Annotated in this window: 51 protein-coding genes and 3 pseudogenes (1 of these 54 running past the window's edge); 44 read left to right on the forward strand and 10 right to left on the reverse strand. The window is 66.8% G+C overall.

Features of this window, described 5'->3' with window-relative positions; translation table 11 throughout:
• Window positions 1-183 (forward strand): annotated as a pseudogene (locus GD429_RS40525) (hypothetical protein); the annotation flags it as partial.
• A gap of 344 nt (window positions 184-527) precedes the next feature.
• On the opposite strand, the gene GD429_RS20335 reads toward GD429_RS40525, so the two are convergent.
• Window positions 528-731, reverse strand: a complete 204-nt coding sequence (locus tag GD429_RS20335) for a hypothetical protein (protein WP_152859291.1) — start codon at window positions 729-731, stop codon at window positions 528-530.
• A gap of 32 nt (window positions 732-763) precedes the next feature.
• Between GD429_RS20335 and GD429_RS20340 the strand changes: the two genes are divergently transcribed.
• From GD429_RS20340 to GD429_RS20360, 5 genes are all read left to right on the forward strand, one after another.
• Window positions 764-1396: a DUF1120 domain-containing protein gene (locus tag GD429_RS20340; RefSeq protein WP_152859293.1), complete on the forward strand. Its 633-nt coding sequence runs from the start codon at window positions 764-766 to the stop codon at window positions 1394-1396.
• A gap of 348 nt (window positions 1397-1744) precedes the next feature.
• Window positions 1745-2362 (forward strand): DUF1120 domain-containing protein, encoded by a 618-nt coding sequence (locus GD429_RS20345; RefSeq protein ID WP_193727147.1) that lies wholly within the window; start codon window positions 1745-1747, stop codon window positions 2360-2362.
• A 146-nt stretch (window positions 2363-2508) separates the two neighbouring features.
• A complete protein-coding gene (locus GD429_RS20350) occupies window positions 2509-3294 on the forward strand; it encodes a fimbria/pilus chaperone family protein (protein WP_152859298.1) in 786 nt (261 codons plus the stop codon).
• Window positions 3294-5873 carry a fimbria/pilus outer membrane usher protein gene (locus tag GD429_RS20355; protein WP_152859300.1) on the forward strand — a complete coding sequence of 860 codons (2580 nt, stop codon included), beginning with the start codon at window positions 3294-3296 and terminating at the stop codon, window positions 5871-5873. Before GD429_RS20350 ends, GD429_RS20355 begins: the two co-directional genes overlap by 1 nt.
• A gap of 24 nt (window positions 5874-5897) precedes the next feature.
• Entirely contained in the window at window positions 5898-6473 is a 576-nt protein-coding gene (locus tag GD429_RS20360) for a hypothetical protein (RefSeq protein ID WP_152859302.1), read from the forward strand.
• 66 nt (window positions 6474-6539) lie between these two features.
• Here the strand turns inward: GD429_RS20360 and GD429_RS20365 are convergent, their stop codons facing one another.
• Window positions 6540-7232: a TetR/AcrR family transcriptional regulator gene (locus GD429_RS20365; protein WP_152859304.1), complete on the reverse strand. Its 693-nt coding sequence runs from the start codon at window positions 7230-7232 to the stop codon at window positions 6540-6542.
• 356 nt (window positions 7233-7588) lie between these two features.
• On the opposite strand from GD429_RS20365, the gene GD429_RS20370 reads away from it, so the two are divergent.
• The 8 genes from GD429_RS20370 (at window position 7589) to GD429_RS20405 (ending at window position 18130) form a co-directional block, all read left to right on the forward strand.
• The gene (locus GD429_RS20370; RefSeq protein ID WP_152859306.1) at window positions 7589-8869 is read left to right on the forward strand and encodes a Zn-dependent hydrolase; all 1281 of its coding nucleotides are present in this window, start codon (window positions 7589-7591) and stop codon (window positions 8867-8869) included.
• A 127-nt stretch (window positions 8870-8996) separates the two neighbouring features.
• Window positions 8997-10334 carry an NAD(P)-dependent oxidoreductase gene (locus tag GD429_RS20375; protein ID WP_152859308.1) on the forward strand — a complete coding sequence of 446 codons (1338 nt, stop codon included), beginning with the start codon at window positions 8997-8999 and terminating at the stop codon, window positions 10332-10334.
• Between the two features lie 58 nt (window positions 10335-10392).
• On the forward strand, window positions 10393-11700 hold the full coding sequence (gene preA / locus GD429_RS20380; protein ID WP_152859310.1) for an NAD-dependent dihydropyrimidine dehydrogenase subunit PreA: 1308 nt from the start codon (window positions 10393-10395) through the stop codon (window positions 11698-11700).
• Window positions 11701-11800: 100 nt separating this feature from the next.
• Entirely contained in the window at window positions 11801-13309 is a 1509-nt protein-coding gene (locus GD429_RS20385; RefSeq protein ID WP_152859312.1) for an NCS1 family nucleobase:cation symporter-1, read from the forward strand.
• A gap of 61 nt (window positions 13310-13370) precedes the next feature.
• Window positions 13371-14828, forward strand: a complete 1458-nt coding sequence (hydA, locus tag GD429_RS20390) for a dihydropyrimidinase (protein ID WP_152859314.1) — start codon at window positions 13371-13373, stop codon at window positions 14826-14828.
• 152 nt (window positions 14829-14980) lie between these two features.
• On the forward strand, window positions 14981-16255 hold the full coding sequence (locus GD429_RS20395; RefSeq protein WP_321574740.1) for a NupC/NupG family nucleoside CNT transporter: 1275 nt from the start codon (window positions 14981-14983) through the stop codon (window positions 16253-16255).
• A gap of 39 nt (window positions 16256-16294) precedes the next feature.
• Entirely contained in the window at window positions 16295-17611 is a 1317-nt protein-coding gene (gene deoA, locus GD429_RS20400) for a thymidine phosphorylase (RefSeq protein WP_152859316.1), read from the forward strand.
• Window positions 17612-17740: 129 nt separating this feature from the next.
• The gene (locus GD429_RS20405) at window positions 17741-18130 is read left to right on the forward strand and encodes a cytidine deaminase (RefSeq protein ID WP_152859319.1); all 390 of its coding nucleotides are present in this window, start codon (window positions 17741-17743) and stop codon (window positions 18128-18130) included.
• A 49-nt stretch (window positions 18131-18179) separates the two neighbouring features.
• Here the strand turns inward: GD429_RS20405 and GD429_RS20410 are convergent, their stop codons facing one another.
• The 4 genes from GD429_RS20410 to msrB form a co-directional block, all read right to left on the reverse strand.
• Window positions 18180-19295, reverse strand: coding sequence for an aromatic ring-hydroxylating oxygenase subunit alpha (locus tag GD429_RS20410; protein ID WP_152859322.1), 1116 nt, complete (start codon window positions 19293-19295; stop codon window positions 18180-18182).
• Window positions 19296-19577: 282 nt separating this feature from the next.
• Window positions 19578-20321, reverse strand: a complete 744-nt coding sequence (gene msrA, locus GD429_RS20415) for a peptide-methionine (S)-S-oxide reductase MsrA (protein ID WP_152859324.1) — start codon at window positions 20319-20321, stop codon at window positions 19578-19580.
• Window positions 20322-20394: 73 nt separating this feature from the next.
• A complete protein-coding gene (locus GD429_RS20420) occupies window positions 20395-22251 on the reverse strand; it encodes a cytochrome c biogenesis protein DipZ (protein WP_152859326.1) in 1857 nt (618 codons plus the stop codon).
• A gap of 35 nt (window positions 22252-22286) precedes the next feature.
• Window positions 22287-22850: a peptide-methionine (R)-S-oxide reductase MsrB gene (gene msrB / locus GD429_RS20425; RefSeq protein WP_152859328.1), complete on the reverse strand. Its 564-nt coding sequence runs from the start codon at window positions 22848-22850 to the stop codon at window positions 22287-22289.
• A gap of 162 nt (window positions 22851-23012) precedes the next feature.
• Between msrB and GD429_RS42080 the strand changes: the two genes are divergently transcribed.
• Complete coding sequence (locus tag GD429_RS42080; protein WP_152859471.1) at window positions 23013-23318, forward strand: DUF1488 family protein; 306 nt, start codon at window positions 23013-23015, stop codon at window positions 23316-23318.
• On the opposite strand, the gene GD429_RS20435 is transcribed toward GD429_RS42080, so the two are convergent.
• The gene (locus GD429_RS20435; RefSeq protein WP_152859330.1) at window positions 23249-25717 is read right to left on the reverse strand and encodes an AsmA family protein; all 2469 of its coding nucleotides are present in this window, start codon (window positions 25715-25717) and stop codon (window positions 23249-23251) included. The two genes, GD429_RS42080 and GD429_RS20435, sit on opposite strands and share 70 nt — an antisense overlap.
• Before the next feature lie 378 nt (window positions 25718-26095).
• Here GD429_RS20435 and GD429_RS20440 point away from each other — a divergent pair, with 378 nt between their 5' ends.
• The 5 genes and pseudogenes from GD429_RS20440 to GD429_RS42090 all read left to right on the forward strand — a co-directional run.
• A complete protein-coding gene (locus GD429_RS20440; protein WP_152859333.1) occupies window positions 26096-26656 on the forward strand; it encodes a hypothetical protein in 561 nt (186 codons plus the stop codon).
• Window positions 26657-27002: 346 nt separating this feature from the next.
• A complete protein-coding gene (locus tag GD429_RS20445; RefSeq protein ID WP_415748947.1) occupies window positions 27003-27209 on the forward strand; it encodes a hypothetical protein in 207 nt (68 codons plus the stop codon).
• Window positions 27210-27245: 36 nt separating this feature from the next.
• A complete protein-coding gene (locus tag GD429_RS20450) occupies window positions 27246-27428 on the forward strand; it encodes a hypothetical protein (RefSeq protein ID WP_152859334.1) in 183 nt (60 codons plus the stop codon).
• A 92-nt stretch (window positions 27429-27520) separates the two neighbouring features.
• Window positions 27521-27721, forward strand: a pseudogene (locus GD429_RS42085) (transketolase C-terminal domain-containing protein); the annotation flags it as partial.
• A 9-nt stretch (window positions 27722-27730) separates the two neighbouring features.
• Window positions 27731-27965: pseudogene (locus GD429_RS42090) on the forward strand (integrase core domain-containing protein); the annotation flags it as partial.
• Between the two features lie 176 nt (window positions 27966-28141).
• Here GD429_RS42090 and GD429_RS41650 read toward each other — a convergent pair.
• The gene (locus GD429_RS41650; RefSeq protein WP_258285093.1) at window positions 28142-28270 is read right to left on the reverse strand and encodes a hypothetical protein; all 129 of its coding nucleotides are present in this window, start codon (window positions 28268-28270) and stop codon (window positions 28142-28144) included.
• Window positions 28271-28652: 382 nt separating this feature from the next.
• On the opposite strand from GD429_RS41650, the gene GD429_RS20465 reads away from it, so the two are divergent.
• From GD429_RS20465 to GD429_RS20475, 3 genes are all read left to right on the forward strand, one after another.
• Window positions 28653-29459 carry a hypothetical protein gene (locus tag GD429_RS20465; protein WP_152859336.1) on the forward strand — a complete coding sequence of 269 codons (807 nt, stop codon included), beginning with the start codon at window positions 28653-28655 and terminating at the stop codon, window positions 29457-29459.
• Window positions 29460-29617: 158 nt separating this feature from the next.
• Window positions 29618-30727 carry a DNA alkylation repair protein gene (locus GD429_RS20470; RefSeq protein ID WP_152859338.1) on the forward strand — a complete coding sequence of 370 codons (1110 nt, stop codon included), beginning with the start codon at window positions 29618-29620 and terminating at the stop codon, window positions 30725-30727.
• Window positions 30728-30734: 7 nt separating this feature from the next.
• Window positions 30735-31418, forward strand: a complete 684-nt coding sequence (locus GD429_RS20475) for a GNAT family N-acetyltransferase (RefSeq protein ID WP_227791690.1) — start codon at window positions 30735-30737, stop codon at window positions 31416-31418.
• Between the two features lie 30 nt (window positions 31419-31448).
• On the opposite strand, the gene GD429_RS20480 is transcribed toward GD429_RS20475, so the two are convergent.
• Window positions 31449-32327 carry a LysR substrate-binding domain-containing protein gene (locus GD429_RS20480; protein WP_152859340.1) on the reverse strand — a complete coding sequence of 293 codons (879 nt, stop codon included), beginning with the start codon at window positions 32325-32327 and terminating at the stop codon, window positions 31449-31451.
• A 126-nt stretch (window positions 32328-32453) separates the two neighbouring features.
• On the opposite strand from GD429_RS20480, the gene argH reads away from it, so the two are divergent.
• The 7 genes from argH to GD429_RS20515 all read left to right on the forward strand — a co-directional run bounded on the left by argH (window position 32454) and on the right by GD429_RS20515 (window position 39683).
• A complete protein-coding gene (gene argH / locus GD429_RS20485) occupies window positions 32454-33887 on the forward strand; it encodes an argininosuccinate lyase (protein WP_152859342.1) in 1434 nt (477 codons plus the stop codon).
• Window positions 33881-34774: an amino acid ABC transporter permease gene (locus GD429_RS20490; RefSeq protein ID WP_152859344.1), complete on the forward strand. Its 894-nt coding sequence runs from the start codon at window positions 33881-33883 to the stop codon at window positions 34772-34774. Before argH ends, GD429_RS20490 begins: the two co-directional genes overlap by 7 nt.
• A complete protein-coding gene (locus GD429_RS20495; RefSeq protein WP_152859346.1) occupies window positions 34771-35574 on the forward strand; it encodes an amino acid ABC transporter ATP-binding protein in 804 nt (267 codons plus the stop codon). The genes GD429_RS20490 and GD429_RS20495 overlap by 4 nt, the downstream gene beginning before the upstream one ends.
• 99 nt (window positions 35575-35673) lie before the next feature.
• The gene (locus tag GD429_RS20500) at window positions 35674-36507 is read left to right on the forward strand and encodes an ABC transporter substrate-binding protein (protein ID WP_152859348.1); all 834 of its coding nucleotides are present in this window, start codon (window positions 35674-35676) and stop codon (window positions 36505-36507) included.
• Window positions 36508-36514: 7 nt separating this feature from the next.
• Window positions 36515-37387 (forward strand): polysaccharide deacetylase family protein, encoded by an 873-nt coding sequence (locus GD429_RS20505; protein ID WP_152859350.1) that lies wholly within the window; start codon window positions 36515-36517, stop codon window positions 37385-37387.
• Window positions 37384-38292 (forward strand): polysaccharide deacetylase, encoded by a 909-nt coding sequence (locus GD429_RS20510; RefSeq protein WP_321574741.1) that lies wholly within the window; start codon window positions 37384-37386, stop codon window positions 38290-38292. The genes GD429_RS20505 and GD429_RS20510 overlap by 4 nt, the downstream gene beginning before the upstream one ends.
• Complete coding sequence (locus GD429_RS20515) at window positions 38289-39683, forward strand: MmgE/PrpD family protein (RefSeq protein ID WP_152859354.1); 1395 nt, start codon at window positions 38289-38291, stop codon at window positions 39681-39683. Before GD429_RS20510 ends, GD429_RS20515 begins: the two co-directional genes overlap by 4 nt.
• A 1125-nt stretch (window positions 39684-40808) precedes the next feature.
• On the opposite strand, the gene GD429_RS20520 is transcribed toward GD429_RS20515, so the two are convergent.
• Window positions 40809-41174 (reverse strand): hypothetical protein, encoded by a 366-nt coding sequence (locus GD429_RS20520; RefSeq protein WP_152859356.1) that lies wholly within the window; start codon window positions 41172-41174, stop codon window positions 40809-40811.
• Here GD429_RS20520 and GD429_RS20525 point away from each other — a divergent pair.
• The 14 genes from GD429_RS20525 to GD429_RS20585 all read left to right on the forward strand — a co-directional run.
• The gene (locus tag GD429_RS20525) at window positions 41173-42543 is read left to right on the forward strand and encodes an undecaprenyl-phosphate glucose phosphotransferase (RefSeq protein WP_152859358.1); all 1371 of its coding nucleotides are present in this window, start codon (window positions 41173-41175) and stop codon (window positions 42541-42543) included. The two genes, GD429_RS20520 and GD429_RS20525, sit on opposite strands and share 2 nt — an antisense overlap.
• A gap of 8 nt (window positions 42544-42551) precedes the next feature.
• Entirely contained in the window at window positions 42552-43004 is a 453-nt protein-coding gene (locus GD429_RS20530) for a protein tyrosine phosphatase (RefSeq protein WP_152859360.1), read from the forward strand.
• On the forward strand, window positions 43004-43396 hold the full coding sequence (locus tag GD429_RS20535) for a hypothetical protein (protein WP_152859362.1): 393 nt from the start codon (window positions 43004-43006) through the stop codon (window positions 43394-43396). Before GD429_RS20530 ends, GD429_RS20535 begins: the two co-directional genes overlap by 1 nt.
• 119 nt (window positions 43397-43515) lie before the next feature.
• Window positions 43516-44676: a polysaccharide biosynthesis/export family protein gene (locus tag GD429_RS20540; protein ID WP_152859364.1), complete on the forward strand. Its 1161-nt coding sequence runs from the start codon at window positions 43516-43518 to the stop codon at window positions 44674-44676.
• A 32-nt stretch (window positions 44677-44708) separates the two neighbouring features.
• On the forward strand, window positions 44709-46940 hold the full coding sequence (locus GD429_RS20545; RefSeq protein WP_152859366.1) for a polysaccharide biosynthesis tyrosine autokinase: 2232 nt from the start codon (window positions 44709-44711) through the stop codon (window positions 46938-46940).
• Window positions 46924-48453 carry an oligosaccharide flippase family protein gene (locus tag GD429_RS20550; protein WP_152859368.1) on the forward strand — a complete coding sequence of 510 codons (1530 nt, stop codon included), beginning with the start codon at window positions 46924-46926 and terminating at the stop codon, window positions 48451-48453. Before GD429_RS20545 ends, GD429_RS20550 begins: the two co-directional genes overlap by 17 nt.
• Entirely contained in the window at window positions 48450-49676 is a 1227-nt protein-coding gene (locus GD429_RS20555) for a hypothetical protein (protein ID WP_227791691.1), read from the forward strand. Before GD429_RS20550 ends, GD429_RS20555 begins: the two co-directional genes overlap by 4 nt.
• Window positions 49673-50509, forward strand: coding sequence for a glycosyltransferase family 2 protein (locus tag GD429_RS20560; RefSeq protein WP_152859370.1), 837 nt, complete (start codon window positions 49673-49675; stop codon window positions 50507-50509). The genes GD429_RS20555 and GD429_RS20560 overlap by 4 nt, the downstream gene beginning before the upstream one ends.
• A 3-nt stretch (window positions 50510-50512) precedes the next feature.
• The gene (locus GD429_RS20565; protein ID WP_152859372.1) at window positions 50513-51583 is read left to right on the forward strand and encodes a glycosyltransferase family 4 protein; all 1071 of its coding nucleotides are present in this window, start codon (window positions 50513-50515) and stop codon (window positions 51581-51583) included.
• A 67-nt stretch (window positions 51584-51650) separates the two neighbouring features.
• Complete coding sequence (locus tag GD429_RS20570) at window positions 51651-52481, forward strand: glycosyltransferase family 2 protein (protein ID WP_152859374.1); 831 nt, start codon at window positions 51651-51653, stop codon at window positions 52479-52481.
• Window positions 52478-54859, forward strand: coding sequence for a DUF4838 domain-containing protein (locus GD429_RS20575; protein WP_152859376.1), 2382 nt, complete (start codon window positions 52478-52480; stop codon window positions 54857-54859). The genes GD429_RS20570 and GD429_RS20575 overlap by 4 nt, the downstream gene beginning before the upstream one ends.
• Window positions 54856-56076, forward strand: a complete 1221-nt coding sequence (locus GD429_RS41165; RefSeq protein WP_227791692.1) for a glycosyltransferase — start codon at window positions 54856-54858, stop codon at window positions 56074-56076. Before GD429_RS20575 ends, GD429_RS41165 begins: the two co-directional genes overlap by 4 nt.
• A gap of 45 nt (window positions 56077-56121) precedes the next feature.
• On the forward strand, window positions 56122-57417 hold the full coding sequence (locus tag GD429_RS41170) for a polysaccharide pyruvyl transferase family protein (protein WP_227791693.1): 1296 nt from the start codon (window positions 56122-56124) through the stop codon (window positions 57415-57417).
• Window positions 57418-57513: 96 nt separating this feature from the next.
• Window positions 57514-57671, forward strand: the 5' end (the start) of a protein-coding gene (locus GD429_RS20585) for an H-NS family nucleoid-associated regulatory protein (protein WP_152859378.1). 169 nt of this gene lie beyond the right edge of the window; 158 of the gene's 327 nt are visible here — the first part of the coding sequence; it begins with the start codon at window positions 57514-57516; the stop codon falls past the right edge of the window.

A 57671-nucleotide genomic window follows, 5' to 3' on the forward strand; every position in this document is an offset into this window, starting at 1 on the left:
ATCTGGGACTCCGAATGGACCACTTCGTGGGCCGAGAGTGGGGTGCCGTATCCTTACCCGATGGCGTTCAAGACACTGACGGAAACGCTGCGAATTTCGGTCGGTCTCAGGTGGTACGACACCGCGTTCACCGATGAGTTCGAAATCGACGGCTCCGCGACCTTGGAACTTGTGTACCTGTAGCGCACGTGTGTCGTTGGATTCCTCCGATTTCAAAGAGTCAGCGATGAGAAGTCGGGTCGTGTTGTTGCTATTCACCGGGCTGCTTGGCGGTGACGTGGTGGTTGTCAAGGTGCTGGGCGAAAAAGGGCGCGTGAGGCCGAGCGTCGGTTGATCGCGCTTTCGAGCCGGGCAAGTAGGGGTGTGGTGAATGGGATGACCGACGCGATACGCACGGTCACGATTTGAGGAGCATTCCGATAGACGAACATCCCGGTTCGAGGCTTCACAACATTGGAGTTGAGCATCCGCCGGCGTGTGTGCTGCCAGAGAGACACTCATCGTTTCAATAAATTCGCAGTACAAAATTATTCAAATTGTGGAGATTGAGCAGGAATTGATTTCCGGATCGAATTCGGATTGACGGCGAAATGGGCTGAGTGGCCAGTCAGATATTTCTCGACGAAAAACAGAATCTTCCGAATAGTCTGAACAGGCACAGGGTCGGCAAACTTACCGACGTGGTGGCGCAATGGCTTTTCTGGCACCGGTCGCTTGATGCTGGCCATCATTTTTTCGGTTCATTTGTTATTGGAGCAAGGCGATGAAGAAAAAACTGGCAGGATTGGGACTGCTTGCCGGTGCGTTGGTTGCTGCCGGTCATGCGCAGGCACAAACTGCGGAGATCAAGGTCGCTGGCAGAATCGTGCCTAATGCGTGCCAACTCACGATCAGCGGCGGCGGCGTCTATGATTACGGCACCATAGTGTCGGACAAGGTCGGCCAGGATGATAAGACGGCACTTGACGCCAAGACGCAGACCTTGCTCGTCTCGTGTAATAAGGCCACCAAGGTTGCGTTGAGTGTGCGGGACAATAGCTCGGACAATCACCCGTTCCGCGCTGACACAGAGTTCAGCCTGGGCAAGGACGTGTCAGGTTACTACTGGCTGACGCTGACAAATGCCAAGGGCGACGGCTATGTGGCGGACATCCTGACCGCTTCCCCTGGCTCCAACGAGTGGGCTGGCAGCAACGGCTGGACGACTATTATGACCAACGGCTTGAACGGCATCCGGCGCCATTCGTTTGCGTACCTGGGCAGCAGTGTGCCTCGGGCATACAACACCGTCACGGCCAAGCTGACAGTCCTCCCAATTATCGCCTGGTACGACATCGCGCTCACCGACGAGAACAAGATGGACGGTTCCGCGACCGTTGAACTCGAGTACCTATAGCGCACGCGTGTCGTTGGATTCCAATATTTTAAGAGTCCTTAATAAGAAATCGAACCATGTTGCTGCTGTTCGCCAGGCTGTTGCCTGGTAGCAGCACGGCGACTGTCAGCGCGTCAGGCGCGAGAGGGCGCGTGAAGCCGAGCGTCGGCTGATCGCGCTTTCGAGACGGGCACGTAGGGGTGTAGTGATTCGGATCGCCGACGCTAAGCGCACCGTTACGATTTGAAGGGAATTCCGATAGGCCGATATCCGGTTCGGGGCTTCACGATATTTGAGCTGAGCATCAGCCGGCATGCGCGCTGTCGCGATATCCGTTTGTCCATGCCGTTTTGAATGAGAGATATTCAGATGGGTTTGAAGCAGTGGTGTGTACTTTCCGTGCTGGCCTGCGCGTTGTCGAGCGCGGGTATGACGTCGGCGGCCGAGCTCAGCGTCAACGGTCATATCCGATCAGGCGGCGCTTGCGGCATAGCGCTGGACAACGGCGGGGTTGTCGACTTGGGAAATCTGTCGCGCAAAGATATTCCTGAGACATGGCTTGAGTGGGCTTCCATGTATGCCTATATGCCGTGGACGATTAACTGCCAACATCCGACCAAGGTCGGGGTCGACGTGATCGACAATCGCGCTGGTACGCTTCCGCCCGGAACGATCGAGACGCGCTTCGGTCTGGGCAATCCTGAGATCGTCGGCTACTACTTCATTCACGCGCCCGTTAGTCTCGTCGACGGGAGGAGTGTCAACTCGATTTGGCGGCGTAAAGGCGACAATAACTGGAAGGATGAATACGGCGTCATGGCTCCCGGCGATACCATGTCGTGGGGCGTGCAGGGGCAGACGGAGCCGGTGGCATTCAAGACACTGAAGGGCAAGTTGAAGTTCCAGTTCGCATTCAGAGGCGGCATCGCGTTCACCAACGAACTCGAGATCGACGGCTCCGCCACGCTGGAACTGCGCTACCTGTAAAACGCCCACGCGTCACAAATATCCCGCCCGGCCTCGGCCGCCGGGCCAATGCAGAGATCGATCCCGCTGCCCCCTTGAATTTCCTCGCCCTCCGGGTGTAACGGTCTTTCCTTCCCTTTAAATCCATTTAAGTTGGATTCCTAATCATGTTTAGCTGCGCCCCGAATTTCCCGTCATGGCCTGTTTCCCGTCTCCAGTCTTTTTCGTCGTGCCGGCACGCATTGACGAAGGCCATTCTGACGGCGGGGCTACCGATATGCCTGAGCATGCCGACCGTTGCGCCGGCCTCGGGCGTCCAGCCCGAATCTTCCGTGGTGATCGTGAACGAAGCGGACGGCGAAGCCACCATGAACGTGAAGAACACGGAGCCGATTCCGCTACTGCTGCACACGTCCATCCAGAACACGCCGGAAGACCAGGAATTGCTGGTCGTGGCGGTGCCGCCGGTGAGCCGGGTGGAAGGCCAAGACACCCAGCTGGTGCGCTTTCTGCTGCAGAGCCCGGCGCCGCTTCAGGTGCAGCGGCTCAAGCGGGTGACTTTCGAGGGCATTCCGCCCAAAGGCCCGGACGGCAAGGCGCGCATCAGCATGACGATCCGCCAGAACCTGCCATTGATCGTGCATCCCGCCAAGCTCGCGAAGCACACCTCGCCCTGGACGCTGCTGCAGTGGTCGGTGGCGGACGGCAAGCTACGCGTGCGCAATGACAGCCCGTATGTGGTGCGTCTGGGGCAAGGCGTGCAACTCCTGCCGGACAAGACCGCCGTGGATCTGGGAAAGACCTATGTGCTGCCCGAAAGCACCGTGGAAGTCTCGTTGCCGAAGGGGGCGGGTGCGCGGGCAACCGGGGTCAAACTGTCGCCCGCGACGATCTACGGCTACGAGGTCGACTCCTACGACGCCCCGCTCGTCAACGCCGCGACGCAACCGTAATGCGGCTCGACCGTGCCACGCGCCGAGTGCGGCGCCAACGTGAATCGAAGGTGTATCGCAACGGGACGGCCGCGTCGCTGTTGATGCTGTTGGCTGGCGCCTATCCGCCACGTGCGCACGCGCAGGCGGTCGCGGCGCCTGACGCGGAACCCGCCGCGCAAACAACGGCTGCACAAACCGCAGTCGATTCGGCCGCCGCCGATGCCGCCTTTGACACGAGCATCCTGCAGCAGCGCGGGCTCGATCCGCAGATCGCCGACTATTTTCGCTCCGCGCCGCGTTATCGGCCTGGCCGCAGCCGCGTTGTTGTCTACGTCAACGACATTCGGCGGGGGCGGATCAATACGCGCTTCGACGAGGACGGCGCGGTGTGCATCGATCGGGCCTTTTTGGAGGCGGCCGGCCTAGTGGTGCCCGACGCTAAGTACGCGGTGGATGGCGATTCCGAGGCCGGCACCTGCTACGACTTCGCGCGGGCTTTCCCCGGCACGGACGTGACGCTCAAGCCGGGGCGGGAAGAAGTGCGTCTGGTCGTGCCGACCACGGCGTTGCGTCGGGCGGTGGCGGACTTCTCCGGCTACAGCCGGGGCGGCAACGCGGCACTGCTCAACTACGAGCTGATGGCCATGCGTAGCGAGGCGAGCGGCATGCCGGGCTCGAACTTCCTGTCGCTCAATTCCGAACTCGGCGTGAACGCCGGCGACTGGATCCTGCGCAGCCGCGCCTACTCACAAAGTCAGGATCACTCAGGGTTTCAAAGCCGACACCTCTACGCCTACGGCCAGCGAACCTGGCTGCGATGGGGCGCGACGGTGCAGGGCGGACAGATCAACATCGCCAACTCGGTCCTGACCGGCGCGCCGCTGACCGGCATCCAGGTGTTTCCCGATGCGGCGCTGAGCAAGCAGGAGCGCAACGTCGTCATGGTCGAGGGCGTGGCGCAATCGCAGGCGCGCGTCGAGGTGCGCCAAGCGGGCGGGTTGATCTATACCACCGTCGTGCCGGTCGGCCCTTTCGCGCTCACCGACCTGCCGCTACTCAACAACAGCAGCGACCTCGAGGTGACCGTCATCGAATCCGACGGCGCGCGGCGCAGCTTTATCGTGCCCGCCGCTTCGATCAGCGCGGGGACGCTCGGGCAGCGGCCGGGCTATGCTTTCGCGTTCGGCAAGAGTCGCAATCTCGACGGCAACAAGGCCCGTAACCCGTGGGTGGCGAGCGCGAGCGGCAACTGGACGCTGGGCAAGCGCGGCAACGTCGGCGTTGCCGCGCTGTTCGCTCCCGGATACCAGGCTGCCAGTTGGGGCGTGGATATGCGCGTGTCGCGGTCGAGCAGCGTCAAGCTGCAGCAGCGCGCGTCGCTGGAGGCCGGCAAGTCGGGCGCGCAGATCGAGGTCTCGGGTATTTTCGGGGGCCTGCACGAGAACCTGACCATGAGTTTCAGCAGTGCGTACCAGAGCAACGGCTATCGCACGCTCGACGACTTCGCCGTGGATGTCGGCCAGCCCGGGTTCGCTGCGTCGCGTTACCGGAGCCGGCATACCGCCGCCCTGGCCTGGTCCGATTCCAGGCTGGGCGGCTTGACGTTCGGCTACGCATTCTCCAACCAGCAGAACGGGGAGCGTACCCAGCGGCTGAACTTTTCCTGGGGAAAGAGCTTTGCCTTCGGCACCGTGTCGCTGAACGTGGAGCGCGATCTCAGCCACCGCCGGGAGGGCCGCCATTACGGCAGCAGAGCCTACGACAGACCCGACAACACCTATTACGTGTCGCTGAGCATCCCGTTCGGCAAGCGCAGCGTGCGCACCTATGCAAGCAACACGAGCGGCTATACGCGATTCGGTGCCAACTACAACGAGCGGGTCGGCGATCGCCTGAATTACTCGCTGAACGCCGAGCGCAACATGCGCGACCGGAGCAACGCCGTGTCGGGTCAAGCAGCCGCGACGTCGCGCATCGCTCAAGTCAACCTGGGGTTCTCCGATACCGGCAAGCGCGCCCGCTCGTATTACGGCGGCGCCTCGGGCGGCGTGGTGCTGCACGCAAACGGGGTGACGCTTTCGCCCTATCCGGTGCAGGACACGTTCGGCATCGTGTCGGCATCGGGCGTTTCGAACGTGAAAATCAACACGCCGCAAGGGCCGGTATGGACCGACTTCTGGGGGCGTGCGGTGGTGCCGCGTCTCTCCGCGTACAGCAGCAATCGTGTGGAGGTGATGACCAGCACCTTGCCACGCAATATCGACATCGGCAACGGCTTCCACCAGGTCGACCCCGGGCGCGGGTCTGTGAACCGAATCGACTTCGAGCTCAATCGCGTGCGTCGGGTGCTGCTCAATGCACGCGACTCCGAGGGCAATCCGCTGCCCTCGGGCGCCTATGTGCTGGATGCCCGCCAACAGTATGTCGGCACGGTGCTCGAGCAGGGGCAGGTGTTTCTCAATAACGGTGCCGGGAACGATGCGTTGACGGTGGCTTTGCCGGACGACAGGCAGTGCCTGTTGAAGTATGTGCTGCCCGAGCGGGCCCGTCCCGGCACCCTGTTCGAAAGCGCCGATGCGCGTTGCACATTCCAATGAGACTTCTAGCGTTAAGAGACGATTATGTTGCGACAACCGAAGTTTGTCCGCCGGTGCGCGTGGGCAATGTGCGCGGGCCTGAGCCTGAGCAGCGTTGCGACGGCGGCGGACAATTGTCAGGTGCATGCAGGACATGCGCAACTGGACTACGGTGCTCAGTACCGGCAGACCATTCTGGGCCAGCCCGCATCGGCTCAGGGGCACTCGTTGGGAAAACGCCTGGTTTCCGTGAGTGTCGTTTGCAAGGACCCGGTGCGCATGGCGATTTTCCTGCGCGGCGATGCGCGGGATGAGAGCGCGTTCCGGTTCGGTCCGCAGGGCGTTCTTTCCGTGGTCGCCGGCGACGCGAATCTGGATGGCAGGTCCGTTGCGTTGGGCAGTGTGGAACATGCCGGCCAGCAACCGTCGGAGCAGGCCGGCAAAGCCAGCTTGCATCCGAGCAAGGGCGTCGTCGTGTTGGAGCAGGGCGTGCCGGCGACGGGCAGCCGATTGGCCTTGCAACTGGAACTGGATCCCGTGATTCCCCGCGCCTCGATCGATGTCGTCAACAACGAATCCGTTTGGTCTAGTAGCCACTTCCTGGAGTTGGTTCCGTTCTGAAGCCGATCGGGTGTCGGCGGGGCGATGGGCCAGGCAGCCGCGCGGTGCTCACCGAAGTTTTCATGGCTATCGCTTCGCATCCGGCGACACCGCGCCGCACGCGCGAATCACGAGCTGCACGACCTGTTCGGTCTTCTCGTCGAACGCCTTCCGCGTGAACGTGCGCTTGCCGCTCAGCGCGCGGATCTGCGCATCGAAATCCGCATAGTGCTGCGTGGTCGCCCAGATCAGGTACATCAGCGCATGCGCGTCGATCGGCGCGAGCAGCCCGCGCGCGATCCAGCCGTCGATCACCTTCACGCGCGTGTCGAACCACGGCTTCACGCGTTGCGACAGGATGTCCTGCATGTGCTCCGCGCCATGGATGATCTCGTTGGCCCAGACCTTCGAGCCGAGCGGGCGCCGCCGCGACAGCGCCATCTTCGCGCGCACGTAGCCGCCGATCGCTTCCACCGGATCGTCGCTTGCTTCGAACGAGCCGGCCGCGCGATGCCAGTCCTCGAACAGGTCGTCGAGCACGCGGCGGTACAGCGCGAGCTTCGTCGGGAAGTAGTAATGCACGTTCGCCTTCGGCAGGCCGGCGCGTTCCGCGATCATCGCGGTGCTCGCGCCGTCGAGCCCGCGCTCCGCGAACACTGCTTCCGCACAGGCGAGCAGATGCGCTTCGTTGGACTCGCGGATGTGTGCCTTGCGTCGCCGCAAAGGCGCGGACGTTTCGTCGCTGTCGGTCGCTTCGGCTGCCGCCTCGTCATGTTTCATCGTTACCCTCGCGCGGCGGGCATGCCGCGTTGGGCTTCATTCTAGCCGCTGATCCGCGTCGAACGCACGCATGCGGAAACTGTGCATCCGCAGCGATGCTGCGTTGCGATGGCACGTTTCTCGCTCTATCGATCCACGCAAGAAAGACATTGCCTTGGTCATTTTGATCGTCTAAAACCTGTCCAATCGGACAGGATTCGGTGAGCGGCGGAAGGCAGTGCCGGCGATTCGTCGGACGAACTTCGCGCACGACCGGGACATGCACCGCGCATGGGCGGGTATGCCCCGAAACAGGTATTACACGCACCGGCAAAGACCGGTCCGACGACATCACCTACCCCACAGGAGCGATGCGAATGAGCGCGGTATCGGAAGCAGTGAAGCGGCCGGTCTTCGACCCGTCGATCAAGGTCGACGGCAAGCGGTTGTGGGACAGCCTGATGGAAGTCGCGAAGATCGGCGCGACGCCGAAAGGCGGCGTGTGCCGCCTCGCGCTGACCGATCTCGACAAGGCCGGGCGCGACCTGATCGTCGGCTGGGCGAAGGCCGCCGGCTGCACGGTGACGGTCGATACGATGGGCAACGTGTTCATGCGCCGCGCGGGCCGCGTGGCCGACGCGGCGCCGGTCGTCACGGGCTCGCACGCGGATTCGCAGCCGACGGGCGGCCGCTTCGACGGCATCTATGGCGTGCTAGGCGGACTCGAGGTGATTCGCAGTCTCAACGATCACGGCGTCGAGACCGAGCATCCGGTCGAGGTCGTGATCTGGACCAACGAAGAGGGCTCGCGCTTCGCGCCCGCGATGGTCGCGTCCGGCGTGTTTGCGGGCGTGTTCCCGCTCGAATACGGGCTGTCGCGCAAGGACGTCGATGGCAAGACGATCGGCGACGAGCTGGCGCGCATCGGCTACGCGGGCGACGTGCCGTGCGGCGGGCGCAAGCTGCACGCGGCGTTCGAACTGCATATCGAGCAGGGGCCGATTCTCGAAGCGGAGTGCAAGACGATCGGCGTCGTGACCGATGCGCAGGGGCAGCGCTGGTACGAGATCACGTTCACCGGCCAGGAGGCGCATGCGGGGCCGACGCCGATGCCGCGCCGTCGCGACGCGCTGCTCGGCGCGGCGCGCGTGGTCGATCTCGTCAACCGGATCGGCCTCGATCATGCGCCGTTCGGCTGCGCGACGGTCGGCATGATGCAGGTCCACCCGAACTCGCGCAACGTGATTCCCGGCCGCGTGTTCTTCACCGTCGATTTCCGTCATCCGGACGACGCCGTGCTCGCGAAGATGGACGCTGCGCTGCGCGATGGCGTCGCGCGTATCGCGGCCGGTATCGGGCTCGAAACGGAACTCGAGCAGATTTTCTACTACAAGCCCGTCGCGTTCGATGCGGCGTGCGTGGAGGCCGTGCGCGGCGCGGCCGATCGCTTCGGCTACTCGCACCGCGACATCGTGTCGGGCGCGGGGCACGACGCATGCTATCTGGCGCAGGTCGCGCCGACGTCGATGGTGTTCGTGCCCTGTGTCGACGGCATCAGCCACAACGAGATCGAGGACGCGACGCCCGCGTGGATCGAGGCCGGCGCGAACGTGCTGCTGCACGCGATGCTGTCGCGCGCATGCGAGCCGGCTTCATGACGAATCGACCGTAGCAGCCGGCAGGCTGCGTATCGCCTGACCGTAGCATTCCCAAGCATGACCGCCCCGACTGTGCATTCGCAGCCGGCGGGGACGGCTTTGTCTCCACCCAGTCGAAGGAACGCGTATGACCACCAAGCCAACCGGCGATATCGCCGCGCATCGCCTGTCGTCCACGCAACTCTCGTGCGAATTCGCCGATATCGCGCCGCTGCTCGATCCGACTGCCGCGGCGGCTGCCGCCAGCCGCTGCCACTACTGCTACGACGCGCCGTGCGTGCAGGCGTGCCCGACGCAGATCGACATTCCGAGCTTCATCCGCAAGATCGGCAACGGCAACCTGAAAGGCGCGGCGACCGACATCCTGTCCGCGAATCCGCTCGGCGGGATGTGCGCGCGTGTATGTCCGACCGAGATCCTGTGCGAAGGCGCATGCGTGCGCAACCATCAGGATGCGCAGCCGGTCGCGATCGGCGCGCTGCAGCGTCACGCGACCGACTGGGCGATGGCAACCGGCGCGGTGCGCTTCACGCGTGCGCCCGATACGGGCCGCCATGTCGCGGTGGTCGGCGCGGGGCCGGCCGGGCTCGCGTGCGCGCACCGGCTCGCGGTCGCCGGGCACCGCGTGACGCTGTTCGACGCGCGTCCGAAGGCCGGCGGTCTCAACGAATACGGGATCGCCGCGTACAAGACGGTCGACGATTTCGCGCAGCGTGAAGTCGAATGGCTGCTGTCGGTCGGCGGCATCACGCTGAAGACGGGTGTTGCGCTCGGACGCGACATGACGCTCGACACGCTGCGCGAGCGGCACGACGCGGTGTTTCTCGCGATGGGCCTCGGCGGCGTGCGCGCGCTCGCGATCGACGGCGAGCAACTGGCCGGCGTGATGAACGCGGTCGACTTCATCGAGCAGGTGCGGCAGGCCGACGGGCTGGAGAACGTGCCGGTCGGGCGGCGCGTGGTCGTGATCGGCGGCGGCAATACGGCCATCGATGCGGCCGTGCAGAGCCGCAAGCTCGGCGCCGAGCGCGTGACGATGGTTTACCGGCGCGGTGTGGATGCGATGAGCGCGACGTGGGCCGAGCGCGAGTTCGCGCAGAAGAGCGGCGTCACGCTCGTCACGCACGCGAAGCCGGTGCGCATCGCGGGCGCGAACGGGCAGGTGACGGGTGTCGAGTTCGACGCGGCGTCGGGCGAGCGCTTCACCGTCGACGCGGACATGGTGCTGAAGGCGATCGGCCAGACGCTGGTGCCGGACGGTGGCGCGGCCGCGTTGCTGACGGCGGACGGCACGCGCATCGCGGTGGACGCTGACGGGCGCACGGCATTGCCCGACGTGTGGGCCGGCGGCGATTGCGCGGCGACGGACGGCATCGACCTCACGGTGCAGGCCGTGCAGGACGGCAAGCGCGCGGCCGCGTCGATCGACGCGGCGCTCGCGCAGCGCGACGCGAAGGCCGCATAAGCGCCCGCGCACGCATCCACGCATCCACGATAGCGACCCCACTCTCACGGAGCCGAACATGGCCGACCTTCGCTGCACCATCGCGGGCATCACTTCGCCGAACCCCTTCTGGCTCGCGTCCGCACCACCGACCGACAAGGCCTACAACGTGAACCGCGCGTTCGAGGCGGGCTGGGGCGGTGTCGTGTGGAAGACACTCGGGCTCGATCCGCACGTCGTCAACGTCAGTTCGCGCTACGGCGCCGTGCAGTGGAACGGCCAGCGCATCGCGGGGCTGAACAACATCGAGCTGATCACCGACCGTCCGCTCGACGTGAACCTGCGAGAGATCGCGCAGGTCAAGCGCGACTGGCCGGACCGCGCGCTGATCGTGTCGCTGATGGTGCCGTGCAACGAGCGCGACTGGAAATGGATCCTGCCGCTCGTCGAGGATACGGGCGCCGACGCGGTCGAACTGAACTTCGGCTGCCCGCACGGGATGAGCGAGCGCGGGATGGGCGCGGCCGTCGGGCAGGTGCCCGAATACGTCGAGATGGTCACGCGCTGGGTCAAGGAGGGCACGAAGCTGCCGTGCCTCGTGAAGCTCACGCCGAACATCAGCGACATCCGGATGGGGTCGCGCGCCGCATACAAGGGCGGCGCGGACGGCGTGTCGCTGATCAACACGATCAACTCGATCGTCGCGGTCGATCTCGACCAGATGGCGCCGATGCCGACCGTCGACGGCAAGGGCACGCACGGCGGCTATTGCGGCCCGGCGGTCAAGCCGATCGCGCTGAACATGGTCGCCGAGATCGCGCGCGATCCGGAAACGCCGAACCTGCCGATCTCCGGAATCGGCGGCATTTCCACTTGGCGCGACGCGGCCGAATTCATCGTGCTCGGCGCCGGCAGCGTGCAGGTGTGCACCGCGGCGATGCATTACGGTTTCCGGATCGTGTCGGATCTCGCCGACGGGCTGTCGAACTGGATGGACGAGAAGGGCTACGCGACGCTCGACGACATACGCGGCCGCGCGGTGCCGAACGTGACCGACTGGAAATACCTGAACCTGAAGTACGACATCAAGGCGCGCATCGACCAGGACCGCTGCATCCAGTGCGGGCTTTGCCATATCGCATGCGAGGACACGTCGCACCAAGCTATTACGCGCGAGAAGGACGGTGTGCGGCACTTCGAAGTGATCGATTCGGAGTGCGTCGGGTGCAATCTTTGCATGCACGTGTGTCCGGTCGAGCAATGCATCACGATGGAGCGCGTCGATTCGGGCGAGTACGCGAACTGGACCACGCATCCGAACAATCCGGCGCGCACGGATGCGGGGGCGAGCCCGGCGGCGACCGAGAAGCACGCGAAGGCGGCCTGACCTGCGTCCGGCGGTGCGGGATATCCGGAGCCGCCGTTTTTCGTTTCCGTGAGCCGGCATCGCATGATGCCGGCGCTGACGTTTACGTGGAGTGCGATCGATGAAACCCGCAGCGAACCCCGCCGAACCCGACAGCGCCGCGGCGCCGGGCGGCAGCCTGTACAACGACGACCTCGCGCCGACGACGCCGGCGCAGCGCACGTGGAAGTGGTATCACTTCGCGGCGCTGTGGGTCGGGATGGTGATGAACATCGCGTCGTACATGCTCGCGGCCGGGCTGATCCAGGAAGGCATGTCGCCGTGGCAGGCGGTGATGACCGTGCTGCTCGGCAACCTGATCGTGCTCGTGCCGATGCTGCTGATCGGCCATGCGGGCGCGAAGCACGGGATTCCGTACGCGGTGCTCGTGCGCGCGTCGTTCGGCACGCAGGGCGCGAAGCTGCCGGCGCTGCTGCGCGCGATCGTCGCGTGCGGCTGGTACGGCATCCAGACCTGGCTCGGCGGCAGCGCGATCTACACGCTGCTGAACATCCTGACCGGCAACGCGCTGCACGGCGCGGCGCTGCCGGTCGTCGGCATCTCGTTCGGGCAGCTCGCGTGCTTCCTCGTGTTCTGGGCGCTGCAGATCTACTTCATCCTGCATGGCACCGATTCGATTCGCTGGCTCGAGAGCTGGTCCGCGCCGATCAAGGTCGTGATGTGCGTGGCGCTCGTGTGGTGGGCGACGTCGAAGGCGGGCGGCTTCGGGTCGATGCTGTCGGCGCCGTCGCAGTTCGCGGCGGGCGGCAAGAAGGCCGGGCTGTTCTGGGCGACCTTCTGGCCGGGCCTGACCGCGATGGTCGGCTTCTGGGCGACGCTCGCGCTGAACATTCCCGATTTCACGCGCTTCGCGCATTCGCAGCGCGACCAGATGATCGGACAGTCGATCGGGCTGCCGCTGCCGATGGCGCTGCTGTCGGTGGTGTCGGTCGTCGTGACGTCGGCGACCGTCGTGATCTACGGCAACGCGATCTGGGACCCGATCGACCTGACGAGCCGGATGACGGGCATCGGCGTGGGCATCGCGCTCGTGATCCTCACGCTCGACACGATGTGCTGCAACCTCGCCGCGAATCTCGTCGGCCCCGCGTACGACTTCTCGAGCCTGTGGCCGAAGGCCATCTCGTACCGCACGGGCGGGATGATCACCGCGACGATCTCGATCGTGATGATGCCGTGGAAGATCCTCGCGACGACGGACGGTTATATCTTCACCTGGCTCGTCGGTTATTCGGCGCTGCTCGGGCCCGTCGCGGGCATCCTGATGGTCGACTACTTCCTGATTCGCGGCACGCAGCTCGACACGCGCGCGCTGTTCGACGAGCGCGGCGGCTTCAGCTATGCGCGAGGCTGGAACCCGGCCGCACTGGCCGCGCTCGCGGTCGGCGTGCTGCCGAACCTGCCCGGCTTCCTGCACACGGCATTTCCGGCGTCGTTCCCGAACGTGCCGGCGTTCTTCAACACGCTTTACACGTACGCGTGGTTCGTCGGCCTCGTGCTGGCGTCGGGCGTGTACGGCACCTGGATGAAGTGGCGCGCCGGACAGCGCGCGCAGATCGCGAGCGCATGACGCGCGCAGTGCATGTGACCCAAGCGCTGCGGCACCCGACAGTCAACGAGGAGGTAACCAAATGGCAATCCTGATTCGCGGCGGCACCGTGGTCGATGCGGACCGCTCCTATCGCGCGGACGTGCTCTGCGCCGACCCGCAGGACGGCGGCACGATCCTGCAGATCGCCGAGAAGATCGATGCGCCGGCCGGCGCGACCGTCGTCGACGCGCACGATCAGTACGTGATGCCGGGCGGCATCGATCCGCATACGCACATGGAACTGCCGTTCATGGGCACGACCGCGAGCGACGATTTCTACTCGGGCACGGCCGCCGGACTGTCGGGCGGCACGACGAGCATCATCGACTTCGTGATCCCGAGCCCGAAGCAGCCGCTGATGGACGCGTTCCGCGAATGGCGCGGCTGGGCCGAGAAGGCGGCGGCCGACTACGGCTTCCACGTGGCGGTGACGTGGTGGGACGAGAGCGTGCACCGCGACATGGGCACGCTCGTGCGCGAGCACGGCGTGTCGAGTTTCAAGCACTTCATGGCGTACAAGAACGCGATCATGGCCGACGACGAGATCCTCGTGAACAGCTTTTCGCGTTCGCTCGAACTCGGCGCGCTACCGACCGTGCACGCGGAGAACGGCGAGCTCGTGTTCCGGCTGCAGCAGGCGCTGCTCGCGCGCGGCATGACGGGGCCGGAGGCGCATCCGCTGTCGCGCCCGCCGGAGGTCGAAGGCGAGGCCGCGAACCGCGCGATCCGCATCGCGCAGGTGCTCGGCGTGCCCGTGTATATCGTGCACGTATCGTCGAAGGATGCGGTCGACGCGATCACGCGCGCGCGCAGCGAAGGGCTGCGCGTGTTCGGCGAAGTGCTGCCGGGCCACCTGGTGATCGACGAGGCCGTTTATCGCGACCCGGACTGGACGCGTGCGGCCGCACACGTGATGAGCCCGCCGTTCCGCTCGGCCGAGCATCGCGAGGCGCTGTGGCGCGGGTTGCAGGCCGGGCAGCTGCATACGACGGCGACCGATCACTGCGTGTTCTGCGCGTCGCAGAAGGCGATGGGCCGCGACGATTTCACGAGGATTCCGAACGGCTGCGGCGGCGTCGAGGATCGCATGTCGGTGCTGTGGCATCACGGCGTGAATCACGGCCGCATCACGCCGAACGAGTTCGTGCGGATCACGTCGACGAACGCCGCGCAGATCTTCAACCTGTATCCGCGCAAGGGCGCCGTGCAGGTGGGCGCCGACGCCGACCTCGTCGTGTGGGACCCGGCCGCGACGAAGACGATCTCGGTGAAGACCCACCACCAGCAGGTCGACTTCAACGTGTTCGAGGGGATGACCGTGCAGGGCGTCGCGACGCACACGCTCACGCGCGGCGCGCTCGCGTGGGCCGACGGCGAACTGCGCGCGGTGCGTGGCGCGGGCCACTATCTGAAGCGGCCGCCGGCGGCCGGCTACTACGAGGCTGTGCGGATCGCGAACCGGCTGCGCGAACCGCATCCGGTCGAGCGCGCGGGCTGAACGGCGCGTGTCACGCGGGGCGTGTCCGTTCGCACGGTACGCCCCGCGCGCATTCGAGGGCGCCGACCGGGTAATATCCACCGACAACATTGCACGAGCGTTCCGGGCTACGTGCGGGACAAATCAATAACATCGAGAGAAAGGAGCACAAGGTGGATATTCTGCGCAGTCTCCTGGGTATGCTGTTCCTGCTGCTGGTTGCTTATCTGCTGTCGAACAACCGGCGTGCGGTGAGCGGCCGGACCATGATCGCCGCGCTGTTCACGCAGCTCGCGATCGGCGCGCTGGTGCTGTTCGTGCCGTCCGGCCGCGCGGCGCTGGCAGCGGCCGCGAACGGCGTCAATCGCGTGCTCGACATGGGCAATCACGGCATCGCGTTCGTGTTCGGCGGGCTGGTCGACAGCCGCATGTTCCAGTTGTTCGGCGACGGCGGGTTCGTATTCGGCCTGCGCGTGTTGCCGATGATCATCTTCGTCACCGCGCTGATCGCGGTGCTGTACTACATCGGCGTGATGAAGTGGATCGTCGCGATCCTCGGCGCCGGGCTGGCGAAAGTGCTCGGCGTGAGCCGTATCGAGGCGTGCTCGGCCGTCGCGACGATCTTCCTCGGGCAAAGCGAGATGCCCGCGCTCGTGAAGCCGTTCGTGCGGAACATGACGAGCGCCGAGATCTTCACGGTGATGGCGAGCGGCATGGCGTCGGTCGCGGGCTCGGTGCTGGTCGGCTATGCCGGCCTCGGCGTGAAGATGGAGTATCTGCTAGCCGCGTCGTTCATGGCGGTGCCGGGCGGGCTGCTGTTCGGCAAGCTGCTGTTTCCGACCGTCGAGCCGAGCCGCGTCGTGGTCGACGGCCTCGATTTCGACGACAAGCGGGCCGCCAACGTGATCGAGGCGGCGGCGTCCGGCGCGTCGGTCGGACTGCGAATCGCGATCAACGTCGGCGCGATGCTGATCGCGTTCGTGGGGCTCATCGCGCTGATGAATCTCATCGTCGGCGGCGTCGCCGCGTTCGCGGGCTTTCCGCAGGTCACGCTGCTGGGCATCCTCGGCCACCTGTTCGCTCCGCTCGCGTGGATCATCGGCGTGCCGTGGCACGATGCGGCGCTGGCCGGCAACTTCATCGGCGAGAAGCTGATCTTCAACGAATTCGTCGCGTACGGCGACCTGTCGCCGTACCTGAAGGGCAGCGAGCACGTCGCGGCGGCCGGCTTGAAAGTGCTCGACCCGAAGACGCTCGCGATCGTATCGTTCGCGCTGTGCGGCTTCGCGAACTTCTCGTCGATCGCCATTCTCGCGGGCGGCTTCAGCGCGGTCGCACCGGAGCGTCGGTCGGAAGTCGCACGGCACGGCTTGCGTGCGCTGACGGCCGCGACACTGTCGAACCTGATGAGCGCCGCGATTGCCGGCCTGTTCTTCTCCCTGCATTGAACCGTGCAGCGGCCACTGACCGATCGAGGAGATGCAACGATGTTTCTACCGCAGGAATTCATCCGCAAGAAGCGCGACCGGCAGCCGCTCGATCGCGACGAGATCGCCGCGTTCGTGCGCGGCGTGACCGACGGCAGCGTGACCGAGGGCCAGGTGGCGGCGTTCGCGATGGCGGTGTATTTCAACGACCTGAGCGTCGACGAGCGGGTCGCGCTGACGCTTGCGCAGCGCGATTCGGGCGACGTGCTCGACTGGCGCGCGCTCGATCTCGGCGGCCCCGTGATCGACAAGCATTCGACCGGCGGCGTCGGCGATGTCGTGTCGCTGATGCTCGGGCCGATGGTGGCCGCGTGCGGCGGATACGTGCCCATGATCTCGGGGCGCGGGCTCGGCCATACCGGCGGAACGCTCGACAAGCTCAGCGCGATCCCCGGCTACGACGTGACGCCCGATACGGATGCGTTTCGCCGCACGGTGCGCGACGTCGGCGTCGCGATCATCGGGCAGACCGCGCGGCTGGCGCCGGCCGACAAGCGCATCTATGCGATTCGCGACGTGACGGCGACCGTCGAGTCGGTCGCGATGATCACCGCGTCGATCCTGTCGAAGAAGCTCGCGGCAGGGCTCGACGGGCTCGTGATGGACGTCAAGGTCGGCTCCGGTGCGTTCATGCCGACCGTCGAGCAATCGGCGGAACTGGCCCGCAGCATCGTCGACGTCGGCAACGGCGCCGGCATGAAGACGACAGCGATCCTCACCGACATGAACCAGTCGCTCGCACCGTGCGCGGGCAATGCGCTCGAAGTGGCGTGCGCGATCGACTACCTGACGGGCACGTCGCGTCCGGCCCGGCTGCACGAAGTCACGATGGCGCTCTCGGCACAGTTGCTCGTCACCGGCGGGCTGGCGGGCGATGCCGCCCAGGCGCGCGCGATGCTGCAACGGGCGCTCGACTCGGGCGCGGCGGCGGAACGCTTCGCGAGAATGGTCGTGGCGCTCGGCGGCCCCGCGGACCTGATCGATGCACCGTGGCGTCATCTCGCGCGGGCCGCGGTGATCGTGCCGGTTCCGGCGCGCGCGAGCGGCGTCGTGCAGCGGGTCGATTGCCGCGCGCTCGGGCTGGCGGTCGTCGCGCTCGGCGGTGGCCGCACGCGCGCGGCGGATGCGATCGACACCCGTGTCGGCCTGTCCGCGCTTGCGGAGATCGGGCAGCGCGTCGAGGCCGGCCAACCGCTCGGTTGCGTGCACGCCAGCGACGCCGCCGCGGCGGCGCGCGCGGTGGACGCGGTCCAGCGCAGCTACGTGCTGGGCGAGACGGGCGATGCGCCGCCGACCATTTACCAGCGGATCGGTTGACCGGCCGCCGGTGCCGGCACGGCGGGCGCGTGCGGGCATCGGCGGCCGCTTTACATCACGGGAGTATCGTGCGCGCCGGGATGCGGCTGCGTCGATGCATCCCGGCACACCACCGGAGGCATCATCGAGATGGAACGAGACGAATTGCTCGAACAGGCAAAGGCGGCGCGCGAACGCGCGTATGCGCCGTATTCGCGCTTCAAGGTCGGCGCGGCGCTGCAGGCGCGCGACGGGACGATCTTTCACGGCTGCAACGTCGAGAACGCGTCCTACGGACTGTGCAATTGCGCGGAGCGCACGGCGATGTTTTCGGCCATCGCCGCCGGCTATCGTCCGGGGGATTTCGCGCGGCTCGCGGTCGTCGGCGACACGGACGGCCCGATCGCGCCGTGCGGCGCGTGCCGTCAGGTGATCATCGAGATCGGCACACCCGACATCGAAGTGATCCTGGGCAACCTGAAAGGCGATGTCGAGGTGACGACGGCACACGCGTTGCTGCCGGGCGCGTTCCGGTTGTAGCGGAGCGCGCCGCGGCGAGCCTGCGCGGTCGTGCGGCGCGCCGCACGTATCACGCGCCGTCGCGTGCTTCGCGGATCGGGATCACGGTGCGGCCGCCGCACTGGCGCAGCAGGTCGCGCAGTTCGTTGATGACCGGAAACACCTCGTGGTTCCAGTCGGCGCCCTGGCGATCGTGCGCTTCCTGCTCGCGCTCGACGATCCAGCGATCCTCGCGGAAGATGCGCTCGGTGAACCAGACGAGCAGCGGCCACGCGAGATCGAGCGCGAACGGGATGCCGGGCTTGTGGATCGACAGCAGTCCGAACGTGCGGTTGGTGCGTTGCTCGGCGTCGAGCGGCACGTAGACGATCCACAGGTCCATCACGAGCGTGCCTTCGCTCGAACGGATCCGCAGCGTCTGGTACGGGTAGCCGGTGCGCACCGTCATCACGCTCTTGTCGGACTGGTCGGCCGGCTTCTTGCTCGCGCCGAACACGAGCGCCTCGCCGACCGGCTGCTTGCCCTCCATCCGTGCGAACGTGTAGTCGACCTCGACCCAGTCTTCGCCGCGGCGCCGGCCCAACGAGCGCGCGCGCATCTGCCCCATCTGCTTGCGGTGCAGGAACTGATGGTTCATGTCCATCAGGTTCTCGTGCATGAACGAGTAGTGGCACTTGACCTCGCGGCCGAAGCGGCGGGTCTTGTACGCGGGGTTGTCCGCCGATTCGAGCGCGGGGAACGGCCGCGTGTCGGCGAGCATCGCGTCGCCGGGAAACACGAAGATCAGCCCGTGCGCCTCGCGGCACGGATACGCGCGCACGCCGTTCGGCAAACGCTCGCGGCCGAGGTAGGGCACGTCGACGCAGCGGCCGCTGTCGCACGCGTAGGTCCAGCCGTGATAGCAGCAGCGCAGCGTTTCGCCGCTCACGACGCCCGCATGCAGCGGCACCTGGCGGTGCGCGCAACGATCTTCGAGCGCGTACACGGCGCCCGATTCGGTGCGCACGAGCACGATCGGATCGCCGGCGAAACGCACGCCGAGCGTCTTGCCGCGCTTGAGCTCGCGCGACCACGCGAGCGGATACCAGTGATCGGGGTGAATGGGCACGCGGCGCAGGTCGCGCACGAGCGCGCCGGAAGACGATTCTTCGAGGGTGCTGCTGTCAGGCAAAGGCACTGCGAGCATGCGTGACGTCTCCTGGCTGGGCAGAAAGTCCGGGCGCCGCAAGAAACGGCGGGGATCTTGAGAAGTCTACGCGAAGTTGCCCGTTGCGGCGGACGCGATGCGGGTTTGCCCCGGCATGACGGCCGGGGTTTCGTTGATGCGGCGCAAACCGGGCCGCAGGCGGCGCGCGCCGGCCACGCGCGGCCGCCCCCGGCCTCGGCCCCGGCCGCGCGTCGGGCGGCGGGTGGCGGGCGGCATCCCGTCACGCGGCGAGCGGTACTGCGTCACGCGGCGGGCTACCGGTCACGAGCCGGTATCGCGCCACAGCACCGCGTCCGTGCGGTACAGCGCCGGGAAGCGCTGCTTCAGCCCGGCGACCTTCGGCAGGTCGTTGAACGCGATATACGGCGCGTCGGGGTGCAGTTCGAGGTAGTTCTGGTGATAGGCCTCGGCCGGATAAAACCCCTTGTACGCCTCGACGCGCGTGACGACGGGCGCCGGAAACACGTGCGCACTGCCGAGCTGCGCGATATACGCGGTCGCGACCGCGCGCTGCTGCGCGTTGGTCGGGAAGATCGCGGACCGGTACTGCGGCCCTTCGTCGGGACCCTGCCGGTTGAGTTCGGTCGGGTCGTGCGCGACCGAGAAGAACACCTGCAGCAGCCGGCCGTACGTGATCTGCGTCGGGTCGTAGACGATGCGAACCGATTCCGCGTGCCCGGTCAGCCCCGAGCCGACGAGCGCGTAGTGCGCGGTTTCGGACGCGCCGCCCGCATAGCCGGCCGTGACCTGCTTCACGCCCTTCACGTGTTCGAACACGCCCTGCACGCCCCAGAAACAGCCGCCGGCGAGCACGGCCGTTTCGTCGTGCGACGCGCCCGGCGTTTCGTCGAGCGTCGGCGCGGGCACGGTGCGCATCGGCTCGGCGGAATTGACGATGCGCTGGAAGCCGAACACGGCGGTGGCCGCGACGGCGATGGCGCCGATGCGGCGCAGCATCGCTGCGCGCCGTCGCGGTGCGGAATCGCGGGTGGGTGTCGGGTTCATCGTTTGCTCCTTCGGAATGCGTTGTAAAAGACGATGCTCGGGTGGCGGCGTTGCCCGCGTGCGGCGCCCGCGTTTAACCGAAAGTGAATGCGTACGCATCGACGCCGGGATCGAGAAACTCGATCGCGAACGTGCGATCGGCGATCGCGCCGGGCTGCCGGACGAGCTGGTACAGGCGCTGCGCGGTGACCGTGCCGTAGCCCTGCGCGTCGACGTCGGCGCCGTGCGCGGCACCGGGCGCCGCGCCGTCGAGCGTTACGCGAAAGCGCACGGGCTGGCCGTTCGCGCCCGGGCCGAGCACGAGGTGCAGGTCGCGTGCATGGAAGCGATAGACGATCCGGCCGGCCGGCGCGGCGAGCGACGCGCGCTCGGCGCCGACCTGCCAGGTGCCGGCGAGGCCCCAGTCGTTGAGATCGGGGCGCGCCGGTGCGTCGTAGCGGTGCGCCGCGTCGCGCACGACGCCGCCCGGCGACGAGAAATCTTCCGCGCGCGCATAGCCGACGTAGGTTTCGGGCGAGCGGACGTCCGCGGTATCTGCTGCCGCGAGCGCGCCCTTCGCGGGCGCACCGGCCAGCCCGAGCGGCACGTTCAGCGCTTCCGGATGGCCGGCTTCGGCGAGCAGCGACTGGATCGCGCGTTCCGACTGCGCGTATTCGCCTTCGCCGAAGTGGTGATGGCGGATGCGCCCTTGCGCGTCGATGAAGTAGTGCGCGGGCCAGTATTCGTTGCCGAACGCGCGCCAGATCGAATAACCGTTGTCGATCGCGACCGGGTAGTCGATGCCGAGGTCGTGCACGGCCTTCTTCACGTTGCCGATGTCGCGCTCGAACGCGAACTCCGGTGCGTGCACGCCGATCACGACGAGCCCGTACGGCGCGTACTTGCGCGCCCATGCGTTGGTGTACGGCAGCGTGCGCAGGCAGTTGATGCACGAATACGTCCAGAAATCGACGAGCACGACCTTGCCGCGCAGGCCGGCCGCCGTCAGCGGCGGCGAGTTCAGCCACTGCACGGCGCCGTCGAGCGACGGCAGCGTGCCTTCGACGGGCAGCGCGGACGGCTTCACGTCGGCCGCGCGCATCATCGCGCCGCCAGCCTGCGCGCCATCGGCAGTCGCGGCCATCATCGCACCGCCGCTTGCGTTGCCGGACGTGTTGCCGGCAGCGTTGCCCGTGGCGGCCGTCGTTGCGGGCGCACCGTTCGAGCGCCCGCCGAGCCGGTCGACGAGCTTCGTCTCGAGCCCGCCCGTCGTGACGGTCGACAGTTGCGCGAGCGCACCCGTATCGAGGCCGAGCGCGATCGCGCCGACGCCGGCCAGCAGTGCCGCGCCGATCCCGCGCCGGATCCATTCGCCGGCGCCGAGCGAGCGCTTCATCGCGGCGAACACCTTGCCGCCGATCACGAGCGCGACGGCGAGCGACGTCGCCGCGCCGGCCGCATACGCGACGAGCAGCAGCGTCGTGCCGACGCTCGCGCCGCGCAGCGCGGCGCCGGTCAGCACGAGCCCGAGGATCGGGCCCGCGCACGGCGCCCACAGCAGGCCGGTCGCGACGCCGAGCAGCAGCGACGACGCGGGGCCGGCCGGGCGGCCGTCGCGCTGCGCGAGACCGGTGAGCCGGTTGCCGGCCGCGACGAGCGGGCGCGTCAGGTGTTCCGCGAAGCGCGGCATCAGCAGCGTCAGGCCGAACACCGCGAGCAGCACGATGGCGATCCAGCGGCCGGCCTGGTTGGCCTGCGCGACCCAGCCGCCGCCGACGGCGGCGAGCGTCGCGACGACGGCGAACGTGAGCGCCATGCCGGCCAGCAGCGGCAGGCCGGTGCGCACGAACGGCTGGTCGGCGCGCGCGAACACGAACGGCAGTACGGGCAGGATGCACGGGCTCAGGATCGTGAGCACGCCGCCGAGATAGGCAAGGACGATGAGCAGCATGGTGCGTTCTCCAGTCGGTCGGGAGCGGGGCCGGATCAGGCGGCGGCCGGGTGGAAGGCGAGCGCGAGCCCGTTCATGCAGTAGCGCAGGCCGGTCGGCGGCGGGCCGTCGTCGAACACGTGGCCGAGATGGCCGCCGCAGCGGCGGCAGTGCACTTCGGTGCGGACCATCCCGAACGACGCGTCGGCGTGGGTGCCGACCGCGTGGTCGAGCGGTTTCCAGAAGCTCGGCCAGCCCGTATGGCTGTCGAACTTGGTGGCCGACGAGAACAGCGCGAGGTCGCAACCGGCGCACGCGAACGTGCCGGGGCGGTGCTCGTCGTTCAGCGGGCTGCTGTACGGCCGCTCGGTGCCGGCTTCGCGCAGGATCGCGAACTGGGCGGGCGTGAGCCGGCGATGCCATTCGGCGTCGCTGAGCGTGATTTCGAACGGGGCGGCCATCCGTGGGGCGGCCATCCGCGGGGCGGCTGGCGGCGGGGCGGCCGGCGGCGCGGCGAACGCGCGGCCGACCAGCGCGCGGCGGCCGGTGGACGACAGCGCCGCGAGCGCGGCGAGGCCGGTGGCGCCGGCGAACAGCAGCAGATGTCTGCGGGTGGGCATGATGGGCTCCTGGAAGCAAGTCCTGAAAACATGCGCCTATCGTAGGCAGCGGCCGGTGTCGAAGTCCTCACGGAAAGTTAAATGAATTGTGATGTTTTCCGGGTGTTCCGACCAGTTCCGCTGAAATCCGTCCGAGCCACGTCTGGCAAGGGTTTTCTGGATATGGGTAGTTCACCGACTTACACGGCGCTGCAACTGTGCTGCACCGTCGACGTCGACGGTCAACCCGAATCCTGCGCGATCACGGCCGAGGCGCTCGAGGATCATTTCGGCGCGCGCTCGGCGCTGGAAGCCGACCTGCGCGACGCGTTCGAGCGCGGCCGGGCCCTTACGCTCCCATGCCGCCATTGCTCGACACAGCAGGCCGACGCCTCCGTCCGAACCCGAATACCGCGGCCTTACCGGCCAGGAGCGCCGGTTCGGCCCGCGCGCGTCGCTTGCTCGGGTTCGGCAGCCGCCGGCGCGTGAGCCGGTGAAGCCGGCGGCGCCGCACTCATATACGCCGGTGCGGCCTTTTTCTCCTTTCGTACTCCCGGTGGCGGCGCGGTCGGACGCTGCTCCATGTCGGTCAGCATCTGCCTGCACGGCAGCGGCTGATCGCGGCCCGGCTGGAGCAATGCGAGCAAACTCGCGAGCGGATTCAGCAGGCCCAGCGCCACCGCCGCCCCGCCGCGCGCGATGAGCGCCTCCGGCTTCACGCCCACGTGAGGCTGCTTGAAGGTGCCGGTGACGTATAGCGGCGAGCGCAGCGATATCACCCGGAACCCCTTGGTATGCGGATGAATCGTCAGGTTCATGGTCTCGTCCCGCAGGTTCACGTCACCGTTCATGCCGATCACCGCATCTTCGGTGTCGAGCGCGAATACGCGCGAGTCGAGCACGCCATTGATGGCCACGAAATCGGCCACCGCGCAGTTGATCTTCACGTCGCGATCGCCGAACAGCTTTTCGTACACCACGTTCGCCACGTTCAATCCGGCCGCTTCCATCAGCTCCAGGCTCACGGTGCCGTCCGTGACCAGCGTCTTCACTTCTCCGTTGGACGTTGCGGCGAGCGCCGCCGGCGAGTTGCCGGTGGCCGACAGCGCGGCATCGCCGTTGACTTCGCCGAGCGCCGTCTGCATGACCGCGAACGTCGGGAACAGCTGCTTCAGCTTCAGGTGCCGCGCCTGCAGCGTGAACCGCCCCTTGAGCGGCGCGCCACTGCCGTCCAGGTGGACGTTCGACGCCAGCGTGCCGCCCGCGACGCCGAAGTTCAGCGGGTTGAGCGTCAGCACGCCGTCCTGCATGACGACGTGGGTCGTCAGGTCGGTGATCGGCAAGCTCGGGGACTTGATGATGCGCTGCCCGGTGAACCGGACGTCGGCGTCGATCTTCTTCCAGCGCTCCGTGCGGAACGCCTCGACCGGCAGTGCCTTGTTCGCGGGCTGCGCGACCGCGGCGCCGCGGCGGGCCTTGCTGGCATTCGTGTCGGCGCCGATGAGCGGCGCAAGGTCGGCGAACCGCAGCACCTTCGACACCAGCGTGCCCGACAGGAGCGGCCTCGGTTCGCGCGAAACGTACACCAGCGTGCCGGTGAGATCGCTGCCGCCGACACGCCCCGTGAAGTCCTCGTACTTGAAGACATTGCCGGACGCGCGGAATTGCCCGACCAGCCGTCCGTCGGTCGCATAGGGCGGGGTCTCGGGCAGCGTGATGCCGGTGACGTCGTACAGGTGCGCCATGCTGGTGCCCGCGAGCCACAGTCGCAGGTCGACAGCCGCCAGGTGCGCCGGATCGGTCAGCGTGCCGACGAGCGCCAGCTTCGTATCGCCGAAGCGTAAATTGGCCTGGATCGGAAACGGGCGCTGACCGCCTTGCAGCCCCAGCACGTTTCCGATCTTGCCGTTGCCGGCGACGTGCCCTTTCCTGTAGGTTCCGTCGACGGTCCACCCGATCGTGTAATCGCCCGCGCTTACGGACGCCGCGGGCGCGGCGCCTGCCGACGCGCCCGACGCTGCGGAGGCCGTCGCGTGCGACGCCGGTGTCGCGGACGCGCTCGACGCAGCCGATACCGCCGGGGCGATCGCAGTAGTGGATATCGCGGCCGACGCTTGCGACGCCGCGGCCAACGCTTGCGACGCCGCTGCCGATGCGCGGGATGCCGCTTCGATACCCGACACGGGCGCCGGGGATCGTGCCGCACCGTGGTGTACCTGCGCCGCGAGTTTCTTTTGGCCCTCCTGGCCGATGGCCTGCGCCGATTCGCTGTGCGCCAGCGCCGCCTGCTGCTTCAACGCATCGCCGAACGCAATTGGCTTGCCGAGCGTGTCGATCACACCGCTCAGGTCGAATTGCTTCTGTTCATCGTAGTAGCGCAGCTTGCCGGTGGCGAACGCGACATCGTGCAGGTCGAGCGTCCACTTGCCCGGACGATCGGCATTCTTGAGCTGGAACGTCCAGTTGACGCGCCCGTCCGCGAGGCGTTCGAGGTCGACGGATGGATTGACGAGGTCGATGGCCGGAATCACGATGCGGCGCGCGATCAGCGGCAGCGCCTCGACTTCGAAGCTGATCGCGTCGAGCGTGGCGAAATGCTTCGTGCGCGCCCAGTCCGGGTTGGAGATCGTGACGTTGCGGGCGCTGAATCGCGGCCATGGCACCCAGGCGCGCCAGCCATGCTCGCTCACGGGCCGGTGCCACCCGACACGCAGGTCGCCGTTGATGGCGAACTGCCGTCCGATCGCGTCCGATACCTTGTCATCGACCCAAGGGCGCGCGCGGTTCCAGTCGAACGTCGCGACGAAGGCGAACAACGCGGCAATCGTCAGGGCAACGACAACGGCAAGCCACGCGGCCACCTTGCCGACGGTATGGCCGTTGTGCATCTTTCACTCCCGGTTGGGCTGCACGGAAACGATGGCGCAATTCGTGTTCCCGAACGCATTTCGACTAGCCAGCCGGTCGGTCTCAGCGTTGCAACCAGCAATGCGAGTCGGAAAATGGCGAGCCCAATGGGATCGGATGGTTCAAACAAGGGCAATCGACGTGTGCCGGCACCTGAGCAATGCGAAACGTATCAACGCTGAAACATTTTCATCCGCTTGCGACGACTTTTCGTGCATTCCGGCGGTTCATGTCGCCATGGGAATCGAATGCATCGCGATGGCATATCGCTTGCTACTCAGATTGCACCCGCAGACGAGTGATCCGGGAAATAGCGTTCAGGTGCCGATCCTCTTCATGAGGATCAAGAGGAAATCGTAATGAGCATACTCGCGACTTACACGTTCGCATTGCAGCGCGGCAGCCATGCAACGTTCCTTATTCCTCAGAACGGCTGCCCATCCGGCGCGGCCCAGTTTTTCCTTGCCGCGCATCTGTCCGATGGTGCTGGATCGCTTGCCGACAGATTCCACCGAGCGAACCGGTCTGCCCAGCTGACTTCACCCGACGCGCATGAGAATTTGTCCTATCGCTACATCGTCGATCTCGGCGGGCATATCCTCGCGTTTCGGCACGATTCGGAAGGGAGCGAGTGGGAGCGGTTTTTCTCCGGACACTACGCGGAATTCATCAATGGGCACGCGCCGCTCAAGGTGCTCGGCGATGGTGTGCTGAAGCACATCAAGTCCTGCACCGGCGGAAATGACGAATGGGTGACGCGCGGGCAGCTTGTCAGGCGTCATGCCGCAGCCGTGGAGACACTGTCGTTGCAACGCGAACGATTTCCGGAGCGGGCGGATGTCATTTCAAGCTATCAAAGCGATGTCGATGCACTGGCCGTTTCTCTCCGGCGATACAGCGAATGTGAGGATTTCGAATGAATACGGCAGAATGTTTCTTGAAAATATCGAGCTGCGTCATCTGACATATTCAGAAATGAATGAATCAGTGAGTATATGAAATACATGGGGTTCATATACTCATACCATTTCGCATGCTTGCTTAATTCAGAGAAATGGCAACGTTTCCGAGTCATGGCATCCACCTACGAAGTGGCGGACCGGAAATGGATGCAAGCGCGTTAGAATGTGCCCACTAAATTTCGCATTGAATCGTCGCAGGAAATGGTGGAGTCGTTACAAACTCTCGAGCACCTTGTTGCGTTGAAAGCGGGAGGCATGCGTTCGCGCATGTATACACAATCCGATTGTCCGATACGAACATTCCATGCAGACCATGCTAAGTCCGCACGAAATTACTACTTTAATGATCGTTTGGGATGCTCCAGATCAGATCGAACCGGATCGCGACGAACTCGTCACGCTCATCGAGCATCGTCTGATCTCCGTTGATCAGCCGGCCTCGGGTTGTCGGCGTGTCCAGATTACCGCAGAGGGCCGCGCTGTCCTGAAAGCGGTCTCGCGAATGCGTTGAGTGATCCGGAGTTGGCCGAAAATGACGGAGGCTGCCATGAGCGGAGCATGGGTCGGGTTCGTGGTCGGCGCGTTCGTGCTGGCGATTGCGGCAATTGCCGCAATCAACCGCTATCGCCGCGAGCATCGTCGCGCGGAATTGCTTAGAAATCTGGACCACCATGAATGGTGGCACTGGACTCATACCTCCACTGCGGGTTCGCGAACCGCGAAAAGATGAACCACGCACATCGCAGGCCACGCATCCGACAGGTCGCGCACGACACGTTGCAATAACGCGTCGTGCGTGGCCATCTCTACCGGCTAGACGAGGTGATCGTCGCCGAGAACCATACGGTGATCGGCGGACTCGGCGAAGCGGTGGCGACTGCGTTGATCGGGGCCGGCGTTGCCGTACCGTTCCGCCAGATCGCGCTGCCGGATGCGTACCTCGCCGCGGGCGCGCTGCCGACGTTGCACGAGCGCTACGGGATCTCGGCCGGCGCGATGCAAGCGAACATCAAGTCGTGGCTCGCGTGGCAGCTGAAGCCACCGAAACCGCCGGTGTGCAGCCCGCAGAGCAACGGCATGGCCGAGCTTCGTGAAGACGATGAAGCGCGACTATGGGGCCTTCATGCCGAAACCGGATGCCGCGACGGCCGTGCGGAATCTCGCCATTGCGTTCAAGCATGACAACGAGAAACATCCCCATAGCGCACTGAAATATCGCTCACTACGCGAGTTTCGATGTGCGGTGGATTCATCGACCGAAGTGTGAGGCTGGGTCCGGGACTGCGGGGGTAACTCCACTTTGTGCCGCGGACGCGGTCGCCATCGGCCTCACGGCACGTGACAGGTGCTGTTGCGCCGGGGATGGTGCCGAGGCGGCAAGCAGCGTGGATTCTGGTCCGGATTGTCCGTTGGGGGCGGCGAGGTGCGCTGGAACCGCTTCCGTCACAACAGGCAGATCCGACGCAGCGTGACCGTTCTCAGATAGACGGATTTATCGAGCCATGGCACGAACACATACTCGTCATATGCGTCGCAACCGATCAGAATCCAGTGGGACAGAACGTTGGACATGATGGTCTCCTTGACTCCGTTCGCTTCGATGTGAAGGGCGCCGACGCGTCGCGGTCGTCATCCGCCGGCCCACGCACCGTATACCCGGCGAGTGCGGCGCCTATTCCCGAAACCGCGCGATGCACTTCATGCGCGGGATGTCGCGCGTCGCTGGAATAAACGGGCCCGCTCCGCGGTATGCCGATCAAGCACCGGACGCATCGACGGGGAGGCGCCAATGAACGGCAAGGAGAGGCAAACCCGGAACATTCCGGGCCGATCGCAGCGCGACGGCAAGGGTGCCTCGAAGGTGAACGAGGCACGGCGGTCATCGTCGTTCCAGGATCGCATCGGCATGCACCCACCGTGGCGCAACCGTGCGCCGCGTGCCGCGCAGCACGCGATGGACGCCGATGCCGGTAAACCGGCATCGGCGCACGACGGGATTCACAAGGCCGCGCGAAGGCTGCAACTCGGTTCCGGCATCTTGCTGTGGCTCTATATTTCCATTCATATGGTCAATCACGCGCTCGGCATCTGGTCGATCGATATCGCCGAGCGCGCGCTGCACCTGGCAATCGGGATGTGGCAAAGCGCGCCCGGCACGATCCTGCTGTATGGCGCTGCCGGCCTGCATTTCGCGCTGGCGATCCGCACCATCTACGGCCGCCGACACTGGGCGCTGCCGCCCGCCGGATGGCTTCGTCTGTGGGTGGGACTCAGCCTGCCCTTGCTGTTGATACGCCACGTCGTCGGGACACGGGTTGCGACATCGTTCTACGGCTTCGAGCCGAACTACGAACGGGTCATCGTGTCGCTCCTCACGAGCGGCACGCAGGGTTTGCAGATCGCGCTGCTCGCACCGGGATGGGTACACGGCAGTCTCGGGCTGTGGTTTCATTTGCACCGCCATGCCTTCTTTCGGCGTGCGAAGTTTGTGCTGCTGGCGATGCTCGTCCTGCTGCCGGTGTTGTCGGCGGCGGGATTCGTGCAGATGACGCGCGCGATCGTGCCGGGAAGTCTCGCCGCACCGGCACCCGACGCGGCGCTGGTCGCGCACCGCGCCGCGCTCGACGGCTGGCGACATCTCCTCGTCGCCGGCTATCTGTCGTTGATTGCGAGTGCGTTCGTCGGCGGTCAGCTGCGAAACAAGTTCTTCAGCGGCGATTCGCACGATCCATCCTGCGAGCAGCGGCGAACGGATGCATGAACACCGCCCGCTCGCGATTCGCGTTCCGCGCACGTCGATTGCGTCCCGCACGGGTGCGCCGGCCGGGCAAAGACTGCTGACAGGAACTGGCAGGGGCTTCGGCGATACTGTGTGCTTTCGCAATCATCGATCTGCGGCGCACGTCGGATCCACTCGCAATGACCACCACGCAAGCTCCCGTCCCGCTGAAGGAATCGCTGGCCGCGCGGCAGTTCCACGCGCTGTCCGACGTGCTGCATTCGATCGAGCCTGCCTTCGACCGGGCGGCATTCCTTGCGACGGCGCTCGACGGCCTCGACGGCTTGACGCTGATGGAGCGCGTCAGGCGCGCCAGCGTGGCGATCGACACGGGGGCGCGGTCGCTACCCGGCGGATACGATGCCGTGCTGGCGTTGTTGCAGGAGGCGGCACCTCGATTGGGCCGCGGTTTCGTCTCGCTGATCGCCCCCGATTATGTCGGGCAGTACGGTCGGCACGCATTCGACCGCTCGATGGACGCGCTGAAATATTTCACGCCGTTCGGCTCGTCGGAATTCGCGGTGCGCGAATTCCTGCGCATCGACAGCGCTCGCGCGCTCGCAGTGATGGAAACCTGGTCGCACGATGCGGACGATGCAGTGCGCCGGCTGGCAAGCGAGGGAAGCCGCCCGCGCCTGCCATGGTCGTTCCGGCTCCGCGAGATCGAGGCCGACCCGGTGCTGGCCGCGCGGATACTCGACGATCTTCGCGCCGACTCGAGCGCTTATGTCCGCCGCTCGGTCGCGAATCACCTGAACGATGTGGCGAAGACGCATCCGGCATGGGTGCTCGATCGAGCCGAACGATGGGGCGGCGACCATCCGCATACGCGATGGATCGTCCGTCATGCGCTTCGCACCCTCGTGAAGCAGTGCGATGCGCGAGCGCTCGCGATACTCGGTGCCGAAAGCGCGCCTCGGCTGGAAGTCGGCCCGTTTGACGTGACGCCCGCGCAGGTGGTGCTCGGCGAGTCGATCACGCTCGCCTGCGAGCTGCATTCGACGGCCGGGACGGCGCAGCGGCTCGTCGTCGATTATCGTATCGCCTACGTGAAGCAAAATGGCGATGCGTCGCCGAAAGTGTTCAAGCTGAAGGCACTGACGCTCGAACCCGGCCAGCGCATCACGCTGCGGCACAGTCGGTCGATCCGCGATTTCACTACGCGCCGGCATTATGCGGGCCGGCATGAGGTCGAGCTGATCGTCAACGGCCGGGTCGTGGCGCGATCCTTCTTCGAACTCGCCGTGTGAGTGGCCGTTGGCCGGTGCGAAGGAGGGGGGACGAAACGACGGGCGTGTCGGCCGCAGGCCGCGGGCCACAAACGGTCATTCGACCTCGCTGCCCGGATCGTTGCAATCCGCTTCATACACCACACCCACTGGCGCAGAGCCGACCGACAGGGAGTCCTCGATGACCGGAATATCCATCAGGTCCGCAAACACGGACGATGCGCAGGCGATCGCCGATTTCCACGTCAAGGTCTGGCGGCATACCTATCGCGATCTCGCACCGGCGCAAGCGCATGCCGTGCTCGACGAGCGTTATCGCGGCAAGAAATGGCAGGAAAAGCTGGCGTCGAACGACGGCGACCAGCTCGTGCTCGTTGCGGAGACCGACGGCAGGATCGTAGGAATCGGCGCGGCCGGCGCGCCGTCGGAACCGATATTCGACGGCCGCGGCGAGATCAAATTCCTGTATGTCGATCCCGAATTCAAGCGTCGCGGCATCGGCCGAAAGCTGCTTGCCCAACTCGCGGCTCATTTGGGAAGGTTGCGGTATCGGGGCGCCGCGTTGAGCGTCGTCAAGGGCAACGCGTCCGCGATCGCCTTTTACGAGGCGCTGAACGGGCGGTTGGCTGGCGAGTACGTCGATGCGGGTCCGATCTGGCGGTCGCACAACATCGTCATGGTGTGGGACGACCTGGCGAATCTCATTTCCTGACCGAAACCCTGCCGCAAGCAACGACGCATATCACGCGAGGCACGCTCGCAGCCACGACGTGAACGCGGTCACGAGCGGCGTCCCGGTCAGCTCGTGACGCGTGACGAGATAGTACGCATGACGTGACGGCACCGTTGCGCTGAACGGCCGCACGAGCGTGCCGTCGATCAGGTCGTCGCGCACCGACAGGCTGTCGCCGAGCGCGACGCCTTGCCCGTGCACCGCGGCTTCGACACCGATGTGCGCGTTGCCGATCTCGAGGATGCGGATGCCCGGCAGCTTGTCGGCGTTCGCTTCCGCCAGCCAGCGCATCCACGAGCCAGCATGCTCGCAGAACAGCGTGCGTCCGGCGAGATCCTGCACCTTGCGGATCGCATCGGGCCCGTTCATCAACGCCGGGCTCACGACCGGGAACAGCGCCGGATGCTCGAGCAGCTCGACGTGCCGGTTGCGCCAGGTGCCTTCCCCGTAGCGGATGCAGACGTCGACGTCCGTCGAATAGATCTCGCGTTCGTCGTTCGACGGAATCACCTTCAGGTGGATGCCCGGATAGCGCTCGAGAAAATCGCCGATGTGCCGGGCGAGCCAGCGCGACGTCAGCGACAGCGGCGTCGACACGACGAGATCGCCGACGGCGGCCGGCGAATCGAGCCTGACGGTGGCGTTCGCGATCATGTCGAACGCGGCGCCGACCGGTTCCAGCAGCGCCTCGCCTTCGGGCGTGAGCTTCACGCGCGCCTTTGATCGGACGAATAGCGCGACGCCGAGCGTGCTTTCGAGAATGCGGATCTGGTGGCTGACCGCGCTCGCGGTCACGTGCAGTTCGTCGGCGGCGGCCGACACGCTGCCGCGCCGGGCGGCGGCTTCGAAGGCGCGAAGCGGGTTCAGCGGGGGCAGGCGGTTGCGCATCGGCGAGTGTGTCGGAGGAGGGGGTGCTGAGAAAAACTTCATTTAAGCGGAGTCAATTTCTCGCTACAACAAAAAAAATTGAATGCCTACAGTGGGGGCAATCCAACCGAGTCGAGGTCGACCGCAATGAGCCTTACCGAACCGATCGAACGCCTGTGGGGCGGCCGCTTCCAGTCGAAACCGTCCGACGCGCTGCAGAACCTGTCCCGCTCCGATCCGAGTTTCTACCGTCTCGTGCCGTACGATCTGGCGGGCTCCCGAGCGCATGCGCGCGAGTTGAACCGCGCCGGCATCGTGACCGACGACGACCTCACGCAGTTGCTGGCCGCGATGGACGGCATCGCGCGCGACTACGCGGCCGGCGCGATCGCGCCGTCGCTCGCCGACGAGGACGTGCATACGTTCCTCGAGCGCGTGCTCACGCAGCGGCTGCCGGCGCTCGGCGGCAAGCTGCGCGCCGGGCGTTCGCGCAACGACCAGGCGGCGAACGACCTGCGCCTGTACCTGCGCGACAAGGCGCGCCAGCTCGTGCGCGGCGTGCTCGACCTGCAGCAGGCGCTGGTCGGCCAGGCGAGCCGGCACGTCGACACGGTGACCGCCGGCTTCACCCATCTGCAGCCCGCGCAGCCGATCGTGTTCGGCCATCAGTTGCTGGCGCACGCGCAGTCGCTGTATCGCGACGCCGACCGCCTGGTCGACTGGGACCGCCGCACCGCGCGCTCGCCGCTCGGCGCCGCTGCGCTGGCGGGCTCGGCGATCTGCGTGCGGCCCGAGCTGTCCGCGCAGGAGCTCGGTTACGACGCGCCGTGCGAGAACTCGATCGACGCCGTGGCCGCACGCGATCACGTCGCCGAATTCGCGTTCGTCACGAGCATGCTGGCCGTGAACCTGTCCCGCCTGTCGGAAGAAGTGATCCTGTGGACGTCGCGGCAATTCCGCTGGGTGGAACTCGACGACGGTTATGCGACGGGCAGCTCGATCATGCCGCAGAAGAAGAACCCGGACATCGCGGAACTGACGCGCGGCAAGGCGGGACGCCTGATCGGCAACCTGACGGGCCTGCTCGCGACGCTGAAGTCGCTGCCGCTCGCGTACAACCGCGATCTCGCGGAAGACAAGATCGCCGCGTTCGATTCGATCGATACGCTCGAACTCGTGCTGCCGGCGATGGCGGGGATGATCCGCACGATGCGCGTGAACGTCGACGAGATGCGTCGCCAGGCGCCGCTCGGCTTCACGCTCGCGACCGAGGTCGCGGACTGGCTTGCGCTGACGGGCGTGCCGTTCAGCGAAGCGCACGAGATCACCGGTGCGCTCGTGCGTGCGTGCGAACGCGACGGCATCGAGCTCGCGGACGCAAGCGCGGAACAACTGCAGGCCGTCGACGCGCGCCTCGCGCCGGCGGTGCGCGCGCACCTGACGCTCGACGCGGCCGTCGCCGCACGCGGCGGCGCGGGCGGCACGTCGCCCGCGCGCGTGCGCGAGCAGATCGGCCGCCTGAGCGGCGCGATCGCACGCCAGGCCGCATGGGCGGCCGACTACCGGGGGCCGTCATGCTGAGCGCATCCGATTCGCGCCGTCTCGACGGCGCACCCGGGTCGGCCGGCGCCGCGGCGGACGATACCGCGGGCCTCGTGCGCGTGCGCCGGCGCTACTGGGGCCGTTATGTCGCGTCGATCGCGATCATTGCCGCGCTCGCCTATGTGGCCGCCGCGTTCGCGCGCGGACAGATCGAGTGGCGCGTCGTCGGCCAGTTCCTGACCGCGCGCTCGATCCTGACGGGGCTCGGCAACACGATCGTGATGACCGTGCTCGCGATGACGCTCGGCATCGTGCTCGGCGTCGTCACCGCGGTGATGCGGCTGTCGTCGAACCCGGTGCTCGGCGCGATCGCGCAGGGCTACATCTGGTTATTCCGCGGCACGCCGATCATCCTGCAACTGCTGCTGTGGTTCAACCTCGCGCTGGTGTTTCCGACTCTCGGCATCCCGGGGATCGCAGAGTTCCGGACCGTCGACGTGATGACGCCGTTCCTCGCGGCGGTGCTCGGGCTCGGCATCAACCAGGGCGCGTATACGTCGGAAGTCGTGCGCGCGGGGCTGCTGTCGGTCGACACCGGCCAGTACGAGGCCGCGAAATCGATCGGCATGCCGCGCCTGCACGCGCTGCGCCGGATCATCCTGCCGCAGGCGATGCGCGTGATCGTGCCGCCGATCGGCAACGAGCTGATCGGCATGGTCAAGCTGACGTCGCTCGCGAGCGTCGTGCAGTACGCGGAGATGCTGCACAACGCGCAGAACATCTACTACGCGAACGCCCGCGTGATCGAGCTGCTGATCGTCGCGGGCATCTGGTATCTCGCGGTCGTCACCGTGCTGTCGCTCGCGCAGGCGCGCGTCGAACGCCGCTTTGCGCGCGGCGCGGGTCGCGCGGCGGGCCGCGCATGAACGGCACGACCCTCAACCATCGGGAGAACGTCATGACGAACGCGGTCGTTCGCGCGGTCGACGTGCGCAAGTCGTACGGCGATTTCCAGGCGCTGCACGGCATCACGCTCGACGTCGCGCAGGGCGAAGTGCTGTGCATCATCGGGCCGTCGGGCTCGGGCAAGAGCACGTTCCTGCGCTGCATCAACCAGCTCGAGACGATCAGCGCGGGCGCGCTGTGGGTCAACGGCGAACTGGCCGGCTACCGGCGCGCCGGCAACCGGCTCCACGAGCTGTCGGAGCGCCAGGTCGCGCGCCAGCGTCTGGCGACGAGCATGGTGTTCCAGCGCTTCAACCTGTTCCCGCACAAGACCGCGCTCGAGAACGTGATCGAGGGCCCCGTGCAGGTGCTCAAGCGCCGCCGCGCGCAAGCGGAGGAGGAAGCGCGCGCGCTGCTCGCGCGCGTCGGGCTCGCGCACAAATGCGACGCGTTTCCGGTCGAGCTGTCGGGCGGCCAGCAGCAGCGCGTCGCGATCGCGCGGGCGCTCGCGATGCATCCGCAACTGATCCTGTTCGACGAGCCGACGTCGGCGCTCGATCCCGAGCTCGTCGGCGAAGTGCTGGCCGTGATGCGCGATCTCGCGAAGAGCGGGATGACGATGATCGTCGTCACGCACGAGCTCGGCTTCGCGCGCGAGGTGGCCGACCGCGTCGTGTTCATGGACGGCGGACGGATCGTCGAGAGCGGGCCGCCCGACCAGGTGCTGTCCGCGCCGACGCACGCGCGCACGCGCGATTTCATCTCGGCCGTGATCGCATGAACGGGCCGGGCGCCCCGTACTGCCGCGCCCGATCGATCGAGCCGTCGAACAGACCGGCGTAGTACCCCATTACTCCACCACGACAAGGCGACACCCCCCATGAAAGCATCCGTCCTGACCCGCACGCTGGCCGCCGTCGCATTCGGCGCGCTCGCGCTGCATGCCTCCTTCGCAGTCGCGCAGGCCGCGGGCGCGAAGCGCACGCTGAACGTCGCGATCGTGCCGAACTATCCGCCGTTCGAATACAAGGATCCCGCGACCGACAAGCTCGCGGGCTTCGACGTCGATCTCGGCGAAGCGCTCGCCGCGAAGATGGGCGCGAAGCTGAACTGGGTCGAAACGAGCTTCGACCAGATGATGAGCGCGGTCGCGACGCAACGCGTCGACATGATCCTGTCCGGCATGACCGACCTGCCGACGCGCCGCGACGCAGTGACGTTCGTCGACTACATCGAGACGGGCCCGCAGTTCTACACGCTGAAAGCACGCGCCGGCGAGTTCGCGCAGATGGGCGCGCTGTGCGGCAAGCGCGTCGGGTCGAGCCGGCGCACGTCGTTCCCGGACAACACGACCGCGTGGAGCGCGGAGAACTGCGTGAAGGCCGGCAAGCCGGCGATCGTCGTGGTCGGCACCGACGGCTCGTCGGACGCGCGCATGCAGTTGCGCCAGAACCGCATCGACGCGGCCGTGCAGGGCGGCGAGACGCTGCCTTACCAGAACAGCCTCGAGCAGAACGCGTACGCGCCGGTCGGCAAGCCGTTCCTGTCGCAATACACGGGCATCGGTGTCGCGAAGAGCAACACCGCGCTGAGCAGCGCGCTGACGACGGCGCTCAACCAGCTGATCGCGGACGGCTCGTACCAGAAGCTGCTCGCGAAGTGGGGGCTGCAGGAGCACGCGGTGACGAAGGCGATGATCAACGGCACGCACTGAGCGTGCGATGACGGCCCTCGCTCCCCGCTGGCCGGACGCGAAGCGCGCATGCGTCGCGCTCGCGTTCGATCTGGACGGCCCGACCGGCGACGCGATGCTGAACGGGTCGATCTGGCGCAACCCCGCGTATTTCACGCTCGGCAGCTACGGGCCGTGGCGCGCGCTCGGGCGGCTGCTCGACATGCTTGCGTCGTTCGACCTGCCCGCGACGTTCTTCGTGCCCGCGTGGGTCGCGCGGACCTGGCCCGCGCAATGCGCGGCGATCGTCGAGCGCGGCCACGAGATCGGCTACCACGGCAACCGGCACGAAGCGTTCTGGACGCTCGAGCCCGAGCGGCAGCGCGAGATCATGGCGCAGTCGGCCGACGTGTTCGCGCGTACGCTCGGCGTGCGGCCGGTCGGGTTCCGCACGCCGTCCGGCGACTGGAGCGCGGCGACGGTGGCCGTGCTGCGCGAGGCCGGCGTGCGCTATTCGAGCTCGATGCGCGGCGACGACCGGCCGTACCTGCTGCACGGCGACGGCGGCGAGACGCCGCTCGTCGAGATACCCGGCCGCTGGGAGACCGACGACTACGCGTCGCTTGCGTATCACCGCAACCCCGATTATCCGGCCGGGCTCGACCGGATCGCCGGCTACGGCGCGACGCTCGACAACTGGACGCGCGAATTCGACGGTGTATACCGCGAAGGGCTGTGCCTGACGACGCTGCTGCATCCGAAGGTCTGCGGCAAGCCCGGCCGCATCGCATTGCTCGAGGCGTGGCTCGGTCACATGCGCGCACGGGACGGTGTATGGTTCGCGCGCTGCCGCGAAGTGGCCGACTGGTGGCTTGCGCAGCACGCGCGAGACGCGCAACCCACGCAACGGAGCGGCCTGTGACGACACTTCCTTCATGGCCGGGCGGCGCGCGATGCGCGGTTGCGATCACGGTCGACTTCAACGACATTCACGGCATCCAGACACGCGAGCCGCGCATCGTCGGCCGCGAGAAATCGCTGTCGGCCTGGCGTTACGGCGCGACCCGCGGCGTCGACCGGCTGCTTGAGACATTCGACGCGTTCGGCGTACCTGCGAGCTGGTTCGTCCCGGGCGTCGTCGCCGAAACGCATGCACAAGCGGTGCGCGCGATCGCCGCGGCCGGCCACGAACTCGGCGTGAGCGGCTATCGCTGCGAGGATTTCGATGCGCTGCCGCTCGCCGCGCAGATCGACGCGTGCCGAGCCGGGCGGGCGGCACTTGCGGACGTGATCGGCCGCGACGTGCAGGGCTTTCGCTCGTTCACCGGCAACTGGGCCGACGGCTTTGCGGATTTCCTCGTCGCGGAAGGCTTCACGTGGTCGTCGTCGTGGCGCGGCGACGATCTGCCGTATGTGCATCCGCGCGGCGACGGCGGCGCGGACGGCGCGCGGCTCGTCGAGCTGCCGCTGCACTACGAACTCGAGGACGAGCCGTACTTCGAGTTCAACCTGTCGCCGCCCGTGCCGGCCGGTCAGCCGCGTATCGCGGCATACCGCGACGTGCTCGACAACTGGCGGCGCGACGTCGACGGGTTTCGGCGCTTCGGGCTGTGCTGCGTGCTGCGCCTGCATCCCGAGATCATCGGCACGGCCGGGCGGATCGACCTGCTGCGCGCATTGCTCGCGCATCTGCGTGACGCGGGCGACGTCTGGTTCGCGACGGGGCGAGACATCGCGCGCTGGTGGTGTGCCCACGCGCCCGTCAATGCGCCTGGGCATCCGGTCGACGTGTTCGCGCACTGCGTGGCGGAGGAGTCGGCGCGATGACAATGAATACCGAAGCGCGCGCCACGCGGCTCGCGGCGTTCGTCGCGCAGACGTCCGCCGACGCGTTGCCGGACGACGTCGTCGCGAAGGCCAAGCGTCATGTGCTCGATACGTTCGGTGCCGCGCTGGCGGGCACGTCCGCCGTCGAAACGCGCAGCGCCCGTGCGCTGACCGGCGCCGTCGCGCATGGCGGCGCGGCGCTGTGGGGCACGCGACGGACCGCGGGCGCGCGCGATGCGGCGTTCGTCAACGGGATTGCCGCGCACGCGCTCGAACTCGACGATTCCGGCGGCTGCGATCATTCGGGCGCGGTCGTGCTGCCGGCCGTGCTCGCCGCGCTGTCGTGCGCGGGGCGCCCGGTGACGGGCCGCGAATGCGTGGCGGCGATCGTGCTCGGCTACGACGTCGGCCGGCGCGTGCTCGAGGCAGCGGGCGGCTACTCGGTTCACAACGGGGCGGGCTGGCACTCGACGCTCAGTTGCGGCGTGTTCGGGGCGGCGGCCGCGAGCGCGCGCGTGCTCGGGCTCGACGCCGCGCGCACGCGCGACGCGCTCGGCCATGCGGCGAGTTTCGCGGGCGGCCTGTGGGGTTTCATCCACGACGGATCGCAGACGAAGCGGCTGCACGCCGGGCGTGCGGCGGAGGGCGGCGTGCTCGCGGCGCTGCTCGCGCGCGAAGGCGTGAGCGGCCCCGCCCGCGTGTTCGACGACGTGTGGGGCGGTTTTTTCAACACGTTCGCCGCGCAATCGCATGCGCCCGACGCATTGACCGACGGCCTCGGCGCGCACTGGAAGCTGATGCGCTGCTCGATCAAGCCGCACGCATCGTGCCGCAGCGCGCATGCGGCCGTCGACGCGGCGCTGCAACTCGCGGACGGCCGCCTTGTCGAGGCCGGCGAGATCGAGCGGGTGGTCGTGCGCGCGAGCGCGTTCGTGGCCCGCATGTGCGGCGGTCGCGACCTGTCGACGCTGTCGTCCGCGCAGATGAGCCTGCCGTACGCGGTGGCGGCGGCGCTTGCATTCGGCGACACGGGGATCGGCGTGTATCGCGCGGACCGGCGCACCGATCCGCGCGTGAGCGCGCTGCTCGCGCGCGTTGCGGTCGACGTCGATCCGGCGCTCGGCGATCTCGACGAGCCGACGGTGATCCTGCATCGCACCGACGGAGGGCGGGAAGTACGCCACGTGCCGATCGCGCTCGGCGACCCGCGCAATCCGCTGTCGGATGCAGCACTGTTGGCGAAATATCGTGCGCTGGCGGGCATGGCGCTCGACAGTGCGCGGGTCGATGCGCTGGGCGACGTGTGCCTGTCGCTGGATCGGCAGGCGGACGCACGCGTGATGAACGACTGGCTCGCAGGCGATGCCGAAGCCGCGGAGGCGATCGTCTGAATGTCGACGTCGTGTCGAAACGGTACGAGCGTACCTGTCCGGGAGCGGGGATGAACCTCCGGCATCCGAAGCCGTGAGCGCGGGACGGGCCGTCTGCAGAGTTGGTCGCCGGTGAGACGGACATTATGCCGCTGTCGATATAAAGGGCAAACGCATTAAAAAAAATCGTCCGGAAGCGACGAAAGAAGTGCGCTATGCGTTTTTCTCGCCGCATCGGCCATTTCCCGGGGGAATCGGGAAAAACGCTCGTGCCGCGTCAAAATTTAAATGTCTACCCGTATTTACGGTAGCTGATCGCTCGAAGCGCGATCTTGCTTCGAGAAACGACTCGCTTCGATTCAACCCTTGCTCGCGGGCACCGGTATCGAGCCACCACCCTGCGAAAGAACTCGGCTTTTGCGAGGCGACACCGGGCTGGCAATCAACCGGGAAATCCCGTTACGGCCGTGCGGAGTCGTTTTATAAGCGCCGGATCGCGGATGCATCCGACGCGGGTTTGCGCACGAACCCATCCCGAATGTCGGCAACGAAATCGGTCTGCGGTCATTGCGGCCCTGCCCCGGACTCCCCAGCCTGGTGCGCGCGGAAGAAAGGTGCGCCTGTCGACGGTAGGAATAGCGCCCCTGACACCACCGGGCACATGGCAGCAAATTGCGCCTCCCCGATGCCGTTCATGTCAGACGCGTTACGGCGTGTCGTTACGTTACGTGCCCGAACAGTGCAGTTGCGCAAACGTTACACAGGATTATTTCGATTTATTCATACCTTTCGTGTTTCGGACATAGGTCATTGGTTTGTCGAGGATTTTCCGCGTTGCAACAAGAGAATGCGTGTCGGTGGCACGGATCGTGCGTTAAACGCCATGTGCCGAAGTAGTTAATACCATAACGCTAGACCAATCATGAATAAGATCCACATTCCGATATCCGGACGCGACGCGGGGGCGAAGCGGTCGATTCCGGACATTCAATCGATAAATCGCGACCATTCGCCAATCCGTTCAGGATGGCTTGGGCGCGGCATTTCCGTTTCCATACCGAACCGCGTCGACATGCCCTTGCGGCGGCGATGCATCGGCGCGGGGGCGTGCGCCTAAGCAACCGGCAGTTCGTCCGTCGCCTGGATTCATCGCGTGAATTGAACCGTCCGCTCGAAAAAGGCGCGTTCGATTTCATATAGGAATACGAATTTACAGGTTAATTCATCGATGGGTTCATGACGCCCGGGATGAATGTTGTCGATGCATCGGGATACCGAGGGCGGAGCATGTTCGGCGGTGCGGTGTTCGGCGCGAATAGCGGACAGTCGGGTAGCGCCAAGGGTTGATTGCGTGCGGAAAAATCGGATGTTGAGGAGTACATGAAATGAGAACGCCAGGGTTTTTCGACAGTTCGCGCCATGCCGAAGACGACATCGTGCGCTTCGACGACGCATACGGACGCGTTTGACCGCAAATACGGCGCCGTCGTGCGCCGCCTGGAGAAGATCCATGTTCGGATTTCAGTCGATTATTGCGCGCCTGCTCGATGCGCTCGTCGTGGTGCTGGGAGCGGCTGCCGCGTCGCATGTGCGGTTCGATGACGATACGCTCGGCCGGCCGGACGCGATGGTCGTCCCGTTTGTCGCGATGCTGACGCTCGCCGTCTTTCCGGCATGTCAGGTGTACCAGTCGTGGCGCGGGCGCTCGTGGATCGCGATGATCAGCCGCATCAGTGCTGCATGGGTCGCCGTGCAGGCATGCAACCTCGTGCTGCTGTTCGCGATGCATCGCGCCGATCAGGTGTCGCGGCTGTGGTTCGTCTACTGGACGGCGATCGCGGGATGCGGATTCATCGTTATCCGCCTGGCCGCCTATACGATGCTCGCGCGCGTCAGGCATGCGGGCCTGAATCTTCGCAAGGTGGCGATCGTCGGAAACGGCGCGCATGCCGTACGTGTGATCGAAACGCTCGCGCTGTCACCGGCAAGCGGGTTTCGCCCCGTCGTGCTCCACGATCCCGCGGGATCGTCCAACGGCATCGTCCCGGTGCTCGCGGATTTCGCCGAGTTCGCCGCGGCAGTGCGTGCCGAGGCCGCGACGGAAATCTGGCTCGCGTTGCCGATCTCCGAGGAACGGACGATCCGGCGCGTGCTGAAGACGTTCGGCGACGACCTGATCAATATCCGCTTCATGCCGGACATGTGCAGCATCGCGTTGCTCGGCGGAACGATGATGGATCTCGTCGGCATGCCGGCGATCAACCTCGTTGCTTCGCCGATGTCGCATCGCGCGTTGATGCAGAAAGCGCTGTTCGACCGGGCATTCGCGGCGGCAGCGCTCGTCGCGCTGGCGCCGCTGCTCGGCATGATCGCGCTGGCGGTCAAGCTGTCGTCGTCGGGCCCGGTGCTGTTTACGCAGTTCCGGAAAGGCGCCGATGGCCGGGTATTCCGGATCTACAAGTTCCGCACGATGCGCATGCACGCCGAACAGGCCGGCATCGTACGCCAGGCAACCCGCGGCGATGCACGCATCACGCGCGTCGGCGCGTTCCTGCGTCGCACCAGCCTCGACGAGTTGCCGCAGTTCTTCAACGTTCTGCGCGGCGACATGTCGGTCGTCGGGCCGAGACCGCACGCCATCGAGCACGACGATCTGTACCGGCCGCTCGTCGAGGGATACATCCATCGCTACCGGATCAAGCCGGGCATCACCGGATGGGCGCAGGTCAACGGTTATCGCGGCGAGACGGATCACCTCGACAAGATGGTCGGCCGTGTCCAGCACGACCTGTATTACCTGCGCAACTGGTCCTTCGGGCTCGACATGAAAATTGTCGCCGCCACGGTGCTGAAGGGCTTCGTCCATCCGAACGCGTACTGAGCCCGGCCATGATCGAACGCATTCTGGTCATCTGCGACGGCAACGCATGTCGCAGCCCGATGGCGAGCGCGATGCTGGCACGCGCGCTGCCGTCCGTGCAGGTGCGTTGCGCGGGACTCATCGCGCTGGCGGGTCGGCCGGCCGCACAGGCTGCGATCGACGTGATGCGCGAACGCGGCTTCGACATCACGTCGCATATCGCGCAACCGGTGCATCTCGGCCACGTGCGCGCATCGCAACTGATCCTCGCGATGACGCTCGTGCAGTGTCGCGAGATCGAGCGGCGTTATCCGTTCGCGCGCGGTCGCGTCTTCCAGCTCGACCATGCCGCGAAATGCGATATCGCGGATCCGGTCGGCAAGTCGGCGGACGTGTTCGATGCCGTGGCGCGCCACATCGAGCGCGCGGTGGCGCACTGGATCGCGCGGATCCCCGCGGCTACCGCGCGGGGGCACTGCTGATGCGCCGCCACGTCGGTCGACTCGCCGTGCTCGTGGGCCTGTCGTGTGCGTCGGCCGCGCACGGCAGTGCCCCGGCGGCGCGCCCGTCGACGAACGCGCCGCGATGGATCGCGGGTCTCGCGGATAGCGCGTCCCAAACCTCGAATCCGTGGCGCGGGTCGATCGCAAAGCCGGCGGTCGCGTCGGGCGTCGCGGCGCCGGCGGTCGGCAACTACGCGCCGCTGCCGATCGAGCGGCAGATGCGGGCGTTGTCGATCGACGCGCTGGGCATGCCGACGGTGCGTCGCACGCGCGGCGCGGCGCGCGTTCCGATTCGGCCGCGCGGCGGGGCCGACAACGCAGCAGACGACTGGCCGGGCATGGAGCCGCCCTGGGCCCGTTCGTCATGGTGATCGACCGTGCGGTGCGGCATGAGGGCGAAGCAAGCCGAACCCTCTCGCGACGAAATGAACACATCCGTGAGCACGGCGCCATGGACTGAATTGACGATAGCGCGACATACGAGGCAGCAATGGGCAAATCATTCGACGGTATTTCGACAGGAAGCAGACGGGGCCGCGCGCTGGCCCCGCTCGTGCTGTCCGTGTTCCTGACGGCATGTGCCGTCGCGCCCGGCATGCGGATGACCGGCTCGCAGGAATTGCCGGTGGCCAGCGCGCGCAACGGCGAACCGGCGCAGTCGCTCGATGTGCCGATCCGGGAAATCGACGTCAACCTGCTGCAATCGATGCGCGACGACAGCGACGCGGCCGGGAACGTCGATGGGCTGTTGCACGGGCGCGTGAAGGGCGGCTATCGGATCGGCGCCGGCGACGTGTTGCAGATCACGGTGTGGGACCACCCCGAACTTTCCGCGGCGGCGCCGACGAATCAGACGTCGTCAACGCAACGGCAGAGCGACCCCGTCGGCGGCTTCGTCGTCGATGAAACCGGCAGCGTGCAGTTTCCCTATGTCGGCACGCTTGCGGTTTCCGGCAGGACGACGACTGAGGTTCGCGATGCGTTCCGCGTCGCGTTGACGAAAACCTTCCGCGACCCGCAGGTCACCGTGCGCGTCACGTCGTACCGCAGCCAGCAGGTCTACGTCGAAGGCGAGGTGCGCAATCCGGGCGTCCAGCCGATCAACGACGTGCCGATGACGCTGATCGAGGCGCTCGATCGCGCGGGTGGGCTGCAGCCCACGGCCGATCGAAGCCACATCGAGCTGATGCGCGGCGACGAGCATTACGTGCTGAACCTGTCCCGGCTCGTCGCACGACGTATCGACCCGGCCAGCATCCTGTTGCGCAACCGGGACGTGCTGCGCGTGCAGTCGCGCGAGGACAACGGTGCGTTCGTGATGGGCGAGGTCGCGAAGCCGACGCTCGCGCTGCCGCTGCGCGACGGTTCGTTGACGCTCGGCGATGCATTGCAGCAAGCCGGCAGCTTCAACAGCGGCACCGCCGACACGGCGCAGGTCTATGTGATTCGCGGGCGTGGCCCGGGTACCCCCGACGTGTTCCATCTCGACGCGAAATCGCCGGTTGCCATGGTGCTCGCGAACGACTTCAGGCTGGCGCCGAAGGATGTCGTTTATGTCGACGGCAACGGCCTCGTCCGACTCAGCCGCGTGCTGTCGCTGCTGCTACCCGCCATCAATGCCGGCATGACCGGCGCGCTGGTCGCGAAATGAACCGCCGGAACCTGATCGACACTGGATTTGCCATGACCGACCTTTCCGAAGCACGGCTGTACGACGCGGCGTTGTACGACGATGCGCCCCTTTCGTCCTACGTCGACATCGTGCTGGCCCGGTGGCGCATGGTGCTGGGCATCGCGGCCGGCGTGTTCCTGCTCGGGCTGCTGTATGTCGTATTCGCGACGCCGGTCTATCGTGTCGACGCGACGATCCAGGTCAACGAATCGACCACGGCGGGCAATTCGCCGTTGCACGACATCGCGGCGTTGCTCGACAACGGGAGCACGACTGCTGCCGAACTCGAACTCGTACGCGCGCGCATGGTGATCGACTCGGTCGTCACGAAGCAGCATCTGAACATCATTGCCGAACCGCGCTATTTCCCGTTGATCGGCCGCTGGGTCGCGCGTCGCTATCGGGACGACGGCGTGGCGCAGCCGCTTGCGGGATTGTCCCGGTTTGCCTGGGGCGGCGAGCGATTCGACGTCGTCACGTTCGAGACCGCCGGCAAGAAAAGCCACGACGGCATCGACGCGCTGGACGGGCTCTGGTTCGACGTGACCGCCGAAGGCGGCGGGCGCTACGTGGTCAGGGACGAGGACGACGACGTCGTGCTGAAAGGCGAGGTCGGCGTGCCGGCGCACGGGCAGTACAAGGCGCAACCGCTGACGCTGCTGGTCGCCGCCCTCGATGCGCGGCCGGGCACGGCGTTTCGGCTCAGGCGCATCCCGCAGCTCGAAGCGGTGTCCCAGCTCCAGGACGATCTGATCGTCGAGGAAAAGGCCAAGCAATCAGGCATCCTGACCGTCACGCTCGAGGGCGACGACCGGACGCGCATCCGGGACATCCTGCGGGCCGTGGTCGACGGTTATGTCCAGCAGAACAAGGAGTACCGGAGCGAGGAGGCCGCTGCGACGCTGGCATCGCTGAAGAGCAGCATGCCGACGGTCATGAAGGCACTGAAGGACGCCGAGGACAGGTACGCCGCGTTTCGCGCGCGCACGGGGACGGTCGATCTCGACGAACAGGGCAAGCTGCTGCTCGGCCAGGAAGTGGACGTCGAGACGCGCACGCTCGAACTCAAGCAAAAGCGCGTCGACCTGATCGCGCGGTTCGCCGACGGCCATCCGGCCGTGCAGGCGCTCGACGCCAACCTGGCGGAGCTGGCTGGCAAGGCGAAGGAGTTGAAGGCGCTCGAAGCCAGGTTGCCCGATACGGAGCGCGAGGGACTCGGCGTGTTGCGCGACGTGCGCGTCAACACCGAGCTGTATACGAACCTGCTGAACACCGGACAACAGCTCGAGATCGCCAGGCGAAGCGAGATCGGCAATGTCCGCGCCGTCGACTTGCCGGTCCTGCCGGTGAAACCCGTCAAGCCAAAGCGCCTGCTGCTGGTCGCGCTGTCGTTGTGCGTCGGGATTGCCCTCGGCGTCGCCGCCCCGTTCGCGCAGCGGGCGGTATGGGGCCGCGTCGAGCATTCCGAGCACCTCGAGCAGGTGCTGGGCGTGCCGGTCTATGCGGTGGTGCCGCATAGCCGGGAGCAGCGGCGTCTCGTGCGCAACCAGCAGCATGCGGGACAGGGCGCGCATGTTCTCGCATCGGAAATTCCGGAGGACGTGACCGTCGACGCGATCCGCAGCCTGCGCACGACGCTGCAGTTCACGATGTCCGAGTCGGGGCACAACGTGATCATGGTCACGAGCCCGCAGCCCAGTGCGGGCAAATCGTTCCTCTGCGCGAACCTGGCATCGCTGTTCGCGTCGGGCGGCAAGCGCGTGCTGCTGATCGATGCCGATATTCGCCGCGGCCAGTCGCATCGCCACTTCGGGCTGCCGGCGGCGCCCGGCCTGCCCGACGCGATCGCGAGCGGCGCGCTCGAGCGCGGCGTCCAGAAATCGGCGGTCGCCGGCGTCGACGTGCTTGCGCGCGGTGCCGTCGCCCGCACGTCGGAGCTGTTCAACGACGGCCGCTTCAAGCTGCTGCTCGACACGGCAGCGCGTCTCTACGACATCGTCATCGTCGATACGGCCCCGATCCTCGCGCTGCACGATGCGGCGACCATCGGCCGCCACGGCGCGACGACGCTGCTGTGCGTCCGGCATGGCCGCAGTTCGATGCCGGAGATCCGCGAGGCGGAGCGTCGCCTGCGCAACGCCGGCATCGCGATCAGCGGCGTCGTGCTGAACGACGTGCCGCGGCGTCAGGCCGTCTACGGCGCGTACGGCGAAGGGAAATACGCGTATGAAACCGAGCACTGAGCCCGCGATTCGCGACATCGCGCTGCTCGCCGCGAGCGACCGCGCGTCGCCCGCCGGCGAGCGGCTCGGTGCGCGCACGGTGCGAAGCCTCGCGTGGGCGCTGGTGCAGGCATGGGGCGGCAAGCTCGTCACGCTCGTCACCTATCTGCTGGTCGCGCGCTGGCTCGGCCCGGCGGACGTCGGGCTTGCGGCCGCGGTCACGCTGTCGCTGTCGCTGGTCCTGATGATCGCCGAGGGCGGCCTGGGCGACGCACTGGTTCAGCGCGCGTCGCTCGACGACGACGATCTCGAATGGCCGTTCGTGTACTCGATCGGCATGGCGATCGTGCTCGCGGTCGCGCTGCTCGTCCTCGCCGGGCGCGTCGAAACGTGGCTGGGCGTACCGGGCCTGGCGCCGTATCTGCGGGTGGCGTGCGCGTTCGTGCCGATCGGTTCGGCGAGTTCGTTCCAGGAGGGGCTGTACAAGCGGCGGCTGGATTTCCGTACGCTGGCGATGCGTCAACTCGGCTCGGTGAGCGTCGCGGGCGCCGTTGCGGTCGTGCTGGCAATCGCTGGCGCCGGTGCGTGGAGCCTGATTGCGCAGGCGGCGACCTTCATGACGATGTCCGCGCTCTGGCTCTGGCGCAGACCGGTCTGGCGTCCGCGCGGCCGCCGGAACGCGTCGACGTTCTGGCCGATTGCGCGCTTCGGTGGTCACGTCGTCGCGTCGAGGCTGATCGACTGGTGCGCGACGCGCACCGTGGACCTGATCGTCGTCGCGCTGTACGGCGCGGCCGGGCTGGGCATCTACGCGATCGGCGCGCGGCTGTACCAGACGGCGCTGGAACTGCTGTGCCGCGCCGCGACCGACGTCGCGCTCGCGGTGCTGTCGCGTGTCGCGCACGACGCCGGGAAGATGGCGGCCACCTACCTCGACGTCACGGGGCTCGCCGCGATGGTCGCGGCGCCGCTGTTCGTGCTGATGGCCGTGTCGAGCCACGACATCACGATCGTGCTGTTCGGCGCCCGCTGGGCCGATAGCGCCGCGATCATGACGCCGCTGATGGGGCTCGGCGCGATCCAGACGGTCCAGTTCGTCAACGGAGCATTCCTGTCGGCACGCGGCCGGCCGAACGTCACGATGTGGCTGACGATCGTCAAGCTCGGTCTGGTGCTGGGCGCGATGGTCTGCCTGCCGTCGCACGACGTCGCCGGGCTCGCGTGGCTGTATGTCGGCGCCGTGCTGTTCGTCACGCCGCTCAGCTTCGGCGCCGTCGTGGTCGAGCTGTCGGTCGATCCCGGCCGCTTGCTGGGTCGGCTGGTGCCGCCGTATCTGATCGCGCTCGGCTGCGCGCTGCTCGTATCGCGGCTTGGCGCGCACCTCGGCGGCGTGCCGGTCCTGGTCAGGTTGCCGCTGCTGACCGTTTGCTTCGGCGCCGCTTATGCCGGCGCAACCTGGACGTTGCGCCGGCAGGCCGCCCGGCAAACCGTGGCGATGCTGATCGCATTGCGTGACGCGAGGCAACGGACATGAGCCGCCTCGCGCTGCAGGTGCCGCGGCAACGCGCGTCGTCGTCCGGTGCGTCGACGATCGGGCCGCAGGTGCGCTTCGATCTCGCGGACGCGGTCTTGCTCGTGCTGCTGCTGCTGAATTCGATCCAGTTCCTGAAGATCGGCGGCGCGCAACTCGGGCAGCTGTTCGCGGTGCTCGTGCTGCCGGTGCTGCTGGTGCGGCGGCGGATTCCCGTCGGCGCATGGGAAATCTGGGCCTTTGCGTTGTTCGTCGGCGTCGCGTTGTCGACGACGTTCCTGTCCGGCTATCCGCGCTTCAAGGCGGCCGAGCAGATCGTGAAGTTCGGGTTCGTGATGCCGGCGTTCTATTTGATCGGCCGCTATTACGGCGCGCGGGCCCGCACGCGGCCGTTGCCGTTCGGTTATGTCGCGATCGCGGGGTTCCTGGCGTTTCAGTACGCGCTGCAGTATTTCGACGTTCCCGTGTTGTACGAAAAAGTCGATTTCATGCAGAACGCGATTCACGGTTCGTTCAAGGAGCGCAACTGGTTCGCGGCGTTTTTCTTCCTGACCGCCTATGCCTGTTTCCTGCAGTCGCCGCGCCGCATTCCCGACGTCGTGAAGTTCGTTGCGCTCGCACTCGTCGTGACGCTGCTGAGCGAATCGAAGACGGTGTTGATCGCGTGCGCGATCGTGATCCTGCTGCAGGTGCGCGGCCATTTTTTCGCGAAAATGCTGACGATGGCCGCGGGGGCCGGGTTCTATCTGTACATGTTCACGCGCGAACTGACCGGCGACCAGCTTCAGGTCCGGCTGCAACAGGAGCGCGGGCTGGCCTTCACGGAATCGATCAAGCTGGTCGGCCGCGACTGGATCGGTCACGGCTTCGGTTTCGTCGAGCATTACTTCTCGCACTCGGCCGTCGCCGTCCGTGGGCTCGGCGAGGGCACGAGCGCCGTGTTTTGCGCGCCGCTGGATCTGATGCTGGTCGCCGGCCCGATCGGGCTGCTCGCATGGGCGGTGTTCTTCGCCGGTCTCGGCCAGGGCCGCCGCGCGATGGTCATGCTGGCGCCGATCGCGGCGTGGTCGCTGATCAACCCGATGCACCAGAGCGAAACGTCGTACCTGTTCGTCGGCTACCTCGCGTCGTTCGCGTTCGTTCCGCGGGCGGCACGCGGGAAAGCGCGCGCTGCGCCGCGCGTGTTGCGGCCCCGATCCATTTTCCCGTCCGGACCTACGCGATGAAATTCTCTCTCATCATGGCGACGCTCGACCGTAGCGACGAGATCGAGCGCATGTTCGATTCGCTGCTGCGGCAGGCCTACGCCGACCTCGAAGTGATCGTCGTCGACCAGAACCCGGACGACCGGGTCGAGCGGATCGTCGGCCGGTATCGCGACCGGCTGACGATCGTCCATCTGAGATCCGACAAGGGCAAGTCGCGGGCGACCAACGTCGGCCTGAAGGCCGTGACGGGCGACGTGGTCGGGTTCCCCGACGACGATTGCTGGTATCGGCCCGGGACGCTCCATGCGGTCGCGGCGCGCTTGTCCGCCGACACGATGCTCGACGGCGTGACCGGCATGAGCGTCGACGCCGCGGGCCGGCCGTCGCAAGGGCGGTGGGCGACCTCGGCGCAGATCGTCAACCGCTTCAACGTGTGGGTGTGCGCGACGTCGTACACGATCTTCCTGCGCCGGTCCGCCGTGCATGCGGCGGGGCAGTTCGACGTCGACCTCGGCGTGGGCGCGACCACGCGCTGGGGCGCGGGGGAGGAAGTCGACTTTCTGGTGCGCGCGTTGCGAGCCGGGTGCCGGATCGACTACGACCCGCATCTGCGCGTGCATCATCCCGAGCCGCTCGCGGTGCTCGACGAGCATGCCTATGCGCGTGGCCGGCGCTACAACCGCGGGTTCGGGCATGTGCTGCGCATCAATCGTTATCCGCTCGCCTACGTCCTTTACATGATCGCGCGGCCGGTCGCCGGCTGCCTGCTGTCATGCGTGCGCCGCAATCCCCGGCGTGCGAAGTACTACTGGATCGCCGCGTCGCATCGACTGCTCGGCTGGATGGACTGAACGATGAGCACGATCTCCACCGCTTCGACCGAATGCGCCGACCGTGCCGAGCGCACCGAGCGCGCGCCCCTCACGGTCTATACCGACACGCGCTGGCCGGTTGGAACCGGTATCCACAACGTGATGGCGGCCTATGCCGAGCGTGCGCCGTCGACCGTCCGCATCGAGCCGCTGCCGGTCGGCGGCGGGGTCGCGCACCCGCTGTCGCCGCTTGCGTTGAGCCGCGCGCTGAGGCGGCTGCCCGCCCGCAACGCCGTGTTCTGGAATCCCGGTTTCGTCCCGGCCGCGTCGCCCGATTTCCCGTCGGTGGTCATCGTGCACGACCTCACGCATCGCCACTTCTACACGCGCGCGCATCGCTTCTACTACGACACGGTGCTGCGGCCGCTGTACCGGCGTTGCACCGCGATCGTCTGCGTGTCCGAGTTCACGCGCGACGAATTCCTTCGCTGGTCGGGCATGCCGCCGGATCGCGTTCACGCGATCCACAACGGGACCGACGCTGCGTACCGGCGCAACCGCGACACGCTCGGTTATCCGTTCCCGTACGTGCTCTATCCGGGCAACCGGCGCAACTACAAGAACCTGCATCGGTTGATCGAGGCATTCGCCGCGAGCGGGCTGTTGCCGCTCGGCGTGCGTCTGATGCTGACCGGCGACCCCGACCCGTCGCTGCTTGCGCACGCCGCGCAGCACCGATGCGCGGACGGCCTCGTATTCGCGGGGGTATTGCCGAACGATGCGATGCCGAAACTGTATCGAGGCGCGCTGTTCGTCGCGTTCGTGTCGCAGTACGAAGGTTTTGGCCTGCCGATCCTCGAGGCGATGGGATCCGACGTACCGGTGCTGACCTCGTGCGTGTCGGCGATGCCGGAAGTGGCGGGTGCCGCAGCGATGCTCGTCGACCCGTTGTCGGTTGTCGACATCGCGGTCGCCATGCGCCGGCTCGGCACCGAGGCCGCGTGGCGAGACGCGCTCGTCGCGCGAGGCCGGGAGCAGATCCGCCGGTTCGACTGGGACACGTCGGCGCGCACGTTCTGGCAACTCGTCGAGCAGGTCGGCGCGTCGGCATGACGCGCACGTCAACGAACAGAGCCGGGCAAACCGGCCGACACAATCAACCACGGCGCGGGGTATCACGATGGAAACCGAAGGAAGAATCAGCGTCATCGTCGTCAACTACGGCACGCCCGACCTGACGATACGATGCGTGGCGTCATTGACGTCGTTGCGCGTCGCACTCGCCGACGACATCGTCGTCGTCGAGAATGCGTCGCCGGACGACTCGTACACGCGGTTGCGACACGCGTTGCCGCGCGGCGTCAGGCTGTTGCGTGCCGCATGCAATCGGGGCTTCGGCTCCGGCGTGAACTTCGGCATGGCCGCCTGTCGGCGCGACTACGTGCTGGTGGTCAATCCCGATACGCGTTTTAGCGAGAACGGGCTGGCGAAAGTGCTGGAGCTGTTCGAGACACGACCGGAGGCCGGGCTCGTCGGGCTCGACCTGCAGTATCCCGACGGCCGGCGCCAGTACTCGGCGCGACGGTTCTACAGCTGGCTCGACATCGTCGCGCGACGCACCGCGCTCGGCCGCTCGGGCCGCTTTCGCGCGCGGATGAACCAGCACCTGATGATCGATGCATGGTCGTGCGGCAACCCGTTCGATGCCGAATGGGTGATGGGAACGGGGTTCGTCGTGCGGCGCGACCTGTTCGAGTCGCTCGGCGGCATGGACGAATCGTATTTCCTGTACATGGAGGATGTCGATCTGTGCGCGCGGACCTGGCTGGCCGGCTATCGGGTGCTCGGCATGCCGGGCGTCACGCTCGTGCACGATCATCAACGACAGTCGGCGGTGAGCCCCGTGTCGCGAGCGGGACGGCATCATCTGCGCAGCCTGTGGCGGTTCTACCGCAAGTTCCACGTGCCGCTGTCGTTGCCGCCCGGCATCTCGCGGATCGCACGGCAATGAGGCCGGCGTCGCCGGTTCGTGTCGCCGTGCGTGCCGTGGTTGTCGCGTTGTGCGCGGTGGTCGCGCGCGGCGGCGATTGCGCGCAGCCGGTGCGGCCGCCGCACGACGCGCATGTCGTCGCCGGAAACCCGCCGGTGTCGGCGCCGCGCGTGCTGCTCGCGCAGGGTGGCGTCGCGCGCTACCTCGTGCGTGCCGGTGCGACGGATGCCGTGACGCGCCATGCGGCGGACGAGGTTGCCGACTACCTGTCGCGGATCAGCGGCGCGTCGTTCGCCGTGTCGGACGACGTGCACGACCGGACGCCGGCCGTTGTCGTCGGCGGTGAGCATGCGGCGCAACGATGCCGTTCGGCACACGCGGCGCCGCTCGGCAGCGACGGCTTCGTCGTCTGCCGCAGCGGCGACGACCTCGTCGTGGCCGGCGACACCCCGCGCGGCACGCTGTTCGGCGCGTACTGGTGGCTCGACCGCAAGCTTGGCGTGAAGTGGCTCGCGCCCGATGCGACCGAGGTGCCGCAACAGGCCGAGCTGCGCGTCGACACGACACCCGTCCGGCAGGTTCCGCGCTTCGCGTATCGGGAGGTGTTGAGCGCGGAAGGGGAGGACAAGTCGTTCCGCGCGCATAACCTGCTGAACGGCGAGTCGCACGGCACGTCGTATCGCGCTTCCCCGCCCGGTATCGACATGTGGGATCGCAGCTGGCTCGCGCGCGACGGCGACGCCGATTTCTGGACGCTCGTGCCGCACGACCGGTATGCGGCCGCACATCCCGGCTGGTATGCCGGCGGGCAACTCGCGATGATGTCGGCCGACGTCCGCGCCACGATGGCGGCCGAGATCGTGAAGCGCCTGAAGCGGCAAGCCGACCCGAGCCGCATCTGGTTCGGCATCCGCGACATGGATTGGGGCTGGGATCTGGACGCAGCCAGCCGCGCGTTTGCCGACGCGCACGGCGGTGCGCCGTCGGCGGCGTTTCTCGATATGGTGCGGGACGTGGCGGCGCAGGTCCGGCAGGCGGTTCCCGGCGCGCGTTTTGCGATGCCGGCCTATCACTGGGGCTTCACGCCGCCGGACGGCATGCAGGTTCCGGATCACGTTCGCGTGTATCCGATGACGATCCAGGTCGACTACGGCGTCGCGCTGAACGAGGACCGCAACGCGCCGCTGCGCGACGGTCTGCGCAAATGGAGCGACATCGCGCGGCATGTCACCGTGTGGGACCACGTCGTGAACTTCGGCGGCTATCTCCAGCCGACGCCGAATCTCTATCCGATCGGCCGCAGCATCGCGTGGCTCGCCACGTTGCCGAGCGTCGACGGCTACTTCGCGGAAGGCGACTGGCAGTCGCGCGGCGGCGAATTCGCGAGCCTGCGCGTGTGGCTGATCGCCCGGCTGCTCTGGACGCCGACCGCGGACCCGCGCACGCTCGTCCGCGAATATTGCGACGCCTATTACGGCGCGGCTGCGCCGGCCGTCGTGCGCTACATCGATCGCATGCACGCCGCGCTGCGCGCGAGCGGCGACGTGCTGGCCGAACAGACGCCGGTCGGCATGTCGATGTACACGTACGACTTCGTCCGCGAGTCGGAGCGGGATTTCGACGCCGCCGCCCGTGCGGTCGACGGCGATGCCGTGCGTAGCGCGCGCGTTCGGCAGGCGCGCATGCCGCTCGATTTCGTGATCCTGGCGCTGCGCGACCGCTACGCGGCGCGTGCCGCGCAGGAAGGCTGGGACCTCGATATTCGCGGGCGGCGCGCGCGCTTCGACGCGGCGATCTCGGCAGCGGGCGTTCGTCAGTACCGGCAAAGCGGCAATCTCGCGGCACTCGGAGCATTGCTCGATCTCGACCGCCATCCCGTCGTTGCGCCGCCGCTCGTGGCGGGCCTCGCCGACAGCGACTGGCGCGCGATCGATGTTTCGCGCATGAATCTTTACGACAGCGCGCGCATGGTGGCCGACCCGGCTGCGCTGGACGGTGCCGCGATAGCGATACGCGGCGATTCGGGCGTCTGGGCAATCCAGCTCAAGCTCGACAAGCTGCCGCGCGACGGGCGCTGGGATGTCTACGCATCGGTGCGTGTGCCGGAAGGCGGCGGTGCGGGTGGTGCTGGCGCTGCGGCCGTGCGGGTGGGCGCCTACCCGCCGATGACGCTGCGCACCGACACGCCGGCGCGCACGCTCGACGACGCGCGATTCGAATGGCTGCCGGTCCCGGGCGGCCCGTTCGCGTATGACGCCGATCACGAGAAGGGCATTTATGTCCACGGAGTCGGATTCGCGCGAGGACAGTCCGTGCGCGTCGGCACCTTCATCGCCATTCGTCACGGCGCGCCTGGCGGCACGCTGCCGCCGGTTCCGCCCAAAGGGAACGCCTCATGAAAGTTGCCATCGTCTCGCCCATTCCGCTGTTTCCCGTCAATGCCGGCAATCGCAGTCGCGTGCTGAATCTCGCGCGGGCAGTCAGGTCGCTCGGCTGCGACGTGCATTTCGTGTATCTGGAATCGCGCCAGACGGGCGGCATGGACCTTGAAGCGCATCGCCGGGAGTTCGGTGCCGACCGCGTGTCGATATTGCGCCGCGCGGGCCTGGCGCTGGCGCTGTATCGCGTCAAGCGGGTGGCCTGGCTGGTGCGTCGTCTCGCCGCGAAAGCGGCCGGCAGCCGGCATGCGTACTACACGGGGCTCGACGAATTGTTCAGCGAGCGCTTCTCCGGGCAGTTGCGCGCGCTGCAGCAGCACCACGCATTCGATGCCGTGTTCGTCGAATATGTGTTTTATTCGCGCGCGCTCGATGCGTTTCCCGATACGGTGGTCAAGGTCATCGATACGCACGACATCTTTGCGGACCGGCATGTGCCGTTCATCGGCCGCCTCGGCGCGAAGCGCTACATGTTTTCGATTCCGCCGGAACGGGAGTGCGACGGATTGCGCCGCGCGCATGTCGCGCTGGCCATCCAGGCCGAGGAGGGCGACCTGCTGGCGGCGCGCCTCGGCAGCGGCGACACTCCGGCCGTCGCGGTGCTGAGCCACCTGCTGGCGTTTCCGCCGCAGGTGGACTGTGCCGCGCATGCCGACGCGACCTTCCTCGGCAGCGACAACCAGCCGAATCGCGACGCCGTCAAATACTTCGTCGACGAGATCCTGCCGCATATCGTGGCCCGGCTGCCGGCGTTTCGCGTGCATCTCGCCGGCACGATCGCGTCGGCCGTGCCCGACGGGCCGCACATCGTCAAGCACGGCCCCGTCGCCGAGCTGGGCGACGCATTCGCCATTGCACCGATCTCGATCAATCCGATGCTGCTCGGCACGGGCATCAACATCAAGCTGCTCGAAAGCATGGCGCTCGGCGTGCCGATCGTCAGCACCCGGACGGGCGCGCGTGGCCTCGGCGAGCATGACCTGCACGGGGTGACCGTCGTGCGCGACGGCGATCCGCAGGGCTTTTCGGATGCGGTCGTCCGGCTCGCGACGGACCGCGCGCATCGTATTGCCCAGGGCGCGGCGGCGCGCGATTGCGCGCGGGCCTGGCACGACACGCAGCTTCGCGTGCTTCGCGAGACGCTCCAGCGGCGGCGGCCGGTCGCCGCGCCGGCCTGACGGATGCATCCTTCGAAACCATCGAATCATTCAGGGAAACAGAACATGTCGAAACTGGCCGGTCTGACGCAGCGGCTTCGCGTCTGGTTGTATGTCAAGCGATTGACCATGCAATGGCGTCGTGAGGCCGCACGACGCGTCGCAGGCGACGACGGCGCGTCCGCCGCCCATCTGCTGGTCCTGCCGTGCGATCCGTGGACGCTGGTCGGCTCGAAAGGCGATGAAGCGATGCTGCGCGCGGTCGTCGAGCGGTTACGGCAGGCGAACGGTGCGTTGAAGGTGTCGGTCGTCACGGCCACGCCCGCGGCGGCAGACGCCGCGACCCGGCTCGGTTTGCATGCGGTCGACGCATGGAACGAGCCATGGCGCCTGACGGACACGGTCGAACGGCTCGCCGCGCTGCGACCCAGCGCGGTGGTCGTCATCGGCGCCGACGTGATGGACGGCTACTACTCGCCCATTACGTCGCTGAGGTTGCTGGCAACCGCGGATCTGCTGGTCCGGCGCGGCGTGCCCGGCACGATTCTCGGCTTCAGCTTCAACCGCTTGCCGTACATGCAGTTGCGGCATGCATTCGATCGGATCGACGCCCGGCTGATGGTCAACGTCCGCGACGGCGTCTCGCTCGATCGATTCAGGCGTTTCAGTTCGGCGAGCGCGGAGCTCGTGGCGGATTCCGCCTTCATGCTCGAGCCGGACGACTCGTCCGATTGCGTCAGGGGCACGGCCGCGTGGGTCGCATCGCGCCGCGCGGCCGGCGACATCGTGATCGCATTCAACCTTCACCCGATGCTGATCCGCCGGGCCAGCGACGACGATATCGCGGCGCTGGTCGCGTCGGCGCAGGCAGCCATTCGCGAACTCGCGGAGCGTCATCGGATCGGCATCGTGCTGCTGTCCCACGACTATCGCGGCCGGGACGGCGACGATACCTGTCTCGAGCCGCTGCATCGCGCATTGGCCGCGACGATGGGCGAGCGGCTTTGCTACCCGCGCACCAGGATGTCGGCGGCGGAACTGAAGGCCATTTCAGGGCAGGTGGACGGCGTGGTGACGGGACGCATGCATCTGGCGATTGCCAGTCTTGGCATGGGCGTGCCTGTCGCGGCGTTGACCTATCAGGACAAGTTCCAGGGTCTCTTCAGTCATTTCGGTCTGTCGGACGCCTTCTTGCTGAAGCCCGAGGACGCGATGCGTTCCACCCATCTGGCGGCGGTGCTGGACCGGTTCGTGTCGGCGCTTCCGCAACTGCGCAACCAGGTGCAAACCGCGCTGCCGCGCGTAAAGGAGGCGTCATGCAGAAACCTGCGCGGCGTGATCCACGCGATCCGGCCGTCGTGAGCGGCGTCCGCGATATTTTTTCCGTATTCGCCGCAGCGCCGCATGACGCGCGCGCGGTCGAACCGCAACCTGTCGACTCTCCACGGAATGTGTCACATGAAGCGTCCTACCCTGCGCGAGCTTCAACAGCAGCTCGGCCAATTGAACCTGATCGTCGAAGAAGTCAGGCAGAAAGAGAAGCAGGCCAGGCTCAAGGAGATTGGCGAGCACGTCAGGCAGTTCGGCATTACCGAAATCGAATTGCTGCGAGCGGC

It is taken from the genome of Burkholderia sp. BE17 (assembly GCF_009362305.1).
GTDB lineage: Bacteria > Pseudomonadota > Gammaproteobacteria > Burkholderiales > Burkholderiaceae > Burkholderia > Burkholderia pyrrocinia_C.

Coding starts and splice junctions, on each gene's coding strand:
- argH (WP_152859342.1), top strand. CDS start 32,454: ATGAGCCTTACCGAACCGATCGAACGCCTGTGGGGCGGCCGCTTCCAG.
- GD429_RS41650 (WP_258285093.1), bottom strand. CDS start 28,270: ATGTCCAACGTTCTGTCCCACTGGATTCTGATCGGTTGCGACGCATAT.
- GD429_RS20495 (WP_152859346.1), top strand. CDS start 34,771: ATGAACGGCACGACCCTCAACCATCGGGAGAACGTCATGACGAACGCG.
- GD429_RS20540 (WP_152859364.1), top strand. CDS start 43,516: ATGGGCAAATCATTCGACGGTATTTCGACAGGAAGCAGACGGGGCCGC.
- GD429_RS41165 (WP_227791692.1), top strand. CDS start 54,856: ATGAAAGTTGCCATCGTCTCGCCCATTCCGCTGTTTCCCGTCAATGCC.
- GD429_RS41170 (WP_227791693.1), top strand. CDS start 56,122: ATGTCGAAACTGGCCGGTCTGACGCAGCGGCTTCGCGTCTGGTTGTAT.
- GD429_RS20370 (WP_152859306.1), top strand. CDS start 7,589: ATGAGCGCGGTATCGGAAGCAGTGAAGCGGCCGGTCTTCGACCCGTCG.
- GD429_RS20385 (WP_152859312.1), top strand. CDS start 11,801: ATGAAACCCGCAGCGAACCCCGCCGAACCCGACAGCGCCGCGGCGCCG.
- GD429_RS20440 (WP_152859333.1), top strand. CDS start 26,096: ATGAGCATACTCGCGACTTACACGTTCGCATTGCAGCGCGGCAGCCAT.
- GD429_RS20565 (WP_152859372.1), top strand. CDS start 50,513: ATGAGCACGATCTCCACCGCTTCGACCGAATGCGCCGACCGTGCCGAG.
- GD429_RS20575 (WP_152859376.1), top strand. CDS start 52,478: ATGAGGCCGGCGTCGCCGGTTCGTGTCGCCGTGCGTGCCGTGGTTGTC.
- GD429_RS20435 (WP_152859330.1), bottom strand. CDS start 25,717: ATGCACAACGGCCATACCGTCGGCAAGGTGGCCGCGTGGCTTGCCGTT.
- GD429_RS20490 (WP_152859344.1), top strand. CDS start 33,881: ATGCTGAGCGCATCCGATTCGCGCCGTCTCGACGGCGCACCCGGGTCG.
- GD429_RS20550 (WP_152859368.1), top strand. CDS start 46,924: ATGAAACCGAGCACTGAGCCCGCGATTCGCGACATCGCGCTGCTCGCC.
- GD429_RS20520 (WP_152859356.1), bottom strand. CDS start 41,174: ATGGATCTTCTCCAGGCGGCGCACGACGGCGCCGTATTTGCGGTCAAA.
- GD429_RS20465 (WP_152859336.1), top strand. CDS start 28,653: ATGGACGCCGATGCCGGTAAACCGGCATCGGCGCACGACGGGATTCAC.
- GD429_RS20445 (WP_415748947.1), top strand. CDS start 27,003: ATGCAGACCATGCTAAGTCCGCACGAAATTACTACTTTAATGATCGTT.
- GD429_RS20410 (WP_152859322.1), bottom strand. CDS start 19,295: ATGCTCGCAGTGCCTTTGCCTGACAGCAGCACCCTCGAAGAATCGTCT.
- hydA (WP_152859314.1), top strand. CDS start 13,371: ATGGCAATCCTGATTCGCGGCGGCACCGTGGTCGATGCGGACCGCTCC.
- GD429_RS20345 (WP_193727147.1), top strand. CDS start 1,745: ATGGGTTTGAAGCAGTGGTGTGTACTTTCCGTGCTGGCCTGCGCGTTG.
- GD429_RS20335 (WP_152859291.1), bottom strand. CDS start 731: ATGATGGCCAGCATCAAGCGACCGGTGCCAGAAAAGCCATTGCGCCAC.
- GD429_RS20525 (WP_152859358.1), top strand. CDS start 41,173: ATGTTCGGATTTCAGTCGATTATTGCGCGCCTGCTCGATGCGCTCGTC.
- GD429_RS42080 (WP_152859471.1), top strand. CDS start 23,013: ATGGGTAGTTCACCGACTTACACGGCGCTGCAACTGTGCTGCACCGTC.
- GD429_RS20340 (WP_152859293.1), top strand. CDS start 764: ATGAAGAAAAAACTGGCAGGATTGGGACTGCTTGCCGGTGCGTTGGTT.
- GD429_RS20555 (WP_227791691.1), top strand. CDS start 48,450: ATGAGCCGCCTCGCGCTGCAGGTGCCGCGGCAACGCGCGTCGTCGTCC.
- msrA (WP_152859324.1), bottom strand. CDS start 20,321: ATGAACCCGACACCCACCCGCGATTCCGCACCGCGACGGCGCGCAGCG.
- GD429_RS20365 (WP_152859304.1), bottom strand. CDS start 7,232: ATGAAACATGACGAGGCGGCAGCCGAAGCGACCGACAGCGACGAAACG.
- GD429_RS20530 (WP_152859360.1), top strand. CDS start 42,552: ATGATCGAACGCATTCTGGTCATCTGCGACGGCAACGCATGTCGCAGC.
- deoA (WP_152859316.1), top strand. CDS start 16,295: ATGTTTCTACCGCAGGAATTCATCCGCAAGAAGCGCGACCGGCAGCCG.
- GD429_RS20480 (WP_152859340.1), bottom strand. CDS start 32,327: ATGCGCAACCGCCTGCCCCCGCTGAACCCGCTTCGCGCCTTCGAAGCC.
- GD429_RS20560 (WP_152859370.1), top strand. CDS start 49,673: ATGAAATTCTCTCTCATCATGGCGACGCTCGACCGTAGCGACGAGATC.
- GD429_RS20535 (WP_152859362.1), top strand. CDS start 43,004: ATGCGCCGCCACGTCGGTCGACTCGCCGTGCTCGTGGGCCTGTCGTGT.
- GD429_RS20545 (WP_152859366.1), top strand. CDS start 44,709: ATGACCGACCTTTCCGAAGCACGGCTGTACGACGCGGCGTTGTACGAC.
- msrB (WP_152859328.1), bottom strand. CDS start 22,850: ATGCCCACCCGCAGACATCTGCTGCTGTTCGCCGGCGCCACCGGCCTC.
- GD429_RS20360 (WP_152859302.1), top strand. CDS start 5,898: ATGTTGCGACAACCGAAGTTTGTCCGCCGGTGCGCGTGGGCAATGTGC.
- GD429_RS20420 (WP_152859326.1), bottom strand. CDS start 22,251: ATGCTGCTCATCGTCCTTGCCTATCTCGGCGGCGTGCTCACGATCCTG.
- GD429_RS20450 (WP_152859334.1), top strand. CDS start 27,246: ATGAGCGGAGCATGGGTCGGGTTCGTGGTCGGCGCGTTCGTGCTGGCG.
- GD429_RS20375 (WP_152859308.1), top strand. CDS start 8,997: ATGACCACCAAGCCAACCGGCGATATCGCCGCGCATCGCCTGTCGTCC.
- GD429_RS20515 (WP_152859354.1), top strand. CDS start 38,289: ATGACAATGAATACCGAAGCGCGCGCCACGCGGCTCGCGGCGTTCGTC.
- GD429_RS20405 (WP_152859319.1), top strand. CDS start 17,741: ATGGAACGAGACGAATTGCTCGAACAGGCAAAGGCGGCGCGCGAACGC.
- GD429_RS20505 (WP_152859350.1), top strand. CDS start 36,515: ATGACGGCCCTCGCTCCCCGCTGGCCGGACGCGAAGCGCGCATGCGTC.
- GD429_RS20570 (WP_152859374.1), top strand. CDS start 51,651: ATGGAAACCGAAGGAAGAATCAGCGTCATCGTCGTCAACTACGGCACG.
- GD429_RS20500 (WP_152859348.1), top strand. CDS start 35,674: ATGAAAGCATCCGTCCTGACCCGCACGCTGGCCGCCGTCGCATTCGGC.
- GD429_RS20350 (WP_152859298.1), top strand. CDS start 2,509: ATGTTTAGCTGCGCCCCGAATTTCCCGTCATGGCCTGTTTCCCGTCTC.
- GD429_RS20355 (WP_152859300.1), top strand. CDS start 3,294: ATGCGGCTCGACCGTGCCACGCGCCGAGTGCGGCGCCAACGTGAATCG.
- GD429_RS20470 (WP_152859338.1), top strand. CDS start 29,618: ATGACCACCACGCAAGCTCCCGTCCCGCTGAAGGAATCGCTGGCCGCG.
- preA (WP_152859310.1), top strand. CDS start 10,393: ATGGCCGACCTTCGCTGCACCATCGCGGGCATCACTTCGCCGAACCCC.